This is a genomic window from Maribacter spongiicola, from assembly GCF_004364165.1.
Classification (GTDB): domain Bacteria; phylum Bacteroidota; class Bacteroidia; order Flavobacteriales; family Flavobacteriaceae; genus Maribacter; species Maribacter spongiicola.
In genome coordinates, this window is record NZ_SOAY01000018.1 from 1 (window position 1) to 57,671 (window position 57,671).

Below are 57,671 nucleotides of genomic sequence, written 5' to 3' on the forward strand. Positions count from 1 at the left end.
AAAAGCCAAAAGCCAAAAGCCAAAAGCCAAAAGCCAAAAGCCAAAAGCCAAAAGCCAAAAGCCAAAAGCCAAAAGCCAAAAGCCAAAAGCCAAAAGCTTTTAATTTAACACTTCCGCCTTTTCAATGTAGATATTCTGCAAAGGCCAATCTCCTTTTTCAACGGGTACGTTGTTAATTTTATCAACGACATCCATACCTTCTATAACTCTGCCAAAAGGGGTATATTCTTCATCTAAATGATAAGAACCTGGGTCGGTTACTACAATAAAAAATTCAAATGGGCTGGCAAGCATGTGCGGGTTGTCCAATTCGCTACTAGGCATAGAAACGGTTCCTCTATGATGTTTATGCCCTTTTCTAGTATCTGGTGGTAAAAGGTATCTTCCTATTTCAGATCTTTTTCTACCTGTATTTTCATCATCAGAATTTCCGCCTTGAATAATAAAGTTTTTCACGACCCTATGAAATTGGGTATAATCAAAATAACCCTTTTTGGTCAGGTAAATGAAATTAGCTCGGTGATACGGTACATTTTCAAATAGCTCAATTGTAAAACTACCGAGGTTAGTGGTAATTTTAACCTTGTTCGCTTTTAATGTCTTTTCATAGTTGAAAAAGAATTCGATCGCATTTTCTTCGTCAAGCACAAAAGCTTCTTCTTTTGGGTCTTCGATAACTTCATTTTCTGTAATTTTAATTGAATCTAATACAGCCTCTGGTTCTGTAGTAACGCTATCAACTTTCTTAGAAGTATCTTTGCAGCTAGCTGCTGCCATAATGGCTAAGAGAAAAAATGTATAGAATTTGAGTGAACGCATGGATTTCAATTTTTTTGAACAACAAATATCAAAAATAAAGGATCTACCGCTACCGGGAGAAGCTTCTCAGCATAAAATGGCGCCAGAAATTCGTTTGGAAGAATTACAGCGAATCAATCAAACGAAGAATAATCCGAGGAAAGCGGCAGTTATGGCATTGTTTTATCCAACGGTAAATCAAAATACCAATCTTTTATTGATTCTGAGAAAAACTTATAAAGGAGTACATTCTAACCAAGTTGGTTTTCCGGGTGGGAAAGCAGAAAAGTCAGATAATGGGTTATTAACAACGGCATTACGAGAAACACATGAGGAAGTAGGGGTAGATCCAAAAGATGTTATAGTGGTGAAAGAAATTTCAGAAATTTTTATTCCCCCAAGTAATTTTATCGTCCAACCATTCATTGGTTTATATAAAGAACCCAAACCATTTATAAAACAAGAGTCAGAAGTAGAGTTGATTTTAGAGGTTCCAATACTAGACTTTTTAGATGACACCAAAGTTGTTTCTAAAAAATTAACAACATCATACGCAGTAGATATTGAAGTACCAGCCTTTAAATTAAACGGTTATATCGTTTGGGGTGCAACGGCAATGATGTTGAATGAGATTAAAGAGTTATTAAAGCAGGTGTTGTAAAGCATATTTAATTATTTTAGCGTTCTATGGGATTATTTGATAAAAACCCTTTCGGGCATAATTTATACATTAAAAAGTGGCTAATTCGTATTTTGGCATTGCTATCGCACCAGCGATACAAGCGATTTAATACGTTAGAAATTGAAGGTTCTGAAATAATCAGAAACCTGCCAGATAAAAATGTACTATTTGTAAGTAACCATCAAACTTACTTTGCCGATGTAGTGGCGATGTTTCATGTGTTTAACGCTAGTTTAAGTGGTCGTGAAGATTCTATTAAAAATCTTGGGTACATTTGGCAGCCTAAATTGAATATGTATTATGTAGCCGCCGCAGAAACCATGAAAAAAAGTTTGTTGACCAAAATCATGGCATACGCAGGTTCTGTTAGTGTAGAAAGAACATGGCGTTCAGAAGGTCAAGATGTTAAGCGCCAAGTAAAAATGAGTGATATTTCTAGCATTGGTAAAGCTTTAAATGATGGTTGGGTTATTACTTTTCCACAGGGTACTACCACCCCTTGGAAACCTTTACGAAAAGGTACGGCGCATATTATTAAGAAGTATAAGCCTGTTGTCGTACCAGTAGTTATAGATGGGTTTAGAAGATCTTTTGATAAAAAGGGACTTCGTATCAAAAAGAAAGGGATACTACAATCGCTGGTTATTAAAGAACCATTACAAATAGACTATGAGAATGAATCTTCAGAATCGATCATTGAAAAGTTAGAATACGCCATAGAGCAACATCCTTCATTTTTAAAGGTAATTTCTAAACAAGATTTATTGGCCTTCGAGGAAGAGAATAAACAACGTAAATGGAAAAAAACTTAAACTGCTAAATGCCTTAATTCGCTGTAATTATGTTTTAGCTTTCTAAGTAACAAACCATAAAGTAAAAAGTAAATTACTCCCATTACCAAAGTCAAGAGTACGCCGAAAACACCAATGGACAGCATTAAGGTGATTTTTAACTTTTCTTGCGAGATGTTTTCTAGACTACCCTTTAATTCAGGGAACGCAGAAATTATATTATCGTTCAAATAAACACCTATTATCATAATGATAATGGTAACCATTATCATTGACAATGAAAAAATGACGTAGTGCTTTACAGTTTTTCTTGTCTTAATAATTTTCTTCATCAAATTTTTAGAATTATCCAAAACTGATATTTCTCTAAATCGCTTATAAAATTGAAAAATGAAATAAAAGGCAACTACATAAGTAAATATTGAGAGAATTAGTAAATATTTAGATACGCCCATTTTATCATAGATTTCCATTCCTTCACGCATTGATGGCAGTAAGTATAGAAGATGGGGAACGGTAAATTCCAAAATACTAATAATCAATATCCATTTAACGATAGAGGAAGATTTTTTCCATATCATTTTATGTATTTCATCATAGCTCAGTTTAGGAACATTGAATTCCTTCTTCTGCCAATCTTTCTTTAATAATTCCAGTTCATCCGTCATATGCTTATGGATTCAAAATGGTTCTTAATTTTGTTTTGATACGATTCATCTTCACTCGTGCATTTACCTCGGTTAAACCTAACGTTTCTGATATTTCGGCATAGTTTTTATCCTCCAGATATAAAAAAACTAATGCTTTGTCAATATCATTCAATTGCTTGACGGCTTTATACATCAATTTCAATTGCAGCTCTTCGGTTTCATCATATTCATCGGCTTTGATCTTAAAAATTATAGATTCATAGTCCGCCGTATCAATTCGCCTTTTACGCTTTCTGTATAGTGTAATAGCTGTATTTAGGGCTACCCTATACATCCAAGTGCTGAATTTTGCTTCTCCTCTAAACTTGGGGTATGCTTTCCACAGTTGAATCGTAATTTCTTGGAACAGATCGTTGTGAGAGTCGCGGTCATTTGTATACAGGGTACACACTTTATGGACAATATTTTGATTGTCTTGCAGCTCGGTCACAAATTTGTGTTCCAGTTCTTTGTTCACTATTGGTTGGTTGTTCTTACGAGGTTAGTCTATCGATAGTTTCTTTTGTTACAATAAATCTGCAAATAGATAAAAAAAAGTGCCAAAGTATTCTTTGGCACTTTTTAATCTAATAGTATCTATTACTATTTTCTATAATCTAAAGCGGGAGCTCTATCGCCTAAAAGCGGAATATATTTAAAATCTGCGCCTCTATTTTCTAAAAACTCCGCTTTGGCGGTTTCTATTAATTTCTTATCCTTGAACAAGTCAATTGCAGTCATTGTAAGTGTTTTTGCAGCTATCATCATACCCTTATTACCAATAGAGGTTCCGCCAGCAGCAACAGCTTGCCAGCTATGCGCCGGTGTGCCAGGTACCCAAGTAGCAGTACTGAAACCAACAGTTGGTACGGTGAAGCTAACATCGCCAACATCGGTAGAACCGAATGCCTTAGCTTCTGTTTTGTAGGGTTGCACATTTTTTGCTGTATCAAGATCGGCCTTTTCTTGACCTAGTGATTTTGCAATTTTATCTGCAAAGATTTTTTCTTCGGCAGTATATTCCATACCGCCTACTTCAGAAAGGTTATCATGCATCACTTTCTGTAAAGTAAGATTTGGTAGCAGCTCATGTGTACCACCAATCATTTCATAATCCATCGTTGTACCCGTACCTAAAGCAGCACCTTCGGCAGCTTTAACCATACGGTCAAAAATTTCAATAACAACGTCGCGTCTATTATGGCGGGCATAGTAATAAACCTCTGCAAAATCAGGAATAACATTAGGTGCTTTTCCTCCGTCTGTAATTACATAATGTATTCTGGCTTCCTGCGGTATGTGCTCGCGCATCATATTGATCATCATATCCATAGCTTCAACGCCATCTAAAGCAGAACGACCTTTATCGGGTGATGCTGCCGCGTGTGCAGAAATACCGTGAAATCTAAATTTAGCCGATTTATTTGCTAATGCCGCACCAGCACTCGCTGCATTTTGGGCTCCTGGGTGCCAGTGTAATGCAATATCTACATCATTAAAAAGTCCTTCACGAACCATATAAACTTTTCCAGAACCGCCTTCTTCTGCAGGTGTACCGTAAAAACGAATAGTACCTTTAGATTTGTTCGCTTCTAGCCATTCTTTGGTAGAAATCGCAGCAGCTGTAGAAGCTGTACCGAATAAATGGTGTCCGCAGGCGTGACCTGCAGCTGCACCAGCCGTTTGCTTCTCGGCAACTGTTTTTTGAGAAAGTCCAGGTAAAGCATCGAATTCCCCCATAATGGCAATTACGGGACTACCACTACCATATTCGGCAATAAATGCGGTAGGTATACCGGCAACACCTTTTTTTATGCTGAAGCCTGCATCTTGTAGTGTTTGTTGTAGAAGACTAGAGCTCTGTTCTTCTTGGTAGCCCATTTCTGCGAACTCCCAAATATTTTGAGCTATAGTTCCATATTCTGCACTTTTCTGTTCTAAATTTTTAATAATGTCTTTTTCGCTCTTTTGAGCGTTCAACGAATAAAAGGAAGTGCCAATTACTGCCAAAAAAATGAGGGTTTTGCGCATTTTGGTGTTTGTTTGAGTTAGATTTTAAAGATACTAAAACTACATTATTATTTTAAAGTAGAAATCCATTTGTTTAATTTTGCGTTTAAGTAATCATACTATGAACATACCACTTTCGAGCTATCCTAGAATTGTAATAATAGGTGGTGGTTTTGGCGGAGTCTCTCTGGCGAAAAAATTAAGTAAACAAGAAGTACAGGTAGTTCTAATCGATAAGAACAATTACCATACTTTTCAACCATTATTATATCAAGTATCTACGGGTGGTCTTGAGCCAGATTCTATAGCATATCCGCTACGTAAAGTTTTAATAGGGTATGATAATTTCTACTTCCGCTTAGCTGAAGTACAGCATATTGATACTGCCGGTAAAAAGTTGAATACAAATATTGGTGATTTAAGTTTTGATTATTTAGTAGTAGCAACTGGTTCTGAAACTAATTTCTTTGGAAATGCGGAGATAGAAAAGAACGCGATGTCTATGAAGTCGATTCCACAATCATTAAATCTACGTAGTTTAATTTTAGAGAATTTCGAACAGGCACTCCTTACAGATGATTATCATGAAAGAGATGCTTTGATGAATTTCGTAATTGTAGGTGGCGGACCAACAGGGGTAGAGCTTTCTGGTGCTTTGGCAGAAATAAAGAAAGGTATTTTACCAAAAGATTACCCAGATTTAGATACAAGAAGAGCGCAGATTAATATTGTGCAGGGTGGCGATTGCTTGTTGCCAGGTTTTAGCGCCCAAGCATCAAAAAAAGCAGAAGACTTTTTAGAGAAATTAGGCGTTCAAGTTTGGAAAGGAGTTCGGGTTACTGGATATGATGGTAAAACTGTTACAACGCTTACCGATTTAAAATTCGATGCTGCCACTGTAGTTTGGGCAGCTGGGGTAAAAGGAGCTGGTATAAAAGGCTTAGATGCAGAAGGCGTAATTGCTGGCGGTAATAGAATAAATGTCAACGAATTCAACCAGGTAGTAGGTCATCCTAATATATTTGCTATTGGTGATATTGCATGTATGGCAACCGTAGATAATCCTCGTGGGCACCCAATGGTTGCGCAACCGGCAATACAGCAGGGTGAATTACTAGGTAAAAATTTAGTCAATTTATTAGAGAACAAACCTATGAAACCGTTTGTTTATAACGACAAAGGTAGCATGGCGACCGTTGGAAGAAATAAAGCGGTTTGCGATATTAAAAAATTTAGGTTTCAAGGTGTATTTGCTTGGTTCGTTTGGATGTTCGTACACTTGTTTTTCTTGATAGGATTTAGAAATAGAATGGTCGTATTTATCAACTGGGTATATAACTATGTTAGATTTGATAGGGAGGCACGTTTGATCATTCGCCCGTTTAAAAGAGATTACAGTCAATTCAAAGATTAGTGAAATTGTATTTCATATTTTAAGAGAAGCTTTCTAAATGCTTGGCAGTTAAAGTTTTGCTAAGTATTTCGCTCGCTCTGATATTTAAAATATCTTTTGTAGGAATTTATGTCTTCTAATTCAAGATATCCAACCTATGAAAATATTTGTACCTAGTTTTCTATTCTTGTTTAGTATAGTATTGTATGGGCAATCAATAGAAGAACCGCCTGCATCTAATTTACCATCATCGTTGTCAGGAATATCAATTAAAGGGCATTCGTACCCAGTTTCTGCAATTGGTGATGTGCATAAGTCTTTTATGGTGCAATATGGAATATTTAAGTCTACTCAACTTGAGCTTCAAGGTTTTTATGATACCTATATATTAAGTGAAAGGTTTAGGTCTAGCTTGTTGTTTAAAAGATATTTGAATGATAGATTATACTTGCTTTCAGGGTTAGAAGTAGAAGTGGCAACTGAAAAAAATGAACTTATGGTTGCACCATACCGCCTTGGTTTTGTGGTAGGTACTGGTTATGATGTCAGTGAAAATTTTATGATTGAATTAAAGGGTAATGTTCAGTTACATAAATCGACCATCGGTGCTTTTGGTGAAACCCAAGTAAATATGCCTTCGGTATATACAATTGGTAGCAAGTGGAAATTTTAATGATCTTTTCTAGGGTGATACGTATTCATTACTTCTGCTAAGTGAGACCTATCTACATGCATGTATATCTCTGTTGTAGTAATACTTTCGTGACCCAACATTTGTTGAATAGATCGTAAATCGGCACCATTTTCTAGAAGATGGGTAGCAAAGGAATGCCTAAAAGTGTGCGGACTTATACTTTTTTGTAGACCTATGGTAACCGCTAGATTTTTTACGATAGTGAAAATCATGGCTCGGGTAAGTTGTTTGCCACGTCGATTAAGAAATAGAATATCTTGAAAACCTTCTTGAATTTTTAAATGGACTCTAATTTCATTTCTATAAATATCAATATATTTCTTGTTTACAGGACTAATGGGTACAAAACGTTGCTTGTTTCCTTTACCAGTTACTTTGATAAAATCTTCCTCAAAAAAAAGATCAGAAATTTTTAATCCGATAAGTTCAGAAACTCTTAGTCCACAGCCATATAAAGTTTCTAGCATAGCACGGTTGCGTTCTCCTTCCGCAGAGCTTAAATCAATAGCGTCAATTAATTTGTCTATTTCATTTTCTGAAATGGTATCTGGTAATTTACGCCCTATTTTAGGGGATTCTATTAGATCTAACGGATTATCTTTTCGATAGTCTTCAAAAATTAAGTAATTGAAAAAACTTTTGAGTCCCGATATAATTCGCGCCTGGGATCTAGGGTTGACCACTTTGGCAATTTCATAAATAAATTGCTGAACCGTGCTTTTGTCTATAAGTATTGGGGTAGTAGTTATGCCATGTGCATCAAGAAAAGACATCAATTTTTCGATATCCATAGTATAACTCTGAATAGAGTTTTTTGATAGTCCCCGTTCAAGCTTAAGATATACAGTGTAATCTTTTAGCGCATGTTTCCAATTCATGGTTTAAAGATAAAGAATACATTAACTATGAAGATAATAATGTAATAATATGGGATGTATTTAGGGGCTATAAATTGATGTGACCTATTTAAAAGTTAGTTGTACCACTACTTTCATGGTATTCACAACAAAGATACCTGTAAGCTTAGTCTTACCTTTATTTTTGGAGTAAATAAACCGACCAAACCATGAATAAGTATTTCATTTTATTATTTGCCTTATGTCTTTCAACCGGAATTTTTGCTCAAGAAGGCTTCAAATTCGGTATACAAGGAGGTATTCCGTTAGATGATTATAATGAAGCGGTAAGTGTTGTGCTTGCAGCAGATTTCTCATACATGTATCCGTTAGGTGAAATAGTAGATGTAGGGCCCGCTGTAGGTTATATTCATGGTTTTGCAGAAACTTTTCAAACAACGATAATCAGAGAAGAACAAGAAGCTGTTCAGTTTATGCCCCTGTCTGCAGGTGTTCGTTTTTGGACATCAAATTATTTCTCATTTGGTGGAAATATAGGTTATGCAATGGGTATAAATGATGGTAATGAAGGTGGTCTTTATTATAGACCTACAATTGCTTATTTAATGAGTTCAAGTGTAGAGGTAAATTTGTCATACACAGGTATTGATGTTGAAGAAACTACGTGGTCTACCGTTACCTTGGGTATCGTTTATAATTTTGAGCCTAAATATAGAACCCGTCGCTAGACGTTACATTATTTAAATATTGTTAACGACAAACATTTCTAATTCATCGTAAGGCAACATTCATTATTTTTGATGTATGAAGATTATCATAATTAATGGTCCCAACTTAAATCTTTTAGGAAAAAGGGAGCCAGACGTATACGGTGCCGAAACTTTTGAAGATTACTTCTCAAAATTACAATTCAAGTTTAAAGATATTGAGCTAGAATATTATCAATCTAATATCGAGGGCGAACTAATTTCTAAAATTCAAGATACGGGTTTTTCTTATGACGGTATAGTGCTTAATGCCGCAGCTTATACGCATACTTCGGTAGGTATTGGCGATGCGATAAAAGCAGTTGAAACGCCCGTAATAGAGGTTCATATCTCTAATACACACAAGCGCGAAGAGTTTAGACATGTGTCTTATATTTCGCCGGCGGCAAGTGGAGTAATTCTTGGCTTCGGTTTAAAAAGTTATGATTTAGCCATCGAGAGTTTTTTAATATAATCGGGGTAATAGAAAATGGGTAATTACTTTGTAATTATTAATCTATAATGGAATGTTATTTCCATTTTCATAATTCAGGCAAGTCTTAGCTAAACTAGAAATCAACCCTAAGCGTTATCTTCGGGTCTTAAATATTTCTCTTCAACGTAGAATGTAGCAAAGGGTAGGAGAGATGCTATACCAAAAATAAATACTTTTTTAAAGCTCCATTTTTGTGTAAAACCAACTATTAAGGTAAGTGCAATAAATGCGATGAATAGAAAACCATGGGCGTAACCTACCAATTTATTTGGCTCTGGTATTTCTGCCCAATATTTTAATGGCATGGTTACCCCGAACAACGCCAAATAAGAGATTCCTTCTAAAATTGCCGTTGCTCGAAATAATTTTAACATGCTATACTATTTTGTATTAATTATAAGTGAATAACCTCGTCATAAGCCGCTGCAGTTGCTTCCATAACAGCTTCGCTCATGGTTGGGTGTGGGTGAATAGCTTTTAAAACTTCATGCCCGGTAGTTTCTAGTCTACGACCAAGAACAGCTTCAGCAATCATATCTGTAACGCCAGCACCAATCATATGGCAACCTAACCATTCGCCGTATTTGGCATCGTATATAACTTTAACGAATCCTTCAGATGCGCCAGAAGCTTGAGCTTTACCACTTGCAGAGAAAGGGAATTTACCAACTTTAATTTCAATACCTTGTTCTCTAGCTTGTTTTTCGGTTAAACCAACCGAAGCAATTTCTGGAGAACAGTACGTACAACCAGGTATGTTACCGTAATCTAAAGGTTCAACGTGCATTTCCGCTATTTTTTCGACACACAAAATACCTTCCGCAGAAGCAACGTGTGCAAGAGCGGGTCCTGGTGTTACGTCACCAATTGCATAGTAACCTGGTATGTTAGTTTGGTAAAAATCATTTACCAATATTTTATCTCTATCGGTAGCAATACCAACATCTTCTAATCCTATGTTTTCGATATTGGTTTTAATACCAACGGCAGACAATACGATATCAGCCTCTAAAACTTCTTCACCTTTGGCAGTTTTTACGGTAGCTTTTACACCATCGCCAGAAGTGTCAACAGAGGTAACTTCTGCAGAGGTCATAATTTTTACACCCGCTTTTTTGAAACTTCTTTCTAATTGCTTAGAAACATCTTCATCTTCAACAGGTACAATATTCGGTAAATATTCAACTACAGTAACCTCAGTTCCCATAGAGTTGTAGAAGTAAGCGAATTCGATACCAATAGCACCACTACCAACAACAATCATTTTCTTAGGTTGCTTTTCTAAGGTCATTGCCTGTCGGTACCCAATAATCTTTTCACCATCTTGTGGTAAGCTGGGTAGTTCACGACTTCTTGCCCCTGTAGCAATGATAATATTGTTTGCACCGTATTCAGTGGTAGAACCATCTTCAGCCTTAACGGAAACTTTCTTTCCGGCTTTTAATGTACCGTAACCTTTAATAACTTCTATTTTGTTCTTTTTCATCAAGAATTGAACACCTTTGCTCATTCCTTCAGCAACGCCACGGCTTCTTTTAACTACGGCATTAAAGTCTTTATCGGCACCATTAATTTTTAAACCATAATTTTCTGCATGTTTCAAGTATTCAAATACTTGTGCAGATTTCAACAATGCTTTAGTAGGTATACAACCCCAATTTAAGCAAACACCGCCTAAACTTTCTTTTTCAATAATGGCAGTCTTAAACCCTAATTGTGCAGCCCTAATAGCAGTTACATATCCGCCAGGACCACTACCTAAAACAATAATATCGAAAGTGCTCATATTTTGATTTTTTGTAGATTGAATTGAGCTGTAAAAATACAAAACCTAATTGAAATTAATTGTAGGTTTTTAAAATATGACCTTTAATATGAAATTGTGATATTTAAGAAATTCCCCTAGCTACTTTAGTATGAGTCTTATAAAAAAAAGAAGAGGTCTAAAAAGACCTCTTGTAAATATAAATTCTAATTTAAATATTATTCGGTAGGTACAAAATTAAGTGCAACACCATTAATACAGTGGCGTAAACCGGTTGGGTCTGGCCCGTCTTCAAAAACATGACCTAAATGTCCGCCACACGTAGCGCAATGCTCTTCTGTTCTTTTGTATCCAATTTTATAATCAACATCATAAGCAACATTACCTTCAATTTCTTCATAGAAACTAGGCCAACCTGTACCAGAATCAAATTTTGTATAACTTTTAAATAGGGGAGTAGCACATGCAGCGCAAACGTAAGTCCCTTTTTGTTTGTTCTTTAAAATCTCGCTGGTAAATGGATTTTCAGTAGCAGCTTCGCGAAGGACATAGTATTCGGCATCGGTCAACTCTTTCTTCCATTCGCTATTCGTTTTTTGTACGGCAAATTCTTTTTTAGCACTCGTTTTTGTTGTGGTAGCCATCTCTTTTTCTTGAGAAGTACCTTTACAGCTTACAAAAAGTACGAGTAGTGCAATTGCAAAATTTATTTTCATCTTTTCAATTTTTTTAGTTCTGTCGAATAAATTATGTATTCCTTTCAACGTACTGTATCTACGTAACAATTTAGGTTAAAGTTTTAAACAATGTAAATAAAAAAAGCCTTTGATTAACATTCAAAGGCTTTAGATTAAATAGGTAAACTACATGGGGTGTTAATCTATTGTTACTTTCTGTATGCTATCTTCCGTTATGCCTAAATGTGCCATTACAGAATTAATATTAGAAGTATCTAGTTTGCCTGTAGTAGATTCTGCTGGTAAAACGGCAATTCTAAAAATCTGATTGTCAGTATCACCTGCTGGTAGGGTTGATAGGTCGAAATCTGACTCCAAGAAAATATTTACATCAAAAAAAGTATAGTCAAAGTTGTATTGAAGCAAGCCCTGGTCTAAAATTCTGGTTTGTGGCATCAGCCTCCAAATATCAACTAGTTCACCATTACTATCCTCGGTTTCGTCCCAAAGTAAATATACAAGTACAACGTCAGTTTCAAAAACTTCTATAGTTTGAGGAAATTCATAAAAGATAGAATAATCATTCTCTAAGCTAAACGTACCTTCAATATCTACTACTTTTCCTAATATGTTAATTCCGTCTGCGCCATCTTGTCCGGCAGGTCCTCTTTCTCCATCAAATCCATCAAAACCTGGAGGTCCCTGTGGTCCTTCACATGATATAATAAATAATGCTGCTAGTGCTCCAATAAATAAATTCAGTTTTCTCATAATGTTATAATTTTATGGTTTGAGTTTTAATTTTGAATAGTTGATTCAAAAAGTGTTCCATTTTTGGTATTTAAATATTTAAATCGGATATTAACTGCTAGATTTTTAACAAAAAAGAATTGAAGTCGACCGTCTTTAAAAGATGATTAGCTTTACAAAAATAAACACTCTATATGCCTAACGTACAAGTTCACTCACTTTTTACTGATTTTGATATTGACCTTTTTAAAGGAGGTAAGCATTATCGGCTGTATGAAAAGCTGGGTTCGCATTTGGTAGAAGTAGATGGTGTGGCTGGTACATACTTTGCTGTATGGGCTCCGTCTGCAAAATCTGTATCTGTAGTTGGTAATTTCAATTCTTGGGATTCAGATGATCACAAGTTAAATGTTCGTTGGGATTCTAGCGGAATTTGGGAAGGTTTTATTCCCAATATAGGTAAGGGAGAAGTTTATAAATATAAAATACAGTCCAATAATAATAATATCTGGACAGAAAAAGCGGATCCTTTTGCAAGGTACTGCGAACACCCACCAAATACAGCATCTATAATTTGGACTGCCGAGCATGACTGGAAAGATGATGCCTGGATGGGGTACAGAAAGGATAAAAACGGATTAGACAAACCATACTCTGTTTATGAAGTGCATTTAGGTTCATGGAAGAAAAATGCTGAGAATAAGTTTTTGACTTATAAAGAGTTTGCAATTGATCTTGTAAACTATGTCAAAGAAATGGGGTATACCCATGTAGAGTTTATGCCCGTTATGGAATACCCGTATGATCCATCTTGGGGGTATCAACTTACCGGCTATTTTGCGCCAACATCAAGATTTGGTTCGCCAGAAGAATTTAAGTTTTTGGTAGACGCTTTTCATCAAAATGATATAGGCGTAATTTTAGATTGGGTACCTTCTCATTTTCCAGAAGATGCACATGGTCTAGGGTTCTTTGATGGTTCTAATTTATACGAACACCCAGATAGAAGAAAAGGGTACCATACAGATTGGAAGAGTTTGATCTTCAATTATGGTAGAAATGAAGTAAGAGCTTTTCTTATAAGTAATGCGATATTTTGGTTAGATCAATTTCATGTTGACGGTCTGCGTGTAGATGCAGTTGCATCAATGTTATACTTAGATTATTCTAGGGAAGATGGAGAGTGGGAACCTAACATGTACGGTAATAACGAAAATTTAGAGGCAATGTCATTTATTCGCGAATTAAATGAAGCGGTATATTCTAGTTTTGAAGGTGTACAGACTATAGCCGAAGAATCTACGGCGTTTTCAGGAGTATCAAAGTCAGTTGAACATGGCGGATTAGGTTTTGGTATGAAATGGATGATGGGTTGGATGCATGATACATTACAATTTTTTCAAAAAGAACCTATATATAGAAAGCATCACCAGAACGATCTAACCTTTAGTATGACCTATGCTTTTACAGAGCATTTTATGTTGCCTTTTTCTCATGATGAAGTAGTGTATGGAAAAAAATCGTTGGTGTATAGAATGCCAGGCGATGAATGGCAGCGATTTGCCAATTTAAGGTTGTTGTTCGGATATATGTTTACCCATCCTGGAACCAAGTTAATGTTTATGGGTTGCGAATTTGGGCAAACGGAAGAATGGAATTTTGAGCAAAGTTTAGACTGGCATTTGTTACAATATGATGGTCATAAGGGTATTCAAGATTTTATAAAAGATTTAAATCATCTATACAAAAGTGCACCAGCATTGTATGAGAAACAATTTAGTCCAGAAGGTTTTCAATGGATAGATTATGGTGACCACGAAAATTCTGTATTGACCTACGTACGTAAAGGTCATGATGAAAAGAATGATTTAATTATAGCGTGTAATTTTACGCCTGTACCGAGAGAGAATTACAGAATCGGTAACCCTAAAAAAGGGAAATTAACAGAAGTTTTAAATAGTGATGATGCCAAATATGGTGGTGGCGGAAATTTGAACAATAAAATAAAATCGTCTACCAAGGCATCGCACGGACATAACAAATCAATTGAAATTACAATTCCGCCATTAGGTATTGTAATACTGAAATAACGTAAAAAAGTTTTATCATATTTAAGCGGTCTTAATGTTTTTCGGTAGTACTATTAATTTGATATATTTTAATTTATAAGTTCATGATTACAAATACAGAGCTTGAGTATAAAGGCAATTTATACCCAAACCATATCGTTGAATTTTCGCAAGACTCAGATAAATTATACTTCACAACTGAAAATGGTGTTGTTTTACAAATAACAATTTTAAGAGGTAGTATTATTCGTTTTAGGTACGCAACCAACTATAATTTTGAACCAGATTTTTCGTATGCTATAGACCCAGATGCAACAATGGGGTATAGTAAGTTAGAAGTTGTAGAAAACGACACAGAGTATATAATAGCTACAGCTCGTTTAAGTATACTGGTAGATAAGAAGACGTTACGTACTCAAGTTTCAGATTTAGAAGGTAATATTATCAGTGAAGATGAGTTAGGTTTTCATTGGGAAGAGAATTATGAATATGGTGGTAACACCGTAAAATTGAGTAAAATTACCCAGTCGGGAGAGAGTTTTTATGGCATGGGCGATAAAGCCATGCATAGTAACCTTAAAGGTAAAAGAGTAGAGAATTGGGTTACGGATCAATTTGCCTTCGCAAAAGAACAAGATCCGCTTTATAAGGCAATACCGTTTTACGTTGGCTTAAATAAAGGCAAAGCTTACGGTATTTATTTTGACAATAGTTTTAGAACAGGATTCGATTTTTCTCAAGAACGAAGAAATATTACAAGCTTTTGGGCAGATGGTGGCGAAATGAATTATTACTTCATTTTTGGTCCAGATATGTCAAAAGTGGTCAGCTCATATTCAAGTCTCACCGGTACGCCCGAATTGCCGCCAATGTGGGCGTTAGGCTTTCACCAATCTAAATGGAGCTATTACCCAGAAAGTAATGTAAAAGATATAGCCAGCGAATTTAGACGATTAAAAATACCTTGCGATGCCATCTATCTAGATATAGATTATATGGATGGTTTTAGGTGTTTTACTTGGGATAAAAACCACTTTCCTGATCCTAAGAGAATGATACAAGAACTTGAGGAAGATGGCTTTAAGACGGTGGTTATGATCGATCCGGGTATAAAAGTGGATCGCGATTATTGGATATATAATGAAGCATTAGAAAACGATTATTTCTGTAAAAGAGGAGATGGTCCTTTAATGCATGGTAAGGTATGGCCTGGGGAATGTAATTTTCCAGATTTTACAAATCCTGCAGTGCGGGAATGGTGGGCAGAGTTGTATAAAGAATTTATGTCAGAACTTGGCGTACATGCCGTTTGGAATGATATGAACGAACCCGCAGTGATGGAAGTGCCCACTAAAACAGCACCTTTAGATACGCGCCACGATTACGACGGTCATCCATGTACACACCGCAAAGCACATAATGTGTACGGTATGCAAATGGTAAGGGCAACCTATGAAGGTGTTAAGAAATACGTATACCCTAAGCGACCTTTTGTAATTACAAGAGCCGCATTTGCAGGTACACAACGATATTCTTCTACTTGGACAGGCGATAATGTTGCTACATGGGAGCATTTATGGATTGCCAATGTACAGGTACAGCGCATGTGTTTAAGTGGCTATTCATTTGTAGGTTCAGATATCGGCGGATTTGCCGAACAACCAGATGGCGAATTATTTGCCAGATGGGTACAATTAGGAATTTTTCACCCATTTTGTAGAGTACATTCAAGTGGTGATCACGGCGATCAAGAGCCATGGTCATTTGGCACAGAGATAACAGATATCGTTAGAAAATTTGTAAATCTCCGTTATCAACTGTTACCGTATTTGTACACTATGTTCTTTAAATACACCAAAGAGAATATACCTATGGTGCAGTCTTTAGTGTATTTTGATCAAGAAGATAACCAGACACATTTTAGAACCGACGAGTTTATTTTTGGAGAAAAAATATTGGTTTGCCCTATACAAGAACCCAATGCGCAAGGGCGTAGAATGTACATACCTCGTGGAGAGTGGTACGATTTTTGGACTAACGAACATGTTGTCGGAGGTAAAGAAAAATGGGTAGCGGCAGAGATTGATATGCTTCCTGTTTTTGTAAAAGCCGGAGCTATAATTCCGCAATACCCTATTCAACAATATGTAGGGGAAAAGAAAATAGAAGAATTGGTTTTAGAAGTGTATTACAAAGAGGGTATAGAATCATCTGAAGTTTATGAAGATTCAGACGATGGGTATGATTATAAAAAAGGACGGTATTCTTTAAGTAATTATAAATTAACTGGTAAAGGAAATTCATTGACCATTCAATTATTTAAAGATGGCACTTTTGAAACGGAGTATAAAATGATGAAGTTGAATTTTCATGGGCTTCCGTTTAAAATTGATTCCGTAATGATAGATAATGAAAGTATAGATTTAGTTAACATTTCTGTAAACGAGAATAATGATTTGCGAATAGACAAAAACTTTACCTTATTGCATTTATCAGGAAAACAATAACTTTGTAGCTTTCTACCATTAACTAAAATTATAAAAATGAAAAAATTTGTATTAATTGTATTTGTATTTATAGGTGTTTCAGCTTGTAAGGTGAACCCGTTTACGGGTCAGAAAACATTGAATTTCTATCCGAACAGTCAGGTGTTCCCATCCGCATTTGCGCAATATGATCAATTTTTGACAGAAAATAAGGTAGTGACTGGTACTGCTGATGCTCAAATGATAACAAGGGTTGGGCAACGTATCTCTTCTGCAGCAGAGCGTTGGTTGACAGCAAACGGATACCCAGGTTATTTAAAAGACTATAAATGGGAATATAATTTGGTAAACGATGAAACCGTAAATGCATGGTGTATGCCAGGTGGTAAGATTGTATTTTACACAGGTATTTTACCAATTACTCAAACAGAAACAGGTGTTGCAGTAGTCATGGGTCATGAAGTTGCACATGCTCTTGCTGATCACGGTGCACAGCGTATGAGCGCTGGTACTTTACAACAGGTAGGTGCAGTTGCAGGTAATGTTGCTATTAAAAATCAACAAACATTAGGCTTGTTCAATCAGGCTTATGGTGTAGGTACACAATATTTAGGTATGTTACCATTTAGTAGAGGGCATGAGACCGAAGCTGATAGAATCGGTTTACAGATTATGGCTATTGCAGGTTACGATCCTTATGAAGCTGCAGAATTATGGAAACGTATGAAGGCGAACAGTGGAGGTCAGGCACCGCCAGAATTCATGAGTACACACCCTTCTAATGATACAAGAATAAATAACCTAACAGCTTGGGCACCAGATGCCGCGGCAGAAGCAGCTAAATTTGGAGTAACTAAATTTAACTAAAACCTTAAAGATTATTGTATATTGAAGCCGTTCAGAAATGAACGGCTTTTATTTTTTAATATGGGGAAGACACTAGTTGCAAAAGGAAGTAAGAAATTATTGAACGCATGGGCTTTTTACGACTGGGCAAATTCAGTATATAGTTTAGTTATTTCTTCTGCAGTTTTTCCAATTTTTTATGGGGCACTTTTTAGAGTTGCCGGTATTGAAAAAGTAACCGTTTTTGGAGGTGAAATTACAAGAGCTCCTCTAATAAGTTACACCACTTCTTTAGCCTTTGTTTTTATAGCCATTGTTACTCCTTTAGTATCAGGTGTTGCAGATTATCTCGGAAATAAAAAAATGTTCATGAAGTTTTTCTGTTATTTAGGCGGAATCTCATGTATTGGTTTGTACTGGTTTTCTTTAGAGAATATTTATTTAGGTTTAGCTTGTTATTTCTTCGGGTTAGTGGGCTTTTGGGTAAGCTTTGCCATTAACAATTCATATCTGCCAGATGTAGCTTTCCCAAGGCAGCAAGATGCTATTAGTGCCAAAGGTTTTACGTTAGGATATGTTGGTAGTGTAATTCTATTAATTTTTAATTTGGCAATGGTCATGAAACCAGACTTCTTTGGTATTACTACAGATGAAGCTGGCGCCGCTGAAATAAAGGCCATGAAATATTCATTTGTAACCGTAGGCATTTGGTGGATACTCTTTGCGCAATACAGCTTTTATTATCTGCCGAAAGGCTATAAGAAAGAAGGGAAAAGAACCAATATAGTTTTAAACGGATTTAAAGAGCTTCAACAGGTATGGCATCAACTAGGGGAGCAGGTAAAGCTAAAAAAATATTTAGGTGCTTTTTTTGTGTATAGTATGGCCGTGCAGACTGTAATGCTTATCGCCACATATTTCGGAGAAGAAGAAATAGCTTGGGGTACAGACGCTGAACGAACAACAGGTTTAATCGTAAGTATATTAGTTATACAGATTGTGGCAATTTTAGGAGCGACGGTTACCGCTAGAGCATCTGAAAAATTCGGAAATATTAATACACTTATTGTCGTAAATGCACTGTGGGTTGCTATTTGTATATATGCCTATTTTGTAATTACACCGACTGACTTTTATATTGCTGCAGGTTGTGTAGGTTTGGTGATGGGGGGTATACAAGCATTGTCAAGATCCACCTATTCAAAATTTTTACCAGAGACTACGGATACGACATCTTTTTTTAGTTTTTATGATGTGGCTGAAAAAATAGGTATTATCATTGGTACTTTCCTTTATGGCGTAATAGCGCAAAAAACGGGTAGCATGAGAAGCTCCATTATATTCTTAGGTGTTTTCTTTTTAGTTGGAATGTTCTTGTTGACTAGAGTAAAAGAATCAAAAAAGCCCCTATAAAAGAGGCTTAGTTGAATTGATTGTTCGCTATTTTGATATTACGGGTTAGCCTTTAGAAATGTCTCCGGATCCTGAGGTTTTAGTATCTACTTTCTGGGGGTTGCCTCTATAAGAAATATCTCCAGAGCCAGAAACACGTGCTTTAATAGATTTCTTTGCAGTTACTTGAATATCTGCAGATCCAGAGACAGTTGCTTCCACATTTTCTGCATCTAGGTCATACGCTTCAATATCGCCGCTACCAGAAATTGTAGCTTCAAAATCGGTAGTACTACCGCTTAAAACAATATCACCAGAACCTGACATTGTTGCAGATAAAGCGCTTGTATCAATATCTAATGTAATATCACCTGATCCTGACATGGCTGTACTGAATTTATCTGCTTTAATTTTTGTTTTACCGACAATATCTCCGGATCCAGACATGGCTACAGAACTGATAGATTCTACAGGTACGGTAATGTGGATTCCAGATTTCCAATTGCTAGATTTTAGGTTGACGCCTTTTTCCGTCTTAATGACCAGTTTGCCATCTTTTACCTCGGTGATAATATACTCTAGAAGATTTTCTTCACCTTTCAGGGTAATTTCACCTTCGCTGCCAGAAACTAAGTCAACATCGAACCAGCCAGAAACTGCTATTCCGTCATAATCTCCCGTGTTTCTTTCAATAGTTACATTGTTTCCGTTCCCTTTAATTGTTTTTCCCCATTGTGCAGAACAAGAAAATGAGATTAATGCTGCACTTAGTAACACACTTAATTTTTTCATGATTTTCACTTTTAATTGATTGATATTTTATTTTTTAGTAAAACTTATTCCGCCATAGTCACTTGATAGCGTCATTTTATTTCCACTTCCTTTAGAACCATAAAAACCTTCGTAGTGCTTGTCAGAAGATTTTTCTGTACTGATATTAATGGTAAAGTCATCTTTTCCGCTAACTCCCGCATAACTGGTAGAAATGTCGAAATCGAAATGATAATCGCTATGGTATCCTATTTTAATTCCTGTATAATCCGTTCTAATATTTACATTACCAGCATCTGCTGCAAGTTCATTTATTCGTATTGATCCATAGTCAGCACCAATGGATACGTCACCATGTACGGTACCAAGTTTTACAGTAATATAATCGCCATTACCATCAATACTATTTAGTTCGTCGATATCCATATTGCCATAGTCGCTTGTATATTCAAGATTATCCATAATGCCAATACTGGCGTTGGTGTAATCTGCATTGATAGCAAGATTTCCAGCTTTTTCTATGGTAAAACCTGAGTAGTCGGCTCTAATTTCTCCACTATTGATATATCCAATTGTAGATTTTGAAGTGTAATCGAAATTTAAACGATTATTACGACCTCTCAGTTCTCCTAAATCTAGCCTTCCGTAGTCACAATTAATTCTGGCATGACCATCAATTCTATCGAGGCTAATATTACCATAATCGTTACTCAGATCTACATTGTTCTTTACTGGAACTTTAATGGTGTAGTTGATCTGCATGTTAACATTGTTATTGTTTCCCCAGCTCCATCCCCAGCCATTACTACTTTTATTAAAAATAGTTTCTGCAGAAACACGTTCGCTACTTGCTTCAAAATCAATGGAAATTTCATCTAATTTTTTCTGAACCTTTTCTTCGTTGTTACCATTCGTTTTAATGTGAACTTCAATAACTACCCGGTTCTCGTTCCAAGAAGTAATATTTAAATTACCGTAAGAGTTATTGATTTTTAGCAAGGCATTAGCATTAACATTAAACTCTTTTTTAATCTTTTTTTCTTTGGTATGCTTACCGTCAAAAGAAGTGTCGTTTGCATTTGCTACAGTAGTTAATGCAAGTAAAAGTAGCCACATATATTTATATAGTATAGTTTTCATCATTTGATTTTTTTATTGATTTAATATTCTCAATTTGAACCATAACCTCGTTTAAAAGGTCAATTCTAGTTTGAAAATTTGTGATCATAGCACTTAAAATTAATTTGCTATTACCACCGTTTACTAGGTCTTGTTCCATTGTGGTATAATTCAATTGAAGCTTTTTCAATTGAGCCATGGTGTCATTTATTATCTTTTCTGTTTCTGGTGATTTTTCAGAGTTCAGTTCATTGATCTGCTGTTCAATTAAATTCGCGAAATAAAATTGAGTCTTAGAGGCTTCAGGTGAAATATCGGCAACCTGATCTTCAATGCTACTAGCCTTGTTAAGTTGAAATAATCCAACAGATAATAGAATGGCAATAGAAGCGGCAACAGACAAAAAGAGCATCCAAGGATTCTTTTTCTTAGGGGCAAGCGTCACCACGCCTTTAGATTCATTTAGTTTTTCTAAAAAACGTTGTTGGTGCCCATTGTTAGGTTCCGCATAATCCATTTTGTCCTGTAGCTCAATAAAAAGCTCGTCTATAGTATCTTTCTTCATTAGACTGCGAGTGTTAATTTTTTTCTAAGACTTTCTTTTGCTCTTGAAACAGTAGTTCTGCAATTGGCATAACTAATGTTCATGATTTCGCTGATTTCATCATAATCAAACCCTTCGATTAAATGTAAGGTCAAAGAAATTCTGTAATTGTCTTTTAAATCTTTCATGGTTTCCATCACTTTTTGAGCCTTTAGTTCTGTAAACACATGGTCAGATGCAATTCCGTCATTATCTTCGACCTTGTACAATACTTCATCTAAAGCAACTTCATTCTTTTTCTGTTGCTTTCTATATTGATGTATGCTGTTGTTTATAACAATGCGCTTCAACCAAGATCCAAAAGTTACTTCCCCTTTAAAAGTATGCAGTTTCGTAAATGCGCTTAGAAACGATTCTTGCATAATGTCTTCTGCTTGGGCAGTGTCTTTTACGATTCTTAGAGATGTGTTGAACATAGCCTTGTAATACCTATTGTACACTTCTAGCTGTGCACTTTGTTTACCGGCCATGCACAATTGCACTAGCTCATCAATATGTTCTCTTTGTTGGCTCAAAAAGTGATTGGTTTTATTGAAAGATGATTCAATTTACGGTTTGTTACAGTTTGGTAAAATTTATATTCAAAATTCTTTACTTTTTAAAGAACATCTGATTTATAAAGGGGCGTTTTGTAATTACTATATGAGCTTGTGCTGAGGTAGTCAACTTTAATACTATCTTATTTTTACGAATTAATTCACTTGGCACAAGAATTGAAATACCTTAATGCAAGTGAAGGTGCAAAAGCTGTAGTATCCTTATTTATAGTGCTTCTACGGCATTTATGTATAATTTATAAAAATAAAATTCTGTTTGTTTAATGACAGAATGACCGATATATGAGTATGGGAGATTCTAAATTTTCAAATTTTGACAATATGTCTTTACAGGTGATCGATCAAGATTCTGAGCTTATACCACTATTGACCCCCGAAGATGAGGAGCAAATGAATAGTGAGATATTGCCAGAAACCTTACCGATATTGCCTTTAAGAAATACGGTACTTTTTCCTGGTGTAGTAATTCCGATTACTGCGGGTAGGGACAAAAGTATTCGTTTAATAAAAGATGCTAATAATGGCTCTAAAGTCATCGGTGTAGTTTCTCAGAAAAACGAAGAAACCGAAAACCCCGATGTGCAAGATATTAACACCCTAGGTACGGTGGCCAAAATATTACGCGTGTTACAAATGCCCGATGGTAATACAACGGTCATCATTCAAGGTAAAAAACGTTTTGAGATTGCCGAGGTTTTGACTAAAAAGCCATATCTAACGGCTACGGTTAGGGAGACCGAAGAAATAAGACCGGGAAAAAATGATAAGGAGTTCTCTGCCATTATAGAATCTATCAAAGAATTGGCATTAAAGATTATTAGAGATAATCCGAACATTCCTAGTGAGGCATCTTTTGCCATTAAGAATATTCAAAGCGACTCTTTTTTAATCAACTTTGTATCGTCTAATCTTAATTTAGATGTAAAGGCGAAACAAGAGTTATTAGAGATAAGTAGTCTGCAAGAACGTGCATTGGCAACATTGAAATACATGAATGTTGAAATGCAGAAGTTAGAGCTTAAAAACGATATTCAGTCGAAGGTTAGAAATGACCTAGACCAGCAGCAAAGAGAGTACTTTTTACACCAACAAATGAAAACCATTCAAGAAGAATTAGGTGGTGTTTCGTATGATGAGGAGTTAGAGGAGATGAAAATCAAGTCTAAAAAGAAGAAGTGGGGCAAGAAAGTAAAAGAGCATTTTGATAAGGAGCTATCTAAAATGAAGCGTATGAATCCGCAAGTGGCAGAATATTCCATCCAAAGAAATTATTTGGATCTCATGCTAGATTTACCTTGGAGAGAATTTTCGAAAGATAAGTTCGATTTAAAACGCGCACAACGTATTCTAGATCGTGACCATTATGGTTTAGAAGATGTCAAGAAAAGAATCATAGAATACCTGGCAGTATTAAAACTCCGTAACGATATGAAATCTCCGATTTTATGTCTATACGGACCTCCGGGAGTTGGTAAAACTTCTTTGGGTAAATCTGTGGCAGAAGCATTGGGTAGAGAATATGTAAGAATGTCTTTAGGTGGTTTACGTGATGAAGCTGAAATTAGAGGGCACCGTAAGACCTACATTGGTGCTATGCCAGGTAGAATTATTCAAAGTCTTAAAAAGGCAGGTACATCAAACCCTGTATTTATTTTAGATGAAATAGATAAATTATCGAATAGTAATCAAGGTGATCCATCTTCTGCAATGTTAGAGGTATTAGATCCTGAGCAGAATAGTGATTTTCACGATAATTTTTTAGAGTTAGGGTATGATCTTTCTAAAGTAATGTTCGTTGCTACAGCAAATAATTTAGGTAGTATACAGCCGGCACTTAGAGATCGTATGGAGATTATTCATGTAAGTGGTTATACCATTGAAGAGAAGGTAGAGATTGCCAAAAAGCATTTACTGCCAAAGCAATTAACTGAACATGGTTTAGATTCTAGTCATTTAAAAATTGGTAAGCCCCAATTAGAGAAAATTGTTGAGGGGTATACCCGCGAATCTGGCGTGCGTTCTTTAGAGAAGCAAATTGCTAAAATGGTACGTTACGCGGCAAAATCAATAGCTACAGAAGAGGAATATGAAATAAAGATTAGTAATGAAGTTATTATAGAAGTATTGGGCGCACCAAAAATGGAGCGTGACAAATATGAAAATAATGAAGTTGCGGGTGTAGTAACAGGTCTTGCTTGGACTAGTGTTGGTGGTGATATATTGTTTATTGAATCTATACTTTCAAAAGGTAAAGGTACTATGACAATTACCGGTAACCTTGGTAAGGTGATGAAAGAATCTGCAACCATTGCAATGGAATATATAAAATCTAATGCCGAACGTTTTGGAATTGATGCAGCAGTTTTTGAAAAGTACAATGTACATATTCACGTGCCTGAGGGTGCAACCCCTAAAGATGGTCCGAGTGCAGGAATAACTATGTTAACTTCTTTAGTTTCGTTGTTTACTCAAAAACGTATTAAAAAGAGCTTGGCGATGACAGGTGAAATTACCTTACGTGGTAAAGTTTTACCGGTAGGCGGAATAAAGGAGAAGATTCTTGCAGCAAAAAGAGCGAAAATTAAAGAGATAATTCTTTGTGCAGATAATGAGCGTGATATTAAAGAAATCAAAGAATCTTACTTAAAAGGATTGACCTTTCATTATGTAAAAGAAATGTCTGAAGTAATCGATATTGCCATTACAGATGTCAAAGTAAAAAACGCAAAGGAGCTATAGTATAGCTTTTCTTTATATTTTTGGAACAATGAAAAAAATCACTATTGCAATCGACGGATTCTCTTCTACAGGAAAGAGTACTTTGGCTAAGCAATTAGCTAAAAAACTAGAATATGTATATGTAGACACTGGTGCAATGTACCGCGCAGTTACATTGTTTGCCATGAAGTCCGGTTTTGTTGAAGCGGTTGAAGTTGATGAAGATGCATTAGTGAAATCGTTAGGTGATATTGAGCTGAATTTTATTTTTAATTCAGACTTAGGGTATGCCGAAATGTATTTGAATGGTGAAAATGTAGAGAAGGAAATAAGAACCATGCCCGTTTCAAAAAATGTAAGTCAGGTTTCGGTTATAGCAGCTGTGCGAGAAAAATTGGTAGCTATGCAACAAGCTATGGGTGTTAGTAAAGGCCTTGTTATGGACGGTAGAGACATCGGTACTGTAGTATTCCCTGATGCTGAACTTAAAATTTTCATGACAGCTTCACCAGAAAAACGTGCGGTAAGAAGATATAAAGAATTGTTGGATAGGGGAGAGAACGTTGTTTATGCAGATATTCTAGAAAATGTTGAAAAGCGAGATTATATAGATAGTAACCGTGCAATCTCACCTTTGAAAAGGGCAGAAGATGCTATAGAATTTGACAATAGTGATTTAGGCCTGGCGGATCAGTTTCAAAGAATATATGAACATTCGCTTCGGGTGATTGAAAAACATCAAGTATAAAAAAGAGGTTAGCAATGCTAACCTCTTTTTATTTATATTCTAATGAATATTATTTGTTTGGTATTACCAATACTTGATCAGGATGAATAACATCTGGATTTTTCAAAATACCAGTGTTTGCCTCAAAAATAGCTTTATACTTCATAGCATCACCGTAGTAGTGCTTTGCTATTTTACTTAAAGACTCACCACTTTTAACAACATGTCTGTGATATACAGAATCGTCTTCAACAGTAATATTAGCTTTTATATCAGAAGGACTTTCGCCTCCTAATTGCTTAATTTTATCCCACATTAGGTCTTTCTCATAAGGCGTATTTGCTTGTCCTTTCACTTTAAGAACATCACCTTCAACGGTTACATTTCCGTCTTTTATACCTAATTGCTCACCAAGATCTAATACACCTTGATATTTTGCCTTAACACTCATAATTTTACTTTTTTTAATGGTTATTATAATACTTCTAAGATAAGCATATTTAAGATATTTAATTCTAAAATCATGCCAAATTCATTAAATGAACGCGTAATACTTTGTTGTGTTGCCTAATTTAAATAAAATGATTATTTTTGCACACCTTTTTTGCAAGGAAGTCAAGAGAAAAAGGGTTAGATAAAAAATTAATGTAACTACTTTCATAGTCGTTGCCTAAGTCTTGATAAGGTTATGGAATACAAATTATTAATCAGCAAATGGCTGAAGAAAAAACAAACGCGGAGGTAGAAGCTACTACCGAAGCAACACAACAAGCTGTTGAAACTCCACAGCAAGATCCACAAGAATTTTTAGAAAATTTTAATTGGGAGAAGTACGAGCAAGGAATTGAGCGTGTTGATGATTCTAAATTGAAAGAATTTGAACAATTAGTGGCTGAAAATTTCGTTGACACCGCAGATGCTGAGGTTGTTGAAGGAACTGTAGTTTATATTACTGATAGAGAAGCTATTATTGATATCAACGCAAAATCTGAAGGTGTAATTTCGTTAAACGAATTTCGTTACAACCCAGGTTTAAAAGTTGGTGACAAAGTAGAGGTTTTGATCGATATTCGTGAGGATAAAAGTGGTCAACTAGTATTGTCTCACAGAAAGGCAAGAACTATCATGGCATGGGATCGTGTTAACGCAGCTCATGACAAAGAAGAAATCGTTAGTGGTTTTGTTAAATGCAGAACTAAAGGTGGTATGATCGTTGATGTTTTCGGAATTGAGGCATTCTTGCCAGGTTCTCAAATTGACGTGAAGCCAATTCGCGATTACGATCAGTATGTTAATAAAACAATGGAATTTAAGGTTGTAAAAATCAACCACGAATTTAAAAACGTTGTAGTTTCTCACAAAGCTCTTATTGAAGCTGATATTGAAGAACAGAAGAAAGAAATCATTAGCCAATTAGAAAAAGGACAAGTATTAGAAGGTGTTGTTAAAAACATTACTTCTTATGGTGTGTTTATTGATCTTGGTGGTGTAGATGGTTTAGTTCATATTACTGACCTTTCTTGGAGCAGAATCAACCACCCGAACGAGGTTGTTGAATTGGACCAGAAATTAAATGTTGTAATTCTTGATTTTGATGAAAACAAGTCTAGAATACAATTAGGTCTTAAGCAATTAGAGAAGCACCCTTGGGAAGCTTTATCTGATGAAATTAAGATTGGTGATAAAGTAAAAGGTAAAGTAGTTGTTATAGCTGATTATGGCGCATTCATCGAAGTTGTTGAAGGTGTTGAAGGTCTTATTCACGTTTCTGAAATGTCTTGGTCTACGCACTTGCGTTCAGCACAAGATTTCGTAAAAGTTGGTGATGAGGTTGAAGCAGTTGTATTGACATTGGATCGTGAAGATCGTAAAATGTCTCTTGGTATCAAGCAATTGACTCCAGATCCTTGGACTGATATTACTACTAAATACCCTGTAGGTTCTAAGCATAAAGGTATTGTAAGAAACTTTACAAACTTTGGTGTATTTGTTGAACTAGAAGAAGGTATCGATGGTTTAATTTATATCTCTGATCTTTCTTGGACTAAGAAAATCAAGCATCCATCTGAGTTTACCAATGTTGGTGATACTTTAGAGATAGAGGTGTTAGAATTAGATGTTGATGGTCGTAAGTTAAGCTTAGGTCATAAACAAACTACTGAAAACCCTTGGGATAAATATGAAACTGAATTCGCTTTGGATACAGTTCATACAGCAACCATTTCTGATGTAGTTGATAAAGGTGCAACAATTGAATTTAACGAAGATATTACTGCATTCATACCTCAACGTCATTTAGAGAAAGAAGATGGTAAAAAACTAGGTAAAGGCGATGAAGCTGAATTCAAGATTATTGAGTTCAATAAAGACTTCAAACGTGTAGTAGCTAGTCATACTGCAATTTTCCGTGAAGAAGAGCAACGTAATGTAAAAGCGGCTGTCAAAAGACAATCAGCTAGCGCAGATGAAGCTAAGCCTACATTAGGTGATGCTAACGATGCACTACAAGCGTTGAAAGACAAAATGGAAGCTGATTCTAAGAAGAAGTAATTTCATAGTATAGATTCTGAATAAGAGTCAAAAGTAAAAGCCCGGATAATTATCCGGGCTTTTTTAATATCCATACTATCAGTTCCTATTAGGGTTCCAATAAAATGAATTACTAATGGAGATTTTACTATTAGAAGTTGAAATATCTTCCAAAAAAAAGTTGATTTTTTGGTGGTAAGTTTTTTGTTAACTTAATATACCTTCTTCTTAACGAACCAGATATCCTCTAAACTTAAGTTCAAGGTAACCAGATGATATTTTTCTTTAATAAGTACATTCTGTAATAATCCCTTAGAGCCATAACTGTAAGAAAGGTTGATCATAGAGTGGCTACCTCTACTTGCTGGTATACCTATACCTGCTGTTAAATTATAACCTTCTATTTTTTTATCGCCTATTGCTAAATAGCCATTATCATAATTGTAACCTAATCTATAACTTATTCGTTGACCGTATTTGTAACTATTTGGGTCTTTGAGGTATTCTAAACCAAACGCGTAAATATCTTGGTCTTGATAGCTACCTATGTTTTCGGTTTGATTAGTATCTGTCCAAAAGTTTTTCTTATAATCTGCACTAAAAGTTACCGCCTCAATTGGTTTTATACTCATACCAAAGCCGAGCTCTAATGGCAGTTTAAAATCAGAAACATTATCAGAACTTTCGTCTTCAACAGAGATTTCGGTTCCTAATAAAGTTTTATTTACTGACCTTTTTAAACTGCCATTTAAGCTAGTTGGCAGCTGAACCGTACTACCAATTGTTATATTTTCATTGACATCGAACTGTAGTCCAAAACCTAATCTCGCACCGCTATAATTAGTTTTTTCGGTAGACTCAAAAGTGGTAGAGTTATAAATAAAAGATTCTGTTTCATCAATGCTTCCAAATAGGAATGATGCGCTTATTCCTAATCTCAATTTTGGAATAATTGAATATCCAACATTCAGTTTAATATCGTTTAGCCCACCTAAACCGGTAATGTTACTTTCAAACGTTTCTGTAGAACCTTCAATATTAGTGTTTACACCTAATAATGAATACCCAACATCACTATATGGTATTATTGTAATACCGGCACCTAAATTATCGGTGATTCTAAATCCGAAGGCTATATTAGAAAAGTTAACAGTCGATTTTTCTTCAGATGTAGATGTATTGCTGTAGTTATTGAATTCGCCAGTTACACCGATATCATATAAAAAAGAATGCTGGGGTATTAAAGCATAATTTGCTGGGTTTAGATTGTTAAGTTCGTATGGCGATTTTATACCGATACCACTATAACCTAGACTATTGAATTTACCAATGCTGGTCTGATTAATTACTCCGAGTCCGTATAAAGAATAAGGTGAGCTTGTTAACCCCTCAGACTGCGCATAAGCTAGTTGACATGCTAATACTATAGCTATTGTAATACATATAATTTGGTTAATCTTCATCGTATATACCGTATGTTAATTCTAAAATTGTTTCGTTTTCTCCATTTCCATTTCCACTCATAATAAATCGATCCACCGAAGAATTATAGTCTATCGGCAGAAGGATCAACGCATCATCTATGTCTCTATCTCTTAACTGCAGTTCTTCTAAGAAGTAGGCTAGTGATATTTCATAATAGATATCATTGAATTCTTGGTTTTCTCTGTTAAGTATGGCATAATACGTTGAGGTCAATGTTTCTACTAGTTCATTATTTTGGTCAACCACATAAACTGCAAGGGTATCTCTTAGCTTTAAATGGTCGTCATAAGATTGGGCAACCGGTTTAATTTTTAAAACTCCGTCTAATATGGTGCCGTTACCTGGTATATCGTACAGACTGCCAATATGTGGAAATTGAATTCGCATGGCAATTCCGATTCCCGATTCAATATAGCTTTGGTTGTTAGCCTCTGAACTAGCAAGATTGGTCTTGCTATCTGTCAAAGATTGTAATGGGGTAATGGGGTCGTCGGCTATAATTCTATTAAAAAACGGAATGGGAGTAGTGGTGGCATTTATTTGAACATCAATAAATTCTTGAATATTATCATCGGCAGTATCTGTACTAAAATACAAGCGCATATAGGTGTTTTCAGAAGATTTAGAAAAACCAATAATAGAACCATTATCAGTTTCGTCTGGTACAATTCCAATGCCTTTAAAATAATCTCTGTACTCATCAGAGTTTACAATATTCTTTTCTTGAAGTTGGGTAAATACATCAGACCCGAAATCATCTATTAGCTTAATAGTAATTGAATCGCCCGCTAAAGGTCTTGGGTAATATTCAAGAATGCCAAGGTCAGCTTCTTCATAACCAATACTGCTGGTATTGTAGAAATAATCATCGCTAATTGGTTTTAAGTTTTCATTTATTTTTTTAATGTGAATGGTATTTTTCAGTAATGTATCATTATAATAATACTGGTCGTAACCTAAAACCATAATAAGGCTGTCAAATTTAGCATCGCTGTCAATAGTGTAAGATGCAGGCAAGAATTGTATGTAGCTAGATGCTGTTATAGTGCCAAAAACGGTATCGGTATATTTTCCGGTGAGTATTCGTGTAGATACAGATGTAGCGATACTATCAAACTTCATGGTAGAAGTGCTAACCGTTAACGTATCTATTAACAGAAGTCGAATAGTGCTATTTGTAAAAGATTCACCGGCAACAAATTCTGAATCATTATAAATATCATCACTACAAGAAACTGCTGGTATTGTTAATAGACCACCGAGCATAATCATACAGAACACACGTATTTTATTTAAGAACACCTTCATTTAGATTTTAATTTTTATCAAATCTAAATGACAGTCTTGGTTGTTAAAACCCGAATAGACGAATCGTTTATGTTAAGGGATGAACACTGTTATTTGAACTATCAAAGAAAACTTCGTGTTGGTAGATGAAATTTTGGGTTTGGTATGTTAAAAACCAATTTTAATCTATTGTGTTTTTTTGAACCCTAAAGCCTCTAGTAGATTTGAACTCGAATACAACGAACCTTAAAACAAAAAATGATGAATAAAAGAAAATGGTATGTGTACAAGATTACTGGTATGCTGATTATGGCTATGGTAATTTCGAGCTGTTCAAGTGAAGATGAAGATGATGATTTAGGTAACTGGGTAGATAAATCTGTTTTCGATGGTAGTGCGAGAAGTAGTATATCTGGTTTTACAATTAACAATGTCGGCTACATGGGTGTTGGTTATGATGGTGACGATTATCTATCCTCGTTTTGGGCATATGATATTGAGGGTGATTATTGGTCACAGAAAGCAGATTTTCCGGGGGTGGCAAGAAATGCTGCGGTAGGTTTTGAGGTTGATGGTGTCGGTTACATTGGCTCAGGCTATGATGGTGTAGATGAGTTGACAGATTTTTACAGGTATAATACAGTCTCTAACACATGGACTGAAATTGCGCCGTTGCCAACGGCAAGAAGAAATGCTGTAGGCTTTGGTGTAAATGGTTTTGGCTATGTAGGTACTGGTTATGACGGTGAAAACGATAGAAAAGATTTCTGGAAGTACAACCCGGCAAATGATACCTGGACAGAGTTAGTTGGTTTTGGTGGAAACAAAAGAAGATCGGCCACCACGTTCACTATTAATGAACAGGTATATTTAGGTACAGGAGTGTCTAATGGTATATACTTAGATGATTTTTGGGTTTTTGATCCTACCACAGAAAGTTGGACAAAGAAGTTAGATTTGGACGAAGAAGACGAATACGCTATACAACGAAGTAATGCAGTTGGTTTTACCGTAAACGGATATGGTTATATCGCTTGTGGAGAGCTTAGTGGTGCTACAAATACAGTTTGGGAATATGACCCGATTTTAGATGAATGGGAACAAAAAACATCATTTGAAGGAGCGACACGACAAGATGCCATAGCTTTTTCTAATGGCAGTCGGGTATTTATAGGTATGGGGAGAACAGGTACATTATACCTTGATGATTTAGATGAATTCTTTCCTCAAGATGAGTATGAGGAGGAAGATTAATTTTTCATAGTGAGTGTGATTGTTAATTTTTTGGGTCAATCTTTGTTGATTGGCCCATTTTTAAACATTTTTTTATGATTTCGACTGCAAAATATTGGGTATTTATTGTTCTATTTTTGTCATTGGTGTTGGGTTATTCAATTTATAATCAAACGTTCACTAGTGAAAATCAAAATTTTCATAGTCAGGTGGTCAATCTAAATGACGGTTATGGTTATCAGATTATGAGAGGAGAGAAAATAGTGATTTTTCAAGAGTTTATACCAGGTTTTCCTGGTAAACAAAAATTTGCTACTGAGGATCAAGCCTTAAAAACAGCAGGCCTGGTTATAGCAAAAATAGAAGCAGGTAAGTCTCCCGTTTTAAAAGTATCAGATTTGACCGATAACAATATTTCAACTGGGGCAGCGCACTAGGTTCTATATGAAAATAAGTTTAAAAAATAGGGTCCAGATAGTTGTCCATATGAGTATATGGATATTGTTATACGGACTCACTTTTTACCCGATTTTAAATGACGAGAGACCTATACCTTCACATGTATTACCCAAACTGATTATAATTCTAGTTCTTTTTTATTTTAACTACTTCTATTTAGTACCTGAATACTTATTAAAAAAAAGTGTTTTGATTTATCTTTTTGTATCTATTGGGTTGCTAATTATTGCAGTAGCAGGGCTTAACCATTTTTATGAGCCTAAACTACCAGAAGATTTTTTTTTAGAAAGACAGCCGCCAAGAGGCTATGGGTACATGCCTATTTATAGGTCGTTCGTAAACTTAGGTATTCCCTATATCATAAGTGCAATTTTAAGAATGTATGTAGAATGGAAACGTAACGAGAATTTACGATTGTCTGTTGAAAAGGAAAATATTAAATCAGAGTTACAATTTTTAAAGGCACAGTTAAATCCGCATTTTTTATTCAATTCGTTAAATACGATTTATGCGCTTTCTGTAAAAAAATCGCCAGATACCTCTGACGCAATAGTTGATTTATCTGAATTAATGCGCTATATGATCTATGAGGCAGATAAAGATTTAGTGCCCTTAAATAAAGAGTTAGACTATATAAAAAGTTACATACAGTTACAACGTTTACGTTTATCTGATAGCGAAAATGTATCATTAAAAATTACAGGTGAAGATAGGGGTAGGGCTATACCGCCATTATTGTTTATCTCATTTATAGAAAATGCATTTAAATATGGCACAGATTACAAAGGCAAAACCTATGTTAAGATTACGTTGATTATTACAGATGTCTCTGTTTATTTAAATGTGAGAAATAAGATTGGAATTTTTAGAGAACCTACCAAAAACTCGGGCATTGGACTCCAGAATATTAGAAACCAGTTAAAATTGATTTACCCGGGGTTGCATAATCTAGAAGTAGAGAATGATGGCAAGGATTATGAAGTTTCATTAATTATTTATCAAAAACAAGCGAAACTATGAGGTGTATAATAATTGATGATGAGCCATTGGCAATAGAAATACTTTCGAGCTATTGCCAGAAATTAGATTTTATCAATTTGGTAAAAACATATACCAACCCTTTAGATGCGATAAGTGAGATAAAAGAAAAGAAAATCGATCTGATTTTTTGCGATATCGAAATGCCCCAAATTAACGGAATTGATTTTATGGGTACGCTAGATAATAAGCCATTTTTCATATTTACAACAGCCTATTCTCAATATGCAGTTGACGGTTTTGAGTTGAACGCTGTAGATTATTTAGTGAAACCGATACCGTATCACCGTTTTATTAAGTCGGTATCAAGAGTTCAAGATTTAATTTCTAAAAAACAAAAAACGATTATGGAAGCAAACGTATTCTCATCGACCGGAGAAAATTCAGTAGATAAAAAGTTCATTTTTGTAAAGGCAGAATACGAAAGTATTAAAATCGATTTAGACCAAATTGAATATGTACAAGGTTTAAAAGATTATTTAAAAATCCATATTTGTAATACCAATAAAACTATTCTTACGCTCATGAGTTTCAAAGAAATTATGGGCAAGTTACCTTCAAATCAATTTCTTAGAGTACATAAATCTTACATAGTAAATGTAAATTTCATTAAAACAGTGCAGCGTAATAGAATAGTTATAAACGATATGCGCATACCAATTGGTGAAAGTCACAAAGAAGCATTTTTCTCTATATTGGGTTTATAATAGACACGTTAGAAAACAATAATTGAGTATTTCAAAATCACTTCTTATTTATGCTATCAAAGTTTAAATAGAATTATCTATTTTTGTTTAGCTAAAAGCACGGGTGCCTATTATGAGTCAAAAAGTTTTACTCTCTTCTAAAGAAATAAATATCATCCTGCATCGATTGGCTTGTCAGCTTCTTGAAACCCATTTAAGTTTTGGGAATACTGTTTTAATAGGTATTCAGCCAAGAGGCAAGTTTCTTGCCCAGCGCCTTACAAGAATTCTTAAAGAAGAATATAAAGTAAAGCATATAGACCTTGGTTTCTTAGATATTACATTTTATCGTGATGATTTTAGACGTGGAGACAAAACCTTAGAAGCTACAAAAACAAAAATCGATTTCTTGGTAGAAGATAAGAATGTGGTTTTAATTGACGATGTTCTTTATACCGGTAGAAGTATTAATGCGGCATTAACAGCTTTACAATCTTTTGGCAGACCAAAAGATGTAGAACTATTGTGTTTAATAGATCGCAGATTTAGCAGACATTTACCCATACAGCCTAATTATAGAGGTCGTCAAGTAGATGCCATAAACGATGAAAAAGTTAAGGTGATGTGGGAAGAAAATGATGGGGAAGATATTATATATTTAGTAAATAGATAAGAAAATGAGCGAACTGAGTGTTAAACACTTGCTGGGAATTAAATACCTGAAGGAAACCGATATTCAGCTTATTTTTGAAACTGCCGATCATTTTAAGGAAGTGATCAATCGCTCCATTAAAAAAGTCCCTTCGCTTCGCGATATTACCATTGCCAATATATTTTTTGAAAATAGTACCAGAACAAAATTATCATTTGAACTTGCTGAAAAGCGACTATCTGCAGATGTACTTAATTTCTCTGCCAGCCAGTCTTCGGTAAAAAAGGGAGAAACCTTAATAGATACCGTAAATAACATTTTGTCTATGAAAGTAGATATGGTGGTCATGCGGCATCCAAACCCTGGTGCAGGTATATTTTTATCAAAGCATGTCAATGCTTCTATTGTAAATGCAGGCGATGGCGCTCATGAGCACCCTACTCAGGCATTGTTAGATTCTTATTCCATCCGAGAAAAACTTGGAGATGTAGCTGGTAAAAATGTAGTAATCGTAGGTGATATTTTGCATTCAAGAGTAGCCCTCTCAAATATTTTTGCACTAAAATTACAAGGAGCAAATGTTAAGGTATGCGGTCCTAAGACATTGTTACCTAAATACATAGACTCTTTAGGTGTTGGTGTAGAAACTAATTTGAGAAAGGCGTTAGAGTGGTGCGATGTGGCAAATATGCTACGTATACAGAACGAGAGGTTAGATATCAGCTATTTTCCGACTACGAGAGAATATACCCAACAATTCGGGGTCAATAAAAAGCTATTGGATAGTTTGGATAAAGAGATTGTAATCATGCACCCCGGACCAATAAATAGGGGAGTTGAAATTACAAGTGATGTTGCAGATTCAAAACAATCTATAATTTTGAATCAAGTTGAAAACGGAGTTGCCATACGTATGGCGGTTATTTATTTGTTAGCATCTAAAATAAAGTGATATGATTTTTACTAAAGAAGGATCGTTGATTATTGTTTCTCAAGAAGAAATATCAATAGAACGCTTTTTACAAAATTTGGAGAATGAATATGCCAAATTAAAGAATGATAATTTGGTATTAGATTTATTAGGATTCTCAAAACTGACGCCTTACAATGTTATTTCTTTTTTAGAAATAGCTAGAAAACATAAAAAAAACGGACAGTCATTTGTTCTGGTTTCTGATAAAGTATCTTACGACGATGTGCCAGAAGAAATGAGTTTAGTGCCTACACTTCAAGAAGCTAGGGATATCGTTGAAATGGAAGATATAGAACGCGATTTAGGTTTGTAATTACATGTGCCTAAAGAACATAGAACTTAATTAATATGCGACTTACTGTATTGGGTTGTTACGCTGCAACACCAAGAACACTTACTAACCCAACCTCTCAAATACTTGAAATTAATAACCATATGGTTTTGATAGATTGTGGTGAAGGTACCCAAGTAGAGCTAAGAAGACATAAAATTAAGTTCTCAAGAATCAACCATATATTCATCTCGCATCTTCATGGCGATCATTTTTTTGGTCTTCCCGGGTTCATTTCTACGATGAGGTTGCTGGGTAGAGAGAAAGAGCTTCATGTTTATGGTCCAAAAGGTATAAAAGAAGCTATTACATTGCTATTGAAATTAGGAGATTCATGGACTAATTATCCTTTACTTTTTCATGAGCTCTCAAGTAAAGAGTCAGAGCTTGTTTTTGAGGATGCAAAAATTAGTGTTACAACAATACCCTTAGATCATAGAATCTATACTAATGGGTATTTGTTTAGAGAGAAAGTAGGAAAAAGAAAGTTGAACATAGCTACTGCTGAAGAGTATGGCATTGACAAAGCCTATTACCAAAATATAAAAAATGGTAAAGATATTACCCTAGACAATGGTGAGATAATTGCGAATAGCGAATTAACTTTTGATCCGCCTAAACCTAAATCTTATGCTTTTTGTAGTGATACTATTTATGATGAAAGTTTAGCTGCCAAAATTAAAGATGTTGATGTGTTATATCATGAATCTACCTTTTTAGAGTCAGAAGCAGAATTGGCCACGAAAACTAAACATGCAACAGCAATGCAAGCGGCTAAAGTAGCAAAAGTGGCAAATGTAAAAACCTTAGTATTAGGTCATTATTCTACACGGTATAAATCTATCGAGCTTTTTAAAGAAGAGGCTTCAACTATATTTGAAAATGTGCTTCTTGCCGATGATGGTAAGAGTTTCGATTTTTAAATCTTTTAATACGTTTTTATACCATTTATTTTCCTTTCTTTTTAGAACTTTGTTTATCTTGTTTTTAACACGAAAATGATGCAGAAAGATTTAGGGGATTATAGAAAATCATATGAAAAAAGTGCGTTGATGGAAGACAGTATATCTGACAATCCTATTCAGCTATTTCAAACTTGGTTTTATGAGGTTGAAAAATCTGACGGAGTTGATGAGCCTAATGCCATGACAGTTTCTACGGTGGGGTTAGACGGTTTTCCGAAAAGCAGGGTAGTTCTTCTAAAAAAATACACCCACGAAGGTTTCATATTTTATACCAATTATAATAGCGAAAAGGGAAGAGCGATAAATGAAAATCCGAAGATTTGCATTTCTTTTTTCTGGGCGAATTTAGAACGTCAAATAATTATAAAAGGGACCGCCGAGAAATTGGCAAAAAATCTTTCTGACGGTTATTTTGAATCAAGACCTGACGGCAGCAAATTAGGTGCTTTAGTTTCTGATCAAAGCACGGTAATTAACTCTAGGTCTGTTTTAGAAGATAAGCTTACGGAGTTAGAAAAAGAGTATGAAGGTAAAGAAATTGAAAGACCAGAGCATTGGGGCGGATATTTGGTAAGACCCGTTTCAATGGAGTTTTGGCAAGGTAGACCCAATAGGTTGCATGATCGAATTCGATATACCTTAACCGATGATTTTGATTGGAAAATGGAGAGATTGGCACCATAAATTTAATTAAGCCGTATGAAGAATTTATATTTAATGCGACATGGTAAGTCATCTTGGGAACTCAATGTTAGTGATCAAGACAGGTCATTATTACAAAGAGGTATTTTCGATGTGCATTTGGTAGGCGAAGAAATAGCAAGAAAGAATTTAAAAATAGATCAGGTTTATACAAGCCCCGCAAACAGGGCGTTTCATACCTGTATAATTACGCTACGTGTACTTGAGTATCCTTTTGAGAATTGTAATGTAACTTCAGAGTTGTATGATTTTTCTGGGGATCAGGCACTTCAGTTTATTAAGAGTTTAGATGATAATTTAGATAATGTCCTCCTTTTTGGACATAACCATACCTTTACCCATTTGGCAAATTCCCTTGGAGATAAACATATCGATAATGTTCCTACCAGTGGCTTTGTTCACTTACAATTCAATGAAAATACTTGGGCTACTATTTCAAAAGGCTCAACAATACAAACTATTTTTCCGAAGCAACTAAAAGCATGATAAAAAATAACAACCAGTACATAAATAGAGAGATAAGTTGGTTATGGTTCAACGAACGGGTTTTGCAAGAAAGTGCAGATAAAAATGTGCCGTTAATTGAGAGACTTCGATTTTTAGGTATTTTCTCTAATAATTTAGATGAATTTTTTAAAGTGCGTTACGCAACGGTTAAGCGTATTGTTGAAGCTGGTAAGACCGGTAAAAGTGTGCTGGGTGGTGAGAAAGCTAAAGATCTTTTAGATGAGATTACAAATATTGTAATAGAGCAGCAAACTAAAAGTTTAACGATTCTTAGAAGAATTGAACATGAGTTAGAGGGTAAGAATATCTTTATAATTCAGGAAACGGAATTAAATGACAACCAAAAGGAGTTTGTAAAAGCCTATTTCTTGAAAGAGGTAAGTCCACAATTAATGACCATCATTTTAAACGATCTCACTCGTTTTCCAACCTTAAAAGATACTGCAGCATATTTGGCAGTAAAAATGGTTATTAAAAGTGAAGAAAGTAAGAAAGAGAAACGATATGCATTGATAGAAATCCCGAAGGGAATAGACCGTTTTGTGGTATTACCAGATGAAGGCGAAAAGAGCTATATCATTATTCTAGATGATTTGATCAGGTATTGTTTAGATAATATTTTTACCATGTTCGAGTACGAATCTATTTCGGCACACATGATAAAAATAACTAGAGATGCCGAATTGGATATAGATAATGACCTAAGTAAAAGTTTCATTGAAAAAATATCATCAAGTGTAGAGCATAGAAAAATAGGTGATCCAGTTCGTTTTGTATATGATAAGAGTATAGGTAGAGATACCCTAGCTTTCCTAAAAGAAAAAATGAATATTGAGGATACGGATAGTGTAATACCTGGCGGTAGATATCATAACCGTAGAGATTATATGGGCTTTCCTAGCTTAGGTAGAAAAGATCTTTTGTACGATAAGATTGTCCCACTACCAGTAAAAGGATTGAGTGTAGAAGGTAGTATACTAGAAAGTATTGCGAAAAAAGATTATTTGCAATACACTCCGTATCACACCTTTACCTATATCTTAAAGTTTTTACGTGAAGCTGCTTTAGATCCCAAAGTTCGAACTATAAAAATTACGGTATATAGGTTGGCAAGTGATTCTCAAATAGCTGCATCATTAATAAATGCGGTTAAAAATGGAAAACAAGTAACCGTACAAATAGAACTTCAAGCCCGTTTTGATGAGCAGGCTAATATTGAATATGCAGAGCAATTACAGGCAGAAGGTGTAAAACTGATTTTCGGAGTACCAGGCTTAAAAGTACATAGTAAAATTTGTATGATAGAGCGCGAAGAAGCAGGGTCTTTAAAAAGATACGGATTTGTTAGTACAGGTAATTTCAACGAATCAACTGCAAGAATCTATACAGATTTTACCTTGTTTACTGCAGATGAAGCCATACTAAAAGAATTGAACAAAGTTTTCGATTTCTTTGAGACGACGTATAAAATTAACAAATACAAACATCTTATAGTTTCGCCGCATTATACCAAGAATGCGTTTATGAAATTAATTGATAATGAGATTGCAAATGCCAAACAGGGTAAAGTAGCTTTTATCAAAATAAAAATGAACAGTTTTACCTCCTATAAAATGGTAGATAAACTGTATGAGGCAAGTAGGGCAGGGGTAAAGATCCAGTTGATCATAAGAGGTATATGTTGCTTAATACCCGGTGTTGAGGGCATGAGTGAAAACATCGAGGCTATTAGTGTTATTGATAAATTTTTAGAGCATACACGCCTTTTTGTTTTTGCCAATGGAGGAGATGCAAAAATATATATATCATCTGCAGATTGGATGACCAGAAACCTAGATTATAGAGTAGAGGTAGGTTGCCCAATTTATGATGTAGACATAAAAAAAGAGCTGATGGATACTTTTGACATTTGTTGGAAAGACAATATGAAAGCTCGTATTTTTAATGAAAAACAAGATAATGCCTATAGAAAGACAACCATGCCTAAAATTAGGTCACAGTTTGCTACTTATGAGTATTATGCGAATAAACTAAAATCTTAAAAAAGTACTCTTTTGAAGATAAGAAAATTTGCGGCGATTGACATAGGCTCCAATGCTATTCGGTTGCTTACACATAACGTTATTGAAGATAAGGGTAAAAGAACCCAATTCAGAAAAAGTTCTTTAATTAGAGTGCCTGTACGACTGGGCGAAGACTCATTTACAGTAGGTGAAATTTCTGAGATAAATGAAAAACGGTTAATAAGTACCATGAAAGCTTTTAAACTGCTAATGGAAGTTGCAGGAGTTGAAAAATATAGAGCTTGTGCTACATCTGCAATGAGAGAAGCCAATAATGGTAATGAGATAATTAAAAAAATTGCTTTAGAATCAGGTATTCAAATAGATTTGATAGATGGTAAGCAAGAAGCAGCTATAATAGCCGCGACAGATTTAAAGAGTCTCATTAAAGAGGATCAATCTTATCTGTATATAGATGTTGGTGGCGGTAGCACAGAATTCACTCTATTTTCAAATGGGAAAATTCAAGTTTCTAAGTCGTTTAAATTAGGTACAGTTAGACTTTTGAATGATATGGTAAAGCCTGAGACTTGGAATAAGTTAGAAGTATGGATTAAGTTAATTCTGAAAGATAAACCCAAGTTATCCATAATTGGTTCAGGTGGTAATATTAATAAGTTGCATAAGATTTCAGGAAGAAAAGAAGGCGAACCCTTATCATATATTTGGTTAAACGCTCAATATCATTTTTTAGATAGCCTAAGTTATGATGATCGTATATCAGAGCTAGGATTAAATCCAGATAGGGCAGATGTTATCATACCGGCAACCAAAATTTTTCTATCAGCTGCCAAATGGAGTGGCGCTAAGAAAATTCATGTTCCTAAAATCGGACTTTCAGATGGTATAATTAAAGATTTATACAATTCTGAAAATAAGTAATTTGAGATTTAACCGTGAATAGATTCTTTGGTTCCTAAATCTTTCATGATTTGAGCTTCATATTCTAGAAGGCTGTCCCATTTTTTATTCACCTCTTCTAATTCCCCATATTTACGGGCAAATTTTAAGAACATAGTGTAATGTCCGGCTTCACTTATCATTAATTTATGATAGAATTCGGCTAATTTTTTGTCTTCTAACTCTTCGGATAATAATCTAAATCGCTCACAACTGCGCGCTTCAATTAATCCTGCGTACAATAATCTATGAACCAATTGTGTAGTTCTGCTTCCTCCTTTTGGAAAGAATTTGATTAGTTCAATAACATAATCATCTTTACGATCTCTGCCTAAAGTATTGCCGCGTTTTAATATAAGGTCATGCACCATTTTAAAATGACCCATTTCTTCTCTAGATAACGCTACCATTTCTTCAACAAGCTCGGTATATTCAGGGAAAGATACAATTAGCGATATGGCGGTACTAGCGGCTTTTTGCTCACAATACGCATGATCAGTAAGTATTTCATCAATATTTTTCTCTACAATATTTACCCATCTTGGATCAGTAGGTAATTTTAAGCCTAGCATAGTTTACTTTTTTTCAAAATTAGAAAAGATTTCGAGACCGAGCCAATTATAATCAAGAACCTAGACAACTTACTGCTGAATAATAATTATTTTTGATGTAAAGTCAATCTTATTACAAAATGCACAATCAAAAAGATATTCAAGATATTTTAATACAATTTGGAACACCAGAAAGTGTTAGTTGGTTAAAGGGTAAAATTGAGAAGTTGGCTGGTGATAAATCTTCAAAAGATTTATTCATGACCTATAGCTTGCTAAATGTAAAATTTGATACTACAAACCTAATTCCATTTAAAAAATTAGATACTGAAAGTGCTAGTTATTTCAGCGCACATAGAGCAAATATGCTACAAGTAGCACGTATCTATTTGTTGTCAGAAGTACTAGGGCATGATGAGGAATATTATACGCCTAAGGTGGCAAACATTATACAGGTGGCTGATACAAGTGAATTGGAAACCTTTTTGAAATACTTGATTTTGTTACCCAATCCCGAAGCTTATAAACAAACAGCGGTTGAAGCTTTAAGAACGAACATTGCTACCATTTTTGATTCAATTTCATTGAACAACCCATATCCGGCAAAATATTTCAATGATCAACAATGGAATCAGATGTTTTTAAAAGCTGCATTTATGGAGCGAGATCTTTCGCAAATAGAATCTGTTGATGAAAGGGCAAATGCTGATTTAACTAGAATAATATCTGATTATGCACATGAAAGGTGGGCTGCAGGTAGAAAAATAGACCCATTATTTTGGAGACCCGTTTCCAAATTTTTGAATGATGAGCTTTTAAAAGACATGAAGACACTTTTAAATAGTGATGATGCAACAGAAAATAATTCAGGAGCCCTTTGTTGTTATTATTCAGAAAATGATAAGGCATTGGCTCTGTTAAATAGTAAACCAGAGCTAAAACATAAAATAGCAGAAGGACATATAACTTGGAATACGATTAAACAACAATAGAATGGAAGATAAAATGATGATTATTGACCCGCATGTTCACATGACGTCAAGAACAACAGATGATTATGAAGCAATGGCAGCAGCGGGAGTTGTAGCAATAATAGAACCTTCATTTTGGTTGGGTCAACCTAGAACCCAAGTTGGTTCTTTTCAAGATTACTTTAGTAGTCTTGTTGGTTGGGAACCTTTTAGAGCTAGCCAATTTGGTATTAAGCATTATTGCACTATTGGCTTAAATTCTAAAGAAGCCAACAATGAGGCTTTAGCGGAACAAGTTATAGAATTGTTGCCTTTATACTTACATAAAGAAAATGTAGTTGCCATTGGTGAAATTGGTTATGATGACCAAACACCCGCCGAAGACAAGTTTTTTAGAATGCAATTAGAAATGGCTAAAGAATTGGATATGACGGTTCAGGTACATACACCTCATCGCGATAAGAAAGCCGGTACTATTAAAAGTATGGAAGTTTGTTTAGAACACGGTTTAGATCCTGCTAATGTAATTATTGACCATAATAACGAAGAAACGGTCAAAGAAGTTCTTGAACGCGGATTTATAGCTGCATTTACTATTTACCCAAAAACAAAAATGGGCAATGAGCGTATGGTAGAAGTAGTGAAGAAATTCGGTAGTTCTAATATTATCGTAGATAGCTCTGCAGATTGGGGTGTAAGTGATCCATTGGCAGTGCCGAAAACAGCTTCTCTAATGTTGAAAAGAGGTATTTCTATGGAAGATGTAAGAAAGACCTGTTACCAAAATGCTTTAGATGCTTTTAGCAAAAATGGTAAAATGAAAGAAGCGCATTGGTTACAGCCAGACAGCATTAATCAATCGCAATTATTTAATGATAATAGTGTTTTAAGAGGTCAGAAACCAAGAATAGACGAAGACCAAATTACCTAAAATGAAAGAAAAGTTAATGGGTTTTGCGCGTTTGGCAAGACCCGCAAATTTGCCAACTGCAGCAGCAGATATTTTGGCGGGTATTGCTATAGCATTATATCTAAAAAATATAGAGGCGCTTAAATTTTTAACAGATCAAAGCGGTGATGTACTTCTTTTGGTATTCTCGTCTGTTGCTTTATATGCCGGTGGAGTTGTTTTTAATGATGTATTCGATGCAGAATTAGATGCTATTGAAAGGCCGGAAAGAGCGATACCAAGCGGATTAGTGCCTAAGCGTGAGGCAATTTATTTCGGAACTATATTAATGTTGATAGGCGTTACCTTGGCATTCAAGTGTAATATGCTTGCAGGGATAATATCCGTAGTCTTGACTATTGCTATTTTAACGTATGATGGGTATTTTAAGCAATTCGGTTTCGCAGGTCCTTTGAACATGGGTGTTTGCCGTGGTTTAAATCTTTTAATGGGAATGTCTGTTTTGGGCTTGCTCTCTCATTGGTACATAGCGCTAGTGCCTGTAGTTTATATTTTTGCCATTACATTAATAAGTAGGGGCGAAGTCCATGGAAATAATAAAAAACACATTGTGTGGGCAGGTATATTATATACAATAGTTATACTATCTATTACGTTAATTGTAATGCAACAGAAAGACAATGTGATAGTCTTATTGCCGTTCTTAATTTTATTCGGGTATTTGATTTTTAAACCTTTATTAAAAGCCTATAAAGAAAACTCACCTAAGAATATAAGGAAGGCGGTAATGGGCGGTGTATTATCACTTGTTGTAATGAACGCTTGCTGGGTAGCCGGTTTTTCCAATTGGTATTTAGCATTAGCGGTTTTGTTGTTATTACCAGTATCAATGTTGTTATCAAAATTATTTGCTGTAACATAAAATCATATGCAATTACAACCAATAAAACAGTCTTTTCAAGTGCAATACGATTATCAATTGTACTTTACCTCGGGACTATTTGCTTTAGAGAATCCGTTATTCGAAAAATTAATTGCGGATTATAAGAGCTTTGAACCTGTCAAAATTTTGTTTGTGTTGGATGACGGAGTTAAAAATCATCATCCTGCATTAATAAATGAGATTGAAGCTTATTGTAAAAAAAATCAGCAAACTATAAAGTATACCAATACCTTGGTATTACCAGGTGGCGAGCAAGTTAAAAATAGCGATACAGCTATTGAGTCTGTTTTAAAAGGAGTCAATGAAAACAAAATTTGTCGTCATTCATTTGTAGTTGTTATAGGTGGTGGTGCGGTAATTGATATGGTCGGTTATGCAGCTGCAATTGCACACAGAGGTGTTAAGTTGATACGAATACCTACTACAGTATTATCTCAGAACGACTCTGCAGTAGGGGTAAAGAACAGTGTAAACGCTTTTAAAAAGAAAAATTTTTTAGGAACATTTGCTCCCCCTTTCGCAATTATCAACGACAGTAATTTTCTAGAAACTTTAGAGCAACGCGATTGGATTTCCGGTATTTCTGAAGCCATAAAAGTTGCTTTAATTAAAGATAAAACCTTTTTTAAATATATAGCAGATAATGCAGCAGCTTTGAAAAATAGAGAAATGGAACCCATGCAATATGTAATTTATAAATGTGCAGAAATGCATATGCATCATATTGCGCAAGGTGGTGATCCTTTTGAATCAGGTTCATCAAGACCTTTAGATTTCGGACATTGGGCAGCCCACAAAATGGAATTCATGACTAATTATGAATTGCGACACGGTGAGGCAGTAGCAAAAGGTATTGCGCTAGATGTGACTTATGCTCAATTAACCGGTTTAATTTCAGAGGGAGATTTACAGCATATTTTAGACGTTATGATTGCTATCGGTTTTGATCTTTCTCTTCCGGTAGAAAGCAGTGTAGAAATTCAGTCTTTGTTAGATGGTATAGAAGAGTTTAGAGAGCATTTAGGGGGTCAGTTGACAATTACCCTAATTTCTGATTTAGGCGTTAAGCATGACGTTCATACTATCGATATGGAGTTAATGTCACAAGCAATTACAAAGTTGAACCATCAATTCGCTTTAAATTAAGTTCAATGCAGCTAAAAGAAAACCTTCATTTAACCTATTGTACAAATATTCATCCTGGTCAAGATTGGAAAAGTACTTTCGAGAGTATAAAAAAACATGTGCCGGGAATAAAACAAGAAGTTTCAAAAGAACAACCATTTGGTCTGGGATTGCGATTATCTAATAAAGCAAGTGAAGAACTTGATTTGGAAGATAATATGTCCGATTTTAAAAAATGGCTAGATTCCAACAATCTATATGTTTTCACCATGAACGGATTCCCTTATGGTAATTTTCATGATGAACGTATAAAAGATAAGGTGCATGCTCCTGATTGGACTACCGATGATCGATTAAAATATACAAAACGATTGTTTCGTCAATTATCCGAATTAATTCCGGTGGGAATGAATGGCGGAATTTCGACTTCTCCGATCACCTATAAATATTGGCATAAGACAGAAGGTGAAATAAAGGATGCATTTGAGGTTGGTGCTAAAAATATGCTAGAGGTTGCCAAACAATTGTTTGAAATTGAGCAAGCTACAGGAACCTATTTGCATTTAGATATAGAACCAGAGCCAGACGGGTTATTAGAAAATAGCGATGAGGTTTTGCTTTTTTATTCCGATTATTTAATGCCTTTAGGAATTACTTATTTTGAGCAAGAATCAGGTTTGAGTCCGGATGCAGCAGAAGCTTTAATTAAAAAGTACATTACGGTTTGTTATGATGTTTGCCATTTTGCATTGGCTTATGAAGAACCTACAGATACCTTTGCTAAGTTTAAAAAGGAAAATATACGAGTAGGAAAAATTCAAGTAAGTGCCGCGTTAAAAATTCTTTTTGGTGGTGGCAATGATGAGGTTATTTGGGAACAATTGTCTCAATTCAATGAGCCAACCTATTTGCATCAAGTAACCGAAAAGGTGAATGGCAAAGTAAAAACCTATAGCGATTTACCTTTGGTTCTGGAAGGGGAAAGAAATCATAAAGAACTACGTGCGCATTATCACGTTCCTATTTTCTTGGAAAAATATGGGCAACTGTTCTCTACGCAAGATCATATTTTAAAAACGATGGATTATATTAAATCTAATCCAGTATCAGAACATTTGGAAATTGAAACCTATACTTGGGATGTACTTCCTTCAGATTTAAAACAAGATTTGTCAGTATCTATAATTAGAGAAATAGAGTGGTTTAAATCACACATGTAATATGAAAAAAACGGTAGTCATAAATGTAGTTGGTTTAACAAAGCGATTGATAGGTGAGCATACTCCGTTTATAAAATCATTTTTAGAAAAAGGTCAAACATCATACATAGAACCTGTTTTGCCAGGTGTAACCTGTGCCGTGCAATCTACCTATGTAACAGGGAAATGGCCGTCAGAGCATGGTATTGTTGGTAATGGCTGGTATTTTAAAGATGAATGCGAAGTCAAGTTCTGGCGACAATCAAATAAACTGGTAGAGCAACCAAAAATATGGGATGATTTAAAAGAGCAACATCCTAATTTTACTTGTGCCAATCATTTTTGGTGGTATAATATGTACAGCAATGTAGATTATAGCCTTACGCCAAGACCTAATTATTTAGCAGACGGAAGAAAAATTCCAGATGTATATTCTTTTCCGGCTGAGTTGCGAGACGATATGCAAAAAGCATTAGGTACTTTTCCGTTATTTGAGTTTTGGGGACCTAAAACAACTATCAATTCTTCTAAATGGATAGCTGATGCCGCTTTATTGACGGATAAAAAACACAATCCAGATTTAACCTTTATTTACCTTCCGCATTTAGATTATAATCTGCAGCGATATGGTCTAGATTTCAAGGTGATTTCAAAAGACCTAAATGAAATTGATGCTGTAGTAGAAGAATTGGTACAACACTATGAAGCGTTAGAAACTAGAGTAATACTGCTTTCTGAATACGGAATTACAAATGTAAATAGACCAATTCATCTCAATCGTGTATTAAGAAAAGAGGGAATGCTGGCCATTCGTGAAGAGCGAGGTTTAGAACTTTTAGATGCAGGTGCTAGTGATGTGTTTGCAGTTGCAGACCACCAAATTGCGCATGTGTATTGCAAGAATGAGCAGAATATTGAACGTGTTGCAGCCTTGATAAAAACTGTAGAAGGAGTCGAGAAAGTACTTTATGGGGATGATTTGAAAACGTATCATATGGATCATGAACGTTGTGGTGATATTGTAGTAGTAGCTGATAAAGATTCTTGGTTTACTTATTACTTCTGGCTAGATGATGCAAAGGCACCAGATTATGCAAGAATGGTAGATATTCATAAAAAGCCAGGTTATGATCCGGTTGAAATGTTGACAGATCCAAAAGATAAATTGGTAATGGCAAAAGTAGTGGGTAAGCTACTTAAGAAAAAAATGGGTTTTAGAACGGTCATGAATATTATACCAATTGATGCTACTTTGATAAAAGGTTCTCACGGTCGTTTAACAGAAGATGAGGAAGATTTTCCAATCTTTATAAGTAATCATGTAACTGGTGATAACGATCAGAGAATTAGTGCAGTACAAGTGCGTGATCTTATTGAAGATCACCTATTAAACTAAATTTAAATGAATCTATTATTTAAGATATTAGGCTATATTTTTGCATTATTATTTACTGTGGGTGCAGTCTTGCAGTACAATGATCCAGACTCGTTACATTGGATTGTCATTTACGGTGTTGCTGCTTTAATATCTCTATTATTCGCGTTAAATAAGATAGGGTCTATTGTGCCGTTGGTTTTAGGAGTGCTTTCGTTTATTGGCTTTGTATATCTATATCCTTCAGATTTTCAAGGATTCGATTTAAATGATGGAGACATTGTTACCGTAGAATTAGGTAGGGAAGCTTTCGGACTTCTAATAATTTCAATAGTGCTATTGGTGTTTGCTTTTCGGAGCAAGAAAAAGTTATAAGAATAAATCGAATTCCTGTCTCAATAAATCAATAACGGGATTCTTCTCTCTTAATTTCTCGTATTTCTCTTCAGGCGTAAATGCAAATTTGGTTGATGTAGTTTCATTTACCGTGATATTTAAATGAACAAAGTGGTTGTTCAATTTAGCACGTAAATACTCCATCAATTCGAACTGTTCGCGCTCGATTTCCTTTTTCATTGTACCGTTAGGAAGCTCTAAATGAATAGCAAAGCCTTCTTTCAATTTAGGAATATCTGAATGTAGGTTAGAAGCTAGGATTTTTTGACCCTTCTTATCTATAATTTCTATAAAATCTGCCCAATGTTTACGAAGTTCTTCTTCTGTAAATGGTTCTTTAGGTAAGTTGTTTTCATCAATAACAACCTCAATCTTGTTCAGTTCGTGCTGTTTCTTTGCATTTAAGCTAGAAATTGAAAGTCCGGAAACCCTTTTAGTAGGGCGATTTATAATCGGCTTTTTAACACCAGTACTAGCTTCTGATGTGGTTGACTTTTCTGTATTTTGTTGAGGTTCTTTGGTTTTTACCGGTATAACTGGAGTATTTGCTTGTGTTTGGGCTTGTTTAGATTCAATTGCAGTTTCTGTAATTTTATTACCGGTAACTGTCTGTTTTGGGGCTTCTGTATTTGTTACTGCCTGTTGATTTCCAATTACAGTTTTAGTCTCAGATCGCTTTTTTGGTGCTTGATTATAAAACGCTGAAGGAGCAATGAAATCAATAGTCTTATTGTTAAGAGCTACGGATTCAGGATTTTTTTTTTCTCCATCAAAATTGATAGAGGCAAGTTTCATAAGCGTTAATTCAACAAGTAAGCGTTGATTTTTACTTGTTTTATATTTTAAATCGCAGTCGTTTGAAATTTCCAGGCCTTGTAATAAAAAGGAGGGAGCGGTCTTTTTACTTTGATCTCTATATAATTGTTGGGCTGCTTCGCCAACTTCTAGTAAGTTAATCGTATCAGGATGCTGGCATACCATTAAATCTCTAAAATGAGAAGCTAATCCAGATATAAAGTGGTGTCCGTCAAAACCAAGTGATAGGGTTTTGTTGAACAACAATAATAACCCTGGTATGTTATGTTCTAATATTAAGTCTGTGGCCTCAAAATAAGTATCGTAGTCTAAGACATTTAAATTTTCGGTAACCGCTTTACGTGTAAGCTCAGAACCTGAAAAACTAACAACTCTATCAAAAATAGATAAGGCATCTCGCATGGCGCCATCTGCCTTTTGGGCAATGATGTGCAATGCATCTTCTTCAGCATTTATGCCTTGGTTTTCAGCAATATACTTTAAATATTCAGCAGCATCTTTAACCGTAATCCTTTTGAAATCAAAAATTTGACATCTAGATAGAATTGTTGGTATAATCTTATGCTTCTCTGTAGTCGCTAATATGAAAATCGCATGCTTTGGTGGCTCTTCTAACGTTTTTAGAAATGCGTTGAAAGCAGACTGAGACAACATATGTACCTCATCAATAATATATACTTTGTATTTACCAACCTGTGGTGGTATACGAACTTGATCAATTAGATTACGAATATCATCGACCGAGTTGTTAGAAGCGGCATCAAGCTCAAAAATATTGAAAGCGAAATCTTCGTCTTCTTGTTCGGTGCCATCGGAATTTATCTGTTTTGCCAAAATACGGGCGCAGGTAGTTTTACCAACACCTCTTGGTCCGCAGAATAATAAAGCTTGTGCAAGGTGATTTTGGTCTATTGCATTTTGTAACGTATTGGTTATAGACTGCTGACCCACAACATCTTTAAATGTCTGGGGTCTATATTTTCTGGCCGATACAATAAATGGTTCCAAAATACTATCTCTGATTAAACTTATACAAATATAAATATAGCCTTTAATTCTAACGAGAATTAAGAAAAGAGATCATCCTTAGTTATCAACAATTGCAGTACATTTGCGCTTAGCAGGCCACCTTATCGCTGCCAATAAATTGGGAGAGGAAAGTCTGGACACCATAGTGCAGTATAGCGGGTAACGCCCGTCCGCAGAGATGTGAGGACAAGTGCAACAGAAAGCAAGTACAGTTCGGCTGTAGTGAAACCAGGTAAACTCTATACGGTGAAACGTCATGTAAATCGGTGTTTGAGGGCTGCACGCCCAAGCCGAAGGGTAGGCGGTTCGAGCTCTGGGGTAACCCTTTGCCTAGATAAATGATAAGGAATTCTGATTTTTCAGAATACAGAATCCGGCTTATGGCCTGCTTTTTTAAATATTAATATAAACCAAGATTAAAGACACGGAATTAATTCTGAGCGTAGTCGAAAGTTTTTTTGCATTGTTAAATGCTAAATCAATATTTTTTGAATATTATTTCTCAAAGAAACTAAAAACACTACCGCCGTATTTTCTAGAGTTTTTATAATGAGGAAACTCGGCTAGGCTAGTACGGTTAGAATGTTCAATAATTAGAACTCCGTCTTCTAATAGAATTTCATTTTCAAAAATTAATTCTGGCAATTTTTCGAAATCAGTTAGCTCCATATCGTAAAATGGATCAGCAAAAATGATATCAAATTTTTCTGTATTTCGTTGTAGAAAGCTAAAAACATCACTTTTTAATGTACGAATATTCATGTCTAACATTTCAACTGTTTTGTCTATGAATTCTATGCATCCAGCGTCTGCATCTATAGCTAGAACATCATCAACACCTCTAGAAGAGAATTCGTAACTTATATTACCGGTACCGGCAAAAAGGTCAAGAACTTTAAGGTCAGGAAAATAGTAGCTATTATTTAAAATATTAAACAGACTCTCTTTGGCCATATCTTTTGTAGGCCTTACAGGTAGTTTTTTTGGAGCCATTAAATGACGTCCTTTATGTTTTCCTGATATTATTCGCATTATATAGTGTTAATAAGGGTAAAGTCTATTGTGCTAGTTGAAGTTTCGCCAAGTTTAAACAATTTAGAAGATGATGGCTCAAAAATGCTGATATTTTGAATGTATTTATAGCATAGTTGATATATTTCATCGTCTTCTTCGATTTCTCCAAATAGTTTAACAAGAACGGTCTTAGGGTCTAATTCTAACTGCTCTAAAACAAATAACAAATAGTAGACGAAATCTTCTTTCGTGTTGTACTTAAAGCTGTTGTATAGTAGTAGTTTGCGCTGGTTTAAAACTGTTATATCTAATTGATTTTTATTGACATGGGCAAAACAAGTTATCTCTTGATTTTGTGTTTGGTTATTTAGCAAAGACTGCAGTAAAACGGTGCCATTATGCATGAAATCGAATACACCAAAAAGATCGTAGATGTAATTGTTGATATTTACGTAGGGTACGTAAACATTGACTAAATCATGATTCTCTACTTCGTCATAAGCTAAAACATCATTTGCCAAAACCTTAGTATTGAATTTAAGGTATTCATTGAGGTTATTCGGATTGAATAAAGATTTAGGTACTAGTCCGAAAAGAGTGTTTCTATGAACAGTAACAACTTCATCAAACTGCATATTTTCTATATCATGCTTTTGAAATAGTTTTTCCAATTCATCTTTGACGGTCATTGGGTTTTTTTCATCAGAAAAATCCACTTTGTCAGAAATCAATAATTTTTGTGACACAGTATCTGCTACACAAAAAGAAAGTCCATTCAAGCTAACCTGAATGGACAATTTCTTAAAATTTTTATCCGCTATATTTAAGCTACTATTTTTTTTCTTTTTTGTCATAAATAGGAGGCCAGTTACCGCTAGTACTTACGTCTACTAAAGAACCAACATATATTGAAGGTCCGTTAACTTCTTCTACACTTAATGCAGCTTTTTCACGAGCTAATAAATCTTTCGGCTGGTCGTAAAGAACAACATCTTTATCAACTTTAGCTTCGAAAACCGGAGCTTTATAGCCACTCTTTTCTACAAATGCAGCTTTCATTGTAAATTTCTCACCGTTTACAGCTGTAGGTACATCCATTAATGTCTTGTATCTATTGTCTGTTTTGAAAAGTGAATCTTTTACAGAAACAGTACCTAAGGTGTCAATAATCTTTACTTCTTTCAGCAAATCGATACCAAATGCCTTATCAAATTCCATATAAGAAGAATCTCTTTGCTGCGTTATAACGTATTTACCGGTGTCGATAAAACGAATAAGGCTATTAAAGTCATTCGCATATTTACCATTAACGGTTTTGTATGCTTCTTGAGAATTTCTAATATCTTTTAATTTGGCAACTACTTGCGAAAAACGTTCTTCTTTTACCTCTTTAAATTTAATTGGTCCGGTAATGGAATTATAAATAAGGTAAGCAAAAGCGATACATCCAATCCAAAGTAAAATTTGTATAATGGTTTTCATTTCGTATGTGTTATTTTTATTTAGTGGTCTTCACAAATCTACAATTTTTTTTTAATCGTAAAAGTTTTTAGGCTAAAAATCATCTTTATCTTTGAAGGCACATGAAACCAACAACTCCTGCATCATTCTATAGTATACTAGAAACTAAATTTCCACACATACCAACTGCCACACAATCAGTGGCTTTGCAAAAATTGGCAGAGTTTACGCTCTCTTCTGTTAAAGATGAAGTTTTTTTATTAAAAGGTTATGCCGGTACAGGTAAAACTACCTTAATTGGTACTTTGGTCAACAGTTTATGGAAAGTTCAGAAGAAAGCTGTGCTTATGGCACCTACTGGTAGGGCTGCAAAAGTGATGTCGAATTATTCAAAAACGCAGGCATTTACTATCCATAGAAAAATATATTTTCCGAAGAAACAAAGTGGTGGTGGAATTCAGTTTGTTTTAGCACCCAATAAACATAGAGATACATTATTTATCGTCGATGAAGCATCTATGATACCAGATACTGCCGCTGATTCTAAATTATTCGAAAACGGTTCTTTATTAGATGATTTAATGATGTTCGTGTATTCTGGGCACAAATGTAAGTTGTTATTAATAGGAGATACAGCGCAATTACCACCCGTGCATTTGGTGTTGAGTCCCGCTTTAGATGGTGATAAACTATCGTTGAACTATAATAAAGAAGTGGTTCGTTTAGAATTGAATGAAGTAGTAAGGCAAGCAGGCGATTCAGGAATTTTGGCAAATGCAACCTTATTAAGGGAGCAATTACAAAGTGATTTCTTTGAAGATTTCAAATTTGATGTCGATCCCTTCACCGATATAGTGCGATTAATAGATGGTAACGAAATACAAGAAGCCATAGATAGTTCATATTCAGAAAATGGAAAAGAAGAAACTGCATTTATAGTACGATCTAATAAACGAGCAAATCTTTACAATCAAAATATTAGAGAGCGAATTTTATTTTTAGAGAATGATATTGCAGTAGGCGATTTTATGATGGTGGTGAAGAACAACTACTATTGGTTAAAGCCAAGCACAGAAGCTGGTTTTATTGCAAACGGAGATATTATAGAGATTTTAGAAATATTTGACATCAAGGAAATTTTCACCTTTAAGTTTGCCGAGGTTAAGGTGAAAATGGTCGATTATCCTAATATGCCACCTTTTGAAACTGTTTTATTGTTAGATACCATTACTGCAGAATCTCCGTCCTTATCATATGAAGATGGTAATAGGTTGTATCAAGAGGTTATGAAAGACTTTGCACATGAAAGTTCTAAGTACAAGAAATTTTTGGGGGTTAAGAATAATAAGTACTTCAATGGCTTACAGGTGAAATTCTCATACGCAATAACCTGTCATAAATCTCAGGGGGGGCAGTGGGATACTGTTTTTATAGAACAGCCTTATTTGCCCAATGGTATAGATAAAGAATACTTAAGATGGTTGTATACAGCAGTTACAAGGGCAAAAAGCAAGTTGTACCTTATAGGTTTTAAAGATGATTTTTTTCTTGATTAAGAAAAGGTTATTTTAGTAATTATTGATATAGGAAAGAATTTTTTCTAATTGTAAATTGAATATGACAACCGATACAGTTTTAAGTATTTTTTTAGGAATAGGATTAGCAGCATCTGTAGGATTTAGAGTTTTTCTACCTTTATTTGCACTAAGTCTGGCATCATATTTTGGAGTATGGGAACTGAATGATAATTGGCAATGGATAGGCAGTTTAGTAGCGGTTTTAACTTTAGGCGTTGCAACATTATTAGAAATATTTGCTTATTTCATCCCTTGGTTCGATAATTTATTAGATAGTATAGCGGTGCCTTTAGCAGCAATAGCAGGCACTGCAGTTATGGTCTCAACAGTAGCAGATTTAGATCCGGTAATAACTTGGTCTTTGGCAATAATAGCCGGTGGAGGTACTGCCACTGCGATAAAAGGAGCAGGGGCAACAGGTCGTTTGGCATCTACTGCAACTACTGGTGGGTTGGCGAATCCGTTAATAACAACCGTAGAAACAGGTACGGCGGCAGTTGTGTCTGTAGCTTCAATATTTGCACCTATCTTAGCAGCGGTTTTGGTGATTATCATCTTAGTAATCATATTTAGGATATACAGAAGCTTACGACCAAAGGCAAAAACATAAAATTAAAATAGTTGAAAAAAATAGCAATGATACCTGCCCGTTATGCGGCATCAAGATTTCCTGCAAAATTAATGCAAGATTTAGCTGGTAAACCGGTCATTTTAAGAACCTATCAAGCTGCAGTACATACTAAGTTATTTGACGAAGTATATGTGGTGACAGATAGCGATGTTATCTATAACACAATCATTAAAGCAGGTGGTTTGGCTATTATGAGTCAAAAAGAACATGATTGTGGTAGTGATCGTATTGCAGAAGCTGTAATGCAGATGGATGTCGATATTATTGTAAATGTGCAAGGCGATGAGCCATTTACAGATAGAGAAAGCTTAGAAGGGGTAATGAAGGTTTTTGAAGATGATATTCATAAAGAAATTGATCTAGCCTCTCTAATGGTTAAAATTACGGATGAAGAAGAAATTAATAATCCGAATACGGTAAAAGTAATAGTAGATAACAGAGATTTTGCATTGTATTTTTCTAGGTCACCGATACCTTACCCAAGAGCAAAAAGTGAGCAAACCATATATTATAAGCATAAAGGTATTTACGCCTTTAGAAAAAGTGCGTTAGTGGATTTTCAGCGCTTGCCAATGCTACAATTAGAAGCAACTGAGAAAATTGAAGCCATACGTTATTTAGAATATGGTAAGAAGATTAAAATGGTAGAAACGAATGTTCAGGGCATAGAAATAGATACTCCTGAGGACTTAAAGAAAGCTCAAGCGGCATGGAAATAAATTTTGACGGAATTAATGTTATCGGTTTCGATGCAGACGATACCCTTTGGGTAAACGAGACTTACTTTAGAGATACAGAAGATAAATTCGCCAACTTGTTGGAGAAGTACGAAACCAAGAATAAAATAGATCAAGAGCTCTTTAGAACAGAAATAAAGAATTTAGATTTATATGGTTATGGTATAAAAGGCTTCATGCTTTCTATGATTGAATGTGCTTTAGAACTTTCAAATAATGAAGTGTCAACTAAAACGTTAGGAGCACTTTTAGATTTGGGAAAAGAAATGATCACCCAGCCAGTAGAATTATTGGGCGGAGTAGAAGATGTTTTAAAGAGTTTGAAAGATAAATACCGATTAATTGTCTTGACAAAAGGCGATCTTTTAGATCAAGAACGAAAATTGGAACGATCAGGATTGTCAGAATATTTTCATCATGTGGAAGTGTTGAGTGATAAAAAGGAAAAGAATTACAGTGATCTTCTAGATCATTTGCAAATAAAACCAAGTGAGTTTCTAATGATCGGTAACTCTCTAAAATCGGACGTTTTACCATTGGTAGAAATAGGAGCAAGGGCAATACATGTACCATTTCATACTACATGGGAACATGAAGAGGTAAAAGGACCTATAGAGAATAAAGGGTATATGACGATTTCGACCTTAACTGATATATTGGAATATGTTTAATGAAAATGGAGGTGAATAAACAAATGACATTAAAGAAAATACCAACGAAGGCGTCAGAGGAGTTTAGAAATTTCCCTATGGTACCAAGAGTAGTTTATGGTAAGGGTAGTTTTGATACTCTGGGTGATATTTTAATGCCGAAAAGAAAACACTCAGAAGCACCAATGATTTATTTGGTAGATGATGTTTTTGAAAATACGGAGCTCATCAATAGAATTCCGAGTATTTTTTGTGATCAAATCATTTTAATTTCAGCCGACGAAGAGCCAAAAACCGAACAAGTGGATGCTCTTGTGAAAATGATTCAAGAAAAGTTTAGTGATTTACCTTCTGGTATTATCGGTATTGGTGGTGGCACCTTATTAGATTTGGCAAAAGCAGTTGCGATTATGCTGACTAATAAAGGTAGCGCATCAGAATATCAAGGTTGGGACTTGGTCAATAAACAATCAATATATCATGTAGGTATACCAACAATTAGTGGAACAGGAGCAGAGGTTTCTAGAACTACGGTTTTAATGGGGCCGGAAAAGAAATTAGGTATAAATTCAGATTATACCACTTTTGACCAGGTATTGTTAGATCCAGAATTAACAGTGGGAGTGCCAAAAGAACAATGGTTCTATACAGGTATGGATTGTTTTATACATTGTATAGAATCCCTAAATGGAACTTTCTTGAATGCGTTTAGTCAGAGTTATGGCGAGAAATCGCTAGAGCTTTGCAAAGAAGTTTTTTTAGAAGATATAGAAGAATCAGAAAGTAGAGAGAAACTGATGATGGCATCTTGGCATGGCGGTATGAGTATCGCATATTCA

The 57,671-nt window shown here is 35.1% G+C and carries 58 protein-coding genes and 1 other RNA gene (1 of these 59 running past the window's edge); 38 read left to right on the top strand and 21 right to left on the bottom strand.

Annotated features, from left to right (window positions below; translation table 11 throughout):
* Positions 1–99: 99 nt before the first annotated feature.
* A complete protein-coding gene (locus CLV90_RS18675; protein WP_133689033.1) occupies positions 100–819 on the bottom strand; it encodes a peptidylprolyl isomerase in 720 nt (239 codons plus the stop codon).
* Here CLV90_RS18675 and CLV90_RS18680 point away from each other — a divergent pair.
* The gene (locus CLV90_RS18680) at positions 818–1,459 is read left to right on the top strand and encodes an NUDIX hydrolase (protein ID WP_133689034.1); all 642 of its coding nucleotides are present in this window, start codon (positions 818–820) and stop codon (positions 1,457–1,459) included. The genes CLV90_RS18675 and CLV90_RS18680 overlap by 2 nt on opposite strands.
* Positions 1,460–1,485: 26 nt before the next feature.
* On the top strand, positions 1,486–2,292 hold the full coding sequence (locus CLV90_RS18685; RefSeq protein WP_133689035.1) for a lysophospholipid acyltransferase family protein: 807 nt from the start codon (positions 1,486–1,488) through the stop codon (positions 2,290–2,292).
* On the opposite strand, the gene CLV90_RS18690 is transcribed toward CLV90_RS18685, so the two are convergent.
* From CLV90_RS18690 to CLV90_RS18700, 3 genes are all read right to left on the bottom strand, one after another.
* Positions 2,289–2,939: a hypothetical protein gene (locus CLV90_RS18690; protein WP_133689036.1), complete on the bottom strand. Its 651-nt coding sequence runs from the start codon at positions 2,937–2,939 to the stop codon at positions 2,289–2,291. The genes CLV90_RS18685 and CLV90_RS18690 overlap by 4 nt on opposite strands.
* Positions 2,940–2,943: 4 nt before the next feature.
* Positions 2,944–3,438: an RNA polymerase sigma factor gene (locus CLV90_RS18695; protein ID WP_133689037.1), complete on the bottom strand. Its 495-nt coding sequence runs from the start codon at positions 3,436–3,438 to the stop codon at positions 2,944–2,946.
* A 125-nt stretch (positions 3,439–3,563) separates the two neighbouring features.
* Entirely contained in the window at positions 3,564–4,991 is a 1,428-nt protein-coding gene (locus CLV90_RS18700) for an amidohydrolase (protein WP_133689038.1), read from the bottom strand.
* Between the two features lie 100 nt (positions 4,992–5,091).
* On the opposite strand from CLV90_RS18700, the gene CLV90_RS18705 reads away from it, so the two are divergent.
* A complete protein-coding gene (locus CLV90_RS18705; protein WP_133689039.1) occupies positions 5,092–6,384 on the top strand; it encodes an NAD(P)/FAD-dependent oxidoreductase in 1,293 nt (430 codons plus the stop codon).
* A 136-nt stretch (positions 6,385–6,520) separates the two neighbouring features.
* Positions 6,521–7,036 (top strand): hypothetical protein, encoded by a 516-nt coding sequence (locus CLV90_RS18710; protein ID WP_133689040.1) that lies wholly within the window; start codon positions 6,521–6,523, stop codon positions 7,034–7,036.
* Here the strand turns inward: CLV90_RS18710 and xerD are convergent.
* Positions 7,033–7,935 carry a site-specific tyrosine recombinase XerD gene (gene xerD, locus CLV90_RS18715; protein ID WP_133689041.1) on the bottom strand — a complete coding sequence of 301 codons (903 nt, stop codon included), beginning with the start codon at positions 7,933–7,935 and terminating at the stop codon, positions 7,033–7,035. The genes CLV90_RS18710 and xerD overlap by 4 nt on opposite strands.
* A gap of 188 nt (positions 7,936–8,123) precedes the next feature.
* Between xerD and CLV90_RS18720 the strand changes: the two genes are divergently transcribed.
* Positions 8,124–8,642: an outer membrane beta-barrel protein gene (locus CLV90_RS18720; RefSeq protein ID WP_133689042.1), complete on the top strand. Its 519-nt coding sequence runs from the start codon at positions 8,124–8,126 to the stop codon at positions 8,640–8,642.
* A gap of 76 nt (positions 8,643–8,718) precedes the next feature.
* Positions 8,719–9,135, top strand: coding sequence for a type II 3-dehydroquinate dehydratase (aroQ, locus tag CLV90_RS18725; protein WP_133689043.1), 417 nt, complete (start codon positions 8,719–8,721; stop codon positions 9,133–9,135).
* Positions 9,136–9,242: 107 nt separating this feature from the next.
* Here the strand turns inward: aroQ and CLV90_RS18730 are convergent, their stop codons facing one another.
* The 4 genes from CLV90_RS18730 to CLV90_RS18745 form a co-directional block, all read right to left on the bottom strand.
* Complete coding sequence (locus tag CLV90_RS18730) at positions 9,243–9,530, bottom strand: DUF3817 domain-containing protein (protein WP_133689044.1); 288 nt, start codon at positions 9,528–9,530, stop codon at positions 9,243–9,245.
* 20 nt (positions 9,531–9,550) lie between these two features.
* Positions 9,551–10,942 carry a dihydrolipoyl dehydrogenase gene (gene lpdA, locus CLV90_RS18735; RefSeq protein WP_133689045.1) on the bottom strand — a complete coding sequence of 464 codons (1,392 nt, stop codon included), beginning with the start codon at positions 10,940–10,942 and terminating at the stop codon, positions 9,551–9,553.
* A 197-nt stretch (positions 10,943–11,139) separates the two neighbouring features.
* Complete coding sequence (gene msrB, locus CLV90_RS18740; RefSeq protein ID WP_133689046.1) at positions 11,140–11,637, bottom strand: peptide-methionine (R)-S-oxide reductase MsrB; 498 nt, start codon at positions 11,635–11,637, stop codon at positions 11,140–11,142.
* Between the two features lie 159 nt (positions 11,638–11,796).
* Positions 11,797–12,369, bottom strand: a complete 573-nt coding sequence (locus CLV90_RS18745; protein ID WP_133689047.1) for a collagen-like triple helix repeat-containing protein — start codon at positions 12,367–12,369, stop codon at positions 11,797–11,799.
* Between the two features lie 173 nt (positions 12,370–12,542).
* Here CLV90_RS18745 and glgB point away from each other — a divergent pair, with 173 nt between their 5' ends.
* The 4 genes from glgB (at position 12,543) to CLV90_RS18765 (ending at position 19,162) form a co-directional block, all read left to right on the top strand.
* The gene (gene glgB, locus CLV90_RS18750; protein ID WP_133689048.1) at positions 12,543–14,438 is read left to right on the top strand and encodes a 1,4-alpha-glucan branching protein GlgB; all 1,896 of its coding nucleotides are present in this window, start codon (positions 12,543–12,545) and stop codon (positions 14,436–14,438) included.
* Positions 14,439–14,521: 83 nt separating this feature from the next.
* Positions 14,522–16,924, top strand: a complete 2,403-nt coding sequence (locus CLV90_RS18755) for a glycoside hydrolase family 31 protein (protein ID WP_133689049.1) — start codon at positions 14,522–14,524, stop codon at positions 16,922–16,924.
* A 36-nt stretch (positions 16,925–16,960) separates the two neighbouring features.
* Positions 16,961–17,770: a M48 family metallopeptidase gene (locus CLV90_RS18760; RefSeq protein ID WP_133689050.1), complete on the top strand. Its 810-nt coding sequence runs from the start codon at positions 16,961–16,963 to the stop codon at positions 17,768–17,770.
* Positions 17,771–17,830: 60 nt separating this feature from the next.
* Positions 17,831–19,162, top strand: a complete 1,332-nt coding sequence (locus tag CLV90_RS18765; protein WP_133689051.1) for an MFS transporter — start codon at positions 17,831–17,833, stop codon at positions 19,160–19,162.
* Between the two features lie 45 nt (positions 19,163–19,207).
* Here the strand turns inward: CLV90_RS18765 and CLV90_RS18770 are convergent, their stop codons facing one another.
* The 4 genes from CLV90_RS18770 to CLV90_RS18785 are packed head-to-tail and all read right to left on the bottom strand — an operon-like array spanning position 19,208 to position 22,150.
* Positions 19,208–19,933: a head GIN domain-containing protein gene (locus CLV90_RS18770; protein WP_133689052.1), complete on the bottom strand. Its 726-nt coding sequence runs from the start codon at positions 19,931–19,933 to the stop codon at positions 19,208–19,210.
* A 27-nt stretch (positions 19,934–19,960) separates the two neighbouring features.
* Positions 19,961–21,052, bottom strand: a complete 1,092-nt coding sequence (locus tag CLV90_RS18775) for a DUF4097 family beta strand repeat-containing protein (RefSeq protein WP_133689053.1) — start codon at positions 21,050–21,052, stop codon at positions 19,961–19,963.
* The gene (locus CLV90_RS18780; RefSeq protein WP_133689054.1) at positions 21,033–21,596 is read right to left on the bottom strand and encodes a hypothetical protein; all 564 of its coding nucleotides are present in this window, start codon (positions 21,594–21,596) and stop codon (positions 21,033–21,035) included. Before CLV90_RS18780 ends, CLV90_RS18775 begins: the two co-directional genes overlap by 20 nt.
* Complete coding sequence (locus CLV90_RS18785) at positions 21,596–22,150, bottom strand: RNA polymerase sigma factor (protein ID WP_133689055.1); 555 nt, start codon at positions 22,148–22,150, stop codon at positions 21,596–21,598. Before CLV90_RS18785 ends, CLV90_RS18780 begins: the two co-directional genes overlap by 1 nt.
* A 330-nt stretch (positions 22,151–22,480) precedes the next feature.
* On the opposite strand from CLV90_RS18785, the gene lon reads away from it, so the two are divergent.
* Both lon and cmk read left to right on the top strand, forming a co-directional pair.
* Positions 22,481–24,931: an endopeptidase La gene (gene lon / locus CLV90_RS18790; RefSeq protein ID WP_133689056.1), complete on the top strand. Its 2,451-nt coding sequence runs from the start codon at positions 22,481–22,483 to the stop codon at positions 24,929–24,931.
* A gap of 28 nt (positions 24,932–24,959) precedes the next feature.
* Positions 24,960–25,658 carry a (d)CMP kinase gene (gene cmk / locus CLV90_RS18795; protein ID WP_133689057.1) on the top strand — a complete coding sequence of 233 codons (699 nt, stop codon included), beginning with the start codon at positions 24,960–24,962 and terminating at the stop codon, positions 25,656–25,658.
* A gap of 49 nt (positions 25,659–25,707) precedes the next feature.
* Here the strand turns inward: cmk and CLV90_RS18800 are convergent, their stop codons facing one another.
* Complete coding sequence (locus CLV90_RS18800) at positions 25,708–26,088, bottom strand: LysM peptidoglycan-binding domain-containing protein (RefSeq protein ID WP_133689058.1); 381 nt, start codon at positions 26,086–26,088, stop codon at positions 25,708–25,710.
* Between the two features lie 263 nt (positions 26,089–26,351).
* Between CLV90_RS18800 and rpsA the strand changes: the two genes are divergently transcribed.
* Positions 26,352–28,187, top strand: coding sequence for a 30S ribosomal protein S1 (rpsA, locus tag CLV90_RS18805; protein ID WP_133689059.1), 1,836 nt, complete (start codon positions 26,352–26,354; stop codon positions 28,185–28,187).
* A gap of 191 nt (positions 28,188–28,378) precedes the next feature.
* On the opposite strand, the gene CLV90_RS18810 is transcribed toward rpsA, so the two are convergent.
* Both CLV90_RS18810 and CLV90_RS18815 read right to left on the bottom strand, forming a co-directional pair.
* The gene (locus CLV90_RS18810; protein WP_243835583.1) at positions 28,379–29,629 is read right to left on the bottom strand and encodes an OmpP1/FadL family transporter; all 1,251 of its coding nucleotides are present in this window, start codon (positions 29,627–29,629) and stop codon (positions 28,379–28,381) included.
* The gene (locus tag CLV90_RS18815; RefSeq protein ID WP_243835585.1) at positions 29,619–30,959 is read right to left on the bottom strand and encodes a DUF4270 family protein; all 1,341 of its coding nucleotides are present in this window, start codon (positions 30,957–30,959) and stop codon (positions 29,619–29,621) included. Before CLV90_RS18815 ends, CLV90_RS18810 begins: the two co-directional genes overlap by 11 nt.
* Positions 30,960–31,199: 240 nt before the next feature.
* Here CLV90_RS18815 and CLV90_RS18820 point away from each other — a divergent pair, with 240 nt between their 5' ends.
* The 12 genes from CLV90_RS18820 to CLV90_RS18875 all read left to right on the top strand — a co-directional run bounded on the left by CLV90_RS18820 (position 31,200) and on the right by CLV90_RS18875 (position 41,429).
* Positions 31,200–32,192, top strand: a complete 993-nt coding sequence (locus CLV90_RS18820) for a Kelch repeat-containing protein (RefSeq protein ID WP_341777700.1) — start codon at positions 31,200–31,202, stop codon at positions 32,190–32,192.
* A gap of 74 nt (positions 32,193–32,266) precedes the next feature.
* Positions 32,267–32,608, top strand: coding sequence for a DUF4907 domain-containing protein (locus CLV90_RS18825; RefSeq protein ID WP_133689061.1), 342 nt, complete (start codon positions 32,267–32,269; stop codon positions 32,606–32,608).
* 49 nt (positions 32,609–32,657) lie between these two features.
* Entirely contained in the window at positions 32,658–33,650 is a 993-nt protein-coding gene (locus CLV90_RS18830) for a sensor histidine kinase (protein WP_243835587.1), read from the top strand.
* Positions 33,647–34,375, top strand: coding sequence for a LytR/AlgR family response regulator transcription factor (locus tag CLV90_RS18835; RefSeq protein WP_133689063.1), 729 nt, complete (start codon positions 33,647–33,649; stop codon positions 34,373–34,375). The genes CLV90_RS18830 and CLV90_RS18835 overlap by 4 nt, the downstream gene beginning before the upstream one ends.
* A gap of 112 nt (positions 34,376–34,487) precedes the next feature.
* On the top strand, positions 34,488–35,027 hold the full coding sequence (pyrR, locus tag CLV90_RS18840; protein ID WP_133689064.1) for a bifunctional pyr operon transcriptional regulator/uracil phosphoribosyltransferase PyrR: 540 nt from the start codon (positions 34,488–34,490) through the stop codon (positions 35,025–35,027).
* A 4-nt stretch (positions 35,028–35,031) separates the two neighbouring features.
* Positions 35,032–35,958, top strand: coding sequence for an aspartate carbamoyltransferase catalytic subunit (locus CLV90_RS18845; RefSeq protein WP_133689065.1), 927 nt, complete (start codon positions 35,032–35,034; stop codon positions 35,956–35,958).
* 1 nt (position 35,959) lies between these two features.
* Positions 35,960–36,292 carry a ribonuclease Z gene (locus CLV90_RS18850; protein ID WP_133689066.1) on the top strand — a complete coding sequence of 111 codons (333 nt, stop codon included), beginning with the start codon at positions 35,960–35,962 and terminating at the stop codon, positions 36,290–36,292.
* A gap of 35 nt (positions 36,293–36,327) precedes the next feature.
* A complete protein-coding gene (locus CLV90_RS18855; RefSeq protein ID WP_133689067.1) occupies positions 36,328–37,233 on the top strand; it encodes a ribonuclease Z in 906 nt (301 codons plus the stop codon).
* A 78-nt stretch (positions 37,234–37,311) separates the two neighbouring features.
* Complete coding sequence (gene pdxH, locus CLV90_RS18860; protein ID WP_133689119.1) at positions 37,312–37,959, top strand: pyridoxamine 5'-phosphate oxidase; 648 nt, start codon at positions 37,312–37,314, stop codon at positions 37,957–37,959.
* A 15-nt stretch (positions 37,960–37,974) separates the two neighbouring features.
* Positions 37,975–38,463, top strand: a complete 489-nt coding sequence (locus tag CLV90_RS18865; RefSeq protein WP_133689068.1) for a SixA phosphatase family protein — start codon at positions 37,975–37,977, stop codon at positions 38,461–38,463.
* Entirely contained in the window at positions 38,460–40,526 is a 2,067-nt protein-coding gene (gene ppk1 / locus CLV90_RS18870) for a polyphosphate kinase 1 (RefSeq protein WP_133689069.1), read from the top strand. Before CLV90_RS18865 ends, ppk1 begins: the two co-directional genes overlap by 4 nt.
* Before the next feature lie 12 nt (positions 40,527–40,538).
* Positions 40,539–41,429 carry a Ppx/GppA phosphatase family protein gene (locus tag CLV90_RS18875; RefSeq protein WP_133689070.1) on the top strand — a complete coding sequence of 297 codons (891 nt, stop codon included), beginning with the start codon at positions 40,539–40,541 and terminating at the stop codon, positions 41,427–41,429.
* Positions 41,430–41,437: 8 nt separating this feature from the next.
* Here the strand turns inward: CLV90_RS18875 and miaE are convergent, their stop codons facing one another.
* Positions 41,438–42,019 carry a tRNA-(ms[2]io[6]A)-hydroxylase gene (gene miaE / locus CLV90_RS18880; RefSeq protein WP_133689071.1) on the bottom strand — a complete coding sequence of 194 codons (582 nt, stop codon included), beginning with the start codon at positions 42,017–42,019 and terminating at the stop codon, positions 41,438–41,440.
* A 119-nt stretch (positions 42,020–42,138) separates the two neighbouring features.
* On the opposite strand from miaE, the gene CLV90_RS18885 reads away from it, so the two are divergent.
* Genes CLV90_RS18885 through CLV90_RS18915 form a run of 7 tightly spaced genes read left to right on the top strand, consistent with a single transcriptional unit; the run spans position 42,139 to position 48,896 of the window.
* Positions 42,139–42,990 carry an EboA domain-containing protein gene (locus CLV90_RS18885; protein ID WP_133689072.1) on the top strand — a complete coding sequence of 284 codons (852 nt, stop codon included), beginning with the start codon at positions 42,139–42,141 and terminating at the stop codon, positions 42,988–42,990.
* 1 nt (position 42,991) lies between these two features.
* Positions 42,992–43,900 (top strand): TatD family hydrolase, encoded by a 909-nt coding sequence (locus CLV90_RS18890; RefSeq protein WP_133689073.1) that lies wholly within the window; start codon positions 42,992–42,994, stop codon positions 43,898–43,900.
* 1 nt (position 43,901) lies between these two features.
* The gene (eboC, locus tag CLV90_RS18895; protein ID WP_133689074.1) at positions 43,902–44,801 is read left to right on the top strand and encodes a UbiA-like protein EboC; all 900 of its coding nucleotides are present in this window, start codon (positions 43,902–43,904) and stop codon (positions 44,799–44,801) included.
* A 6-nt stretch (positions 44,802–44,807) separates the two neighbouring features.
* A complete protein-coding gene (locus tag CLV90_RS18900) occupies positions 44,808–45,968 on the top strand; it encodes a 3-dehydroquinate synthase (RefSeq protein WP_133689075.1) in 1,161 nt (386 codons plus the stop codon).
* A 5-nt stretch (positions 45,969–45,973) separates the two neighbouring features.
* Positions 45,974–47,167, top strand: coding sequence for a metabolite traffic protein EboE (eboE, locus tag CLV90_RS18905; RefSeq protein WP_133689076.1), 1,194 nt, complete (start codon positions 45,974–45,976; stop codon positions 47,165–47,167).
* Position 47,168: 1 nt separating this feature from the next.
* Positions 47,169–48,542 (top strand): alkaline phosphatase family protein, encoded by a 1,374-nt coding sequence (locus CLV90_RS18910; RefSeq protein ID WP_133689077.1) that lies wholly within the window; start codon positions 47,169–47,171, stop codon positions 48,540–48,542.
* A gap of 6 nt (positions 48,543–48,548) precedes the next feature.
* The gene (locus CLV90_RS18915; protein WP_133689078.1) at positions 48,549–48,896 is read left to right on the top strand and encodes a transmembrane 220 family protein; all 348 of its coding nucleotides are present in this window, start codon (positions 48,549–48,551) and stop codon (positions 48,894–48,896) included.
* Here the strand turns inward: CLV90_RS18915 and CLV90_RS18920 are convergent.
* Entirely contained in the window at positions 48,891–50,741 is a 1,851-nt protein-coding gene (locus CLV90_RS18920; protein ID WP_133689079.1) for a DNA polymerase III subunit gamma/tau, read from the bottom strand. The two genes, CLV90_RS18915 and CLV90_RS18920, sit on opposite strands and share 6 nt — an antisense overlap.
* Before the next feature lie 109 nt (positions 50,742–50,850).
* On the opposite strand from CLV90_RS18920, the gene rnpB reads away from it, so the two are divergent.
* Positions 50,851–51,158, top strand: an RNA gene (rnpB, locus tag CLV90_RS18925) — RNase P RNA component class A.
* 99 nt (positions 51,159–51,257) lie between these two features.
* Here rnpB and CLV90_RS18930 read toward each other — a convergent pair.
* Genes CLV90_RS18930 through CLV90_RS18940 form a run of 3 tightly spaced genes read right to left on the bottom strand, consistent with a single transcriptional unit; the run spans position 51,258 to position 53,258 of the window.
* Positions 51,258–51,794: an RsmD family RNA methyltransferase gene (locus CLV90_RS18930; RefSeq protein WP_133689080.1), complete on the bottom strand. Its 537-nt coding sequence runs from the start codon at positions 51,792–51,794 to the stop codon at positions 51,258–51,260.
* Positions 51,794–52,630, bottom strand: a complete 837-nt coding sequence (locus CLV90_RS18935) for a DUF3822 family protein (RefSeq protein ID WP_133689081.1) — start codon at positions 52,628–52,630, stop codon at positions 51,794–51,796. The genes CLV90_RS18930 and CLV90_RS18935 overlap by 1 nt, the downstream gene beginning before the upstream one ends.
* Positions 52,608–53,258, bottom strand: coding sequence for a hypothetical protein (locus tag CLV90_RS18940; protein WP_133689082.1), 651 nt, complete (start codon positions 53,256–53,258; stop codon positions 52,608–52,610). Before CLV90_RS18940 ends, CLV90_RS18935 begins: the two co-directional genes overlap by 23 nt.
* 101 nt (positions 53,259–53,359) lie before the next feature.
* On the opposite strand from CLV90_RS18940, the gene CLV90_RS18945 reads away from it, so the two are divergent.
* The 5 genes from CLV90_RS18945 to CLV90_RS18965 all read left to right on the top strand — a co-directional run.
* Complete coding sequence (locus tag CLV90_RS18945) at positions 53,360–54,793, top strand: ATP-dependent DNA helicase (RefSeq protein ID WP_133689083.1); 1,434 nt, start codon at positions 53,360–53,362, stop codon at positions 54,791–54,793.
* A gap of 61 nt (positions 54,794–54,854) precedes the next feature.
* Positions 54,855–55,424: a DUF4126 domain-containing protein gene (locus CLV90_RS18950; protein ID WP_133689084.1), complete on the top strand. Its 570-nt coding sequence runs from the start codon at positions 54,855–54,857 to the stop codon at positions 55,422–55,424.
* 26 nt (positions 55,425–55,450) lie between these two features.
* A complete protein-coding gene (kdsB, locus tag CLV90_RS18955; RefSeq protein ID WP_208295146.1) occupies positions 55,451–56,164 on the top strand; it encodes a 3-deoxy-manno-octulosonate cytidylyltransferase in 714 nt (237 codons plus the stop codon).
* Positions 56,155–56,853, top strand: coding sequence for an HAD family hydrolase (locus CLV90_RS18960; protein ID WP_133689086.1), 699 nt, complete (start codon positions 56,155–56,157; stop codon positions 56,851–56,853). Before kdsB ends, CLV90_RS18960 begins: the two co-directional genes overlap by 10 nt.
* Positions 56,854–56,876: 23 nt before the next feature.
* A protein-coding gene (locus CLV90_RS18965; protein ID WP_243835589.1) for an iron-containing alcohol dehydrogenase family protein crosses the window boundary here: on the top strand, positions 56,877–57,671 show its 5' portion. It continues 315 nt past the right edge of the window; 795 of the gene's 1,110 nt are visible here — the first part of the coding sequence; the start codon lies at positions 56,877–56,879; its stop codon lies beyond the right edge, outside the window.

Bases quoted from the DNA above. Each gene is read 5' to 3' on its own strand.
- CLV90_RS18835 (WP_133689063.1), top strand. From the start codon at position 33,647: ATGAGGTGTATAATAATTGATGATGAGCCATTGGCAATAGAAATACTT.
- CLV90_RS18770 (WP_133689052.1), bottom strand. From the start codon at position 19,933: ATGAAAAAATTAAGTGTGTTACTAAGTGCAGCATTAATCTCATTTTCT.
- CLV90_RS18910 (WP_133689077.1), top strand. From the start codon at position 47,169: ATGAAAAAAACGGTAGTCATAAATGTAGTTGGTTTAACAAAGCGATTG.
- CLV90_RS18935 (WP_133689081.1), bottom strand. From the start codon at position 52,630: ATGACAAAAAAGAAAAAAAATAGTAGCTTAAATATAGCGGATAAAAAT.
- CLV90_RS18685 (WP_133689035.1), top strand. From the start codon at position 1,486: ATGGGATTATTTGATAAAAACCCTTTCGGGCATAATTTATACATTAAA.
- CLV90_RS18885 (WP_133689072.1), top strand. From the start codon at position 42,139: ATGCACAATCAAAAAGATATTCAAGATATTTTAATACAATTTGGAACA.
- ppk1 (WP_133689069.1), top strand. From the start codon at position 38,460: ATGATAAAAAATAACAACCAGTACATAAATAGAGAGATAAGTTGGTTA.
- CLV90_RS18825 (WP_133689061.1), top strand. From the start codon at position 32,267: ATGATTTCGACTGCAAAATATTGGGTATTTATTGTTCTATTTTTGTCA.
- pyrR (WP_133689064.1), top strand. From the start codon at position 34,488: ATGAGTCAAAAAGTTTTACTCTCTTCTAAAGAAATAAATATCATCCTG.
- CLV90_RS18780 (WP_133689054.1), bottom strand. From the start codon at position 21,596: ATGAAGAAAGATACTATAGACGAGCTTTTTATTGAGCTACAGGACAAA.
- CLV90_RS18855 (WP_133689067.1), top strand. From the start codon at position 36,328: ATGCGACTTACTGTATTGGGTTGTTACGCTGCAACACCAAGAACACTT.
- CLV90_RS18865 (WP_133689068.1), top strand. From the start codon at position 37,975: ATGAAGAATTTATATTTAATGCGACATGGTAAGTCATCTTGGGAACTC.
- msrB (WP_133689046.1), bottom strand. From the start codon at position 11,637: ATGAAAATAAATTTTGCAATTGCACTACTCGTACTTTTTGTAAGCTGT.
- kdsB (WP_208295146.1), top strand. From the start codon at position 55,451: ATGATACCTGCCCGTTATGCGGCATCAAGATTTCCTGCAAAATTAATG.
- CLV90_RS18890 (WP_133689073.1), top strand. From the start codon at position 42,992: ATGGAAGATAAAATGATGATTATTGACCCGCATGTTCACATGACGTCA.
- CLV90_RS18845 (WP_133689065.1), top strand. From the start codon at position 35,032: ATGAGCGAACTGAGTGTTAAACACTTGCTGGGAATTAAATACCTGAAG.
- lpdA (WP_133689045.1), bottom strand. From the start codon at position 10,942: ATGAGCACTTTCGATATTATTGTTTTAGGTAGTGGTCCTGGCGGATAT.
- eboE (WP_133689076.1), top strand. From the start codon at position 45,974: ATGCAGCTAAAAGAAAACCTTCATTTAACCTATTGTACAAATATTCAT.
- CLV90_RS18745 (WP_133689047.1), bottom strand. From the start codon at position 12,369: ATGAGAAAACTGAATTTATTTATTGGAGCACTAGCAGCATTATTTATT.
- CLV90_RS18815 (WP_243835585.1), bottom strand. From the start codon at position 30,959: ATGAAGGTGTTCTTAAATAAAATACGTGTGTTCTGTATGATTATGCTC.
- aroQ (WP_133689043.1), top strand. From the start codon at position 8,719: ATGAAGATTATCATAATTAATGGTCCCAACTTAAATCTTTTAGGAAAA.
- xerD (WP_133689041.1), bottom strand. From the start codon at position 7,935: ATGAATTGGAAACATGCGCTAAAAGATTACACTGTATATCTTAAGCTT.
- CLV90_RS18940 (WP_133689082.1), bottom strand. From the start codon at position 53,258: ATGAAAACCATTATACAAATTTTACTTTGGATTGGATGTATCGCTTTT.
- CLV90_RS18755 (WP_133689049.1), top strand. From the start codon at position 14,522: ATGATTACAAATACAGAGCTTGAGTATAAAGGCAATTTATACCCAAAC.
- CLV90_RS18915 (WP_133689078.1), top strand. From the start codon at position 48,549: ATGAATCTATTATTTAAGATATTAGGCTATATTTTTGCATTATTATTT.
- CLV90_RS18765 (WP_133689051.1), top strand. From the start codon at position 17,831: ATGGGGAAGACACTAGTTGCAAAAGGAAGTAAGAAATTATTGAACGCA.
- CLV90_RS18945 (WP_133689083.1), top strand. From the start codon at position 53,360: ATGAAACCAACAACTCCTGCATCATTCTATAGTATACTAGAAACTAAA.
- CLV90_RS18700 (WP_133689038.1), bottom strand. From the start codon at position 4,991: ATGCGCAAAACCCTCATTTTTTTGGCAGTAATTGGCACTTCCTTTTAT.
- CLV90_RS18680 (WP_133689034.1), top strand. From the start codon at position 818: ATGGATTTCAATTTTTTTGAACAACAAATATCAAAAATAAAGGATCTA.
- CLV90_RS18830 (WP_243835587.1), top strand. From the start codon at position 32,658: ATGAGTATATGGATATTGTTATACGGACTCACTTTTTACCCGATTTTA.
- CLV90_RS18900 (WP_133689075.1), top strand. From the start codon at position 44,808: ATGCAATTACAACCAATAAAACAGTCTTTTCAAGTGCAATACGATTAT.
- glgB (WP_133689048.1), top strand. From the start codon at position 12,543: ATGCCTAACGTACAAGTTCACTCACTTTTTACTGATTTTGATATTGAC.
- CLV90_RS18930 (WP_133689080.1), bottom strand. From the start codon at position 51,794: ATGCGAATAATATCAGGAAAACATAAAGGACGTCATTTAATGGCTCCA.
- CLV90_RS18690 (WP_133689036.1), bottom strand. From the start codon at position 2,939: ATGACGGATGAACTGGAATTATTAAAGAAAGATTGGCAGAAGAAGGAA.
- CLV90_RS18820 (WP_341777700.1), top strand. From the start codon at position 31,200: ATGAATAAAAGAAAATGGTATGTGTACAAGATTACTGGTATGCTGATT.
- miaE (WP_133689071.1), bottom strand. From the start codon at position 42,019: ATGCTAGGCTTAAAATTACCTACTGATCCAAGATGGGTAAATATTGTA.
- pdxH (WP_133689119.1), top strand. From the start codon at position 37,312: ATGCAGAAAGATTTAGGGGATTATAGAAAATCATATGAAAAAAGTGCG.
- CLV90_RS18710 (WP_133689040.1), top strand. From the start codon at position 6,521: ATGAAAATATTTGTACCTAGTTTTCTATTCTTGTTTAGTATAGTATTG.
- rpsA (WP_133689059.1), top strand. From the start codon at position 26,352: ATGGCTGAAGAAAAAACAAACGCGGAGGTAGAAGCTACTACCGAAGCA.
- CLV90_RS18760 (WP_133689050.1), top strand. From the start codon at position 16,961: ATGAAAAAATTTGTATTAATTGTATTTGTATTTATAGGTGTTTCAGCT.
- CLV90_RS18675 (WP_133689033.1), bottom strand. From the start codon at position 819: ATGCGTTCACTCAAATTCTATACATTTTTTCTCTTAGCCATTATGGCA.
- CLV90_RS18850 (WP_133689066.1), top strand. From the start codon at position 35,960: ATGATTTTTACTAAAGAAGGATCGTTGATTATTGTTTCTCAAGAAGAA.
- CLV90_RS18810 (WP_243835583.1), bottom strand. From the start codon at position 29,629: ATGAAGATTAACCAAATTATATGTATTACAATAGCTATAGTATTAGCA.
- cmk (WP_133689057.1), top strand. From the start codon at position 24,960: ATGAAAAAAATCACTATTGCAATCGACGGATTCTCTTCTACAGGAAAG.
- CLV90_RS18800 (WP_133689058.1), bottom strand. From the start codon at position 26,088: ATGAGTGTTAAGGCAAAATATCAAGGTGTATTAGATCTTGGTGAGCAA.
- CLV90_RS18730 (WP_133689044.1), bottom strand. From the start codon at position 9,530: ATGTTAAAATTATTTCGAGCAACGGCAATTTTAGAAGGAATCTCTTAT.
- CLV90_RS18960 (WP_133689086.1), top strand. From the start codon at position 56,155: ATGGAAATAAATTTTGACGGAATTAATGTTATCGGTTTCGATGCAGAC.
- eboC (WP_133689074.1), top strand. From the start codon at position 43,902: ATGAAAGAAAAGTTAATGGGTTTTGCGCGTTTGGCAAGACCCGCAAAT.
- lon (WP_133689056.1), top strand. From the start codon at position 22,481: ATGGGAGATTCTAAATTTTCAAATTTTGACAATATGTCTTTACAGGTG.
- CLV90_RS18950 (WP_133689084.1), top strand. From the start codon at position 54,855: ATGACAACCGATACAGTTTTAAGTATTTTTTTAGGAATAGGATTAGCA.
- CLV90_RS18720 (WP_133689042.1), top strand. From the start codon at position 8,124: ATGAATAAGTATTTCATTTTATTATTTGCCTTATGTCTTTCAACCGGA.
- CLV90_RS18705 (WP_133689039.1), top strand. From the start codon at position 5,092: ATGAACATACCACTTTCGAGCTATCCTAGAATTGTAATAATAGGTGGT.
- CLV90_RS18775 (WP_133689053.1), bottom strand. From the start codon at position 21,052: ATGAAAACTATACTATATAAATATATGTGGCTACTTTTACTTGCATTA.